Raw genomic sequence first — 57,671 nt, 5'->3', positions numbered from 1 at the left:
TATCGTCGACGCTACAGGCGCTCGAACCTACTATTACAATGACCCGAATATCGGGTTTACGACGTTTTCTTCTAAGGAAGCGTTTGAAAAAGGCTTGAAAAGGATATTTACCAGCTCCGAATTGAAACATTTACATCAGCCGTATAACAAAGACAGCGCTAAACCCGAATATCTGATCAGTGTGTTCAAACCTGACCATGTGCCTGAGGTTTCCAGCGACAATAACGCTATACGTTTCATGTTCGACGCGCCCTTGAACGGCCTTGATAACGTTAAGGTGATCGACGCCACGCGTGTGCCAACCAAAGAGGCATTCGGTAAACAGGCGCCGGCCCCGGCCGCACAGGGGGCGGCGGACTATGAGAAAATTACGCAAGGCTTGGGCAAGCTGCATGATTGCCAGGGGATGTCACAATTTGATCATGCGAAAGAGACATTAAAGTCCGTTCAGGACTATATCGGGAAATACCCGGACTCCCCACTGTTGTCGCCCATGAGGGAGCTCGAGCACAGTTTGATCAACGCCATCAAGGCGGCCGCTGCGCCTGTTGGATATCCCTATGCCTTCGAGCGTATAGAGCAACAGCGATCCTCTCTGGCCAACAAACAAATCGGCACGCCATTCAATTCGCGTACCGAGGTTGTTCGAGGGACGACGTTTGATATCGTCAGCCCAGCCGGCAGTGACCCCGTCAGGTCTGAGCAGGTAGCCAAGGCGGTGGACGCAGCGCTGCAACGCATTCAGTCCAAAACCCCGAAAAAAGCCTTGGCGGTGGCCGGTGACATCGACGTGGTTATTGCCAAACCGGGCGATCATCCGCAAACGAAGCTGCTGTTCAGCAATCCGCCCACGTTGATTATCGGCGACGACTTTTTCGCGCCTGCCGCTTCGGCGGACACTACCGTCGCCGATCGCGTTGGCTATCGGGCTGGGGTCGAAGGCCTTGACTCCGTCACCAAGAAGCAAGCCGCGTTGATCGCCGGCAAGCTCGGTATGCTTGGCTATTACAAAGCCGATGCCAAAGGGTTCCTGGAAGTGATCGCCAGCAAGGAACCGTTTCGCGAGGCCGGCCCTCAAGACAGTCAGCGTGCAGGTAAAAGCCCACGGGATTTCTTGGAAGAGACTTATACGTCGCGTCTCTATGAAGGCAAGCTCAACCCACAGACCAAGGCAGCGCACGACAAACTGTTTCCTACAGCAACCAGCCCCTCGGCTCCGATCGCTACGCCACCGGGCCAGGCAGTGACGCCGCCCAAAACACCCGCGCAAGCATCACCGACAGTCACTGCAGTCACACCGCCAAAGACGGTACCCGCGATTGACCCAGCGGTAATGGAACGCCTGAAAAAGCTTGATGCCAGCCAGCCGACCATTAAGTTCGGTGAAATCGAGGTCAGCCGCGTCGAGCTTTACAAAATGGGGGTAAACCTCAATGGCGCGCCGATCGAGACGCAGATGCCCGATGATCCAGACGGCAGAAAGATGGTCGGCGCGATGGACATTGACTATCTGCGTCTGGAAGCATTTATCAAATCCGGGTCGGATGCTGTCAGCGAGCGTGCAAGTAATGTGCTTGCTGAGATCGCCTCCCTGCGTGAATCCACTGTACCGCTGCTGAGCAGGCGGGACGGCGGCACTATCCCGGAGGCGCTGCAACAATCCGTTAATGACATGTCGCGGCATGCTGCCGCCATCCGCGATATGCGGCGCAGCAATAAACCGCTTCCCGCGGACTTTTTTTCTGCGGGCACACCCGGTAAAACAGGCGCGACTGACTCGGGAGGCCTGGGTTTTCGGGCCTTCAGTACCTTTCAAGGGTTGCGCAGTTCCATTGAGAGCATTCAACGTGGTGACACCACGGCGGGCGCCATAGGGCTGGGCGCTGTAGGGGCTGACTACGTCGGAATTGGCGTGGAGACGGGGCTCAATAAAGTGGCGCAGAAGGTAGTCAACCGGGCCGCACCGACGATACTCAGCTTTCAATCGTCCTCCGTGGGCAAGATGATCGGTAAAGTGGCAGGAGGGGCCGGTTTAGTTATCAGTATGCCGTTTGATATTTACACGGCTGTCGATTCGTTTAAAAAAGCGGGGCGTAGCACCGATAAAGAAGCTCAGGATCACTATGTCAATGGTGCATTCGCCGTTGCCAATGCCGCTACGTCGATCGCCCTGGGGGCAGCGTTTCTCGCCGGAGCCAGCAGCGCAGGGCCGGCTGGGCTGGTGGTGGCAGCGGGCTTGATGGTTGCACAGTCAATTTATTCAGCCGTGCGTACTGTGCAAGACATTGATAAATACACACCGTTGACAGGCAACCAGAAGTTTACGCTTGGCTTGAAGTCATTCCTGGGCTTTGCACCGGGGTTTGATGTGATGAAGCCCTACTTGCAAGCGAAATACTCCCATGAACACGATGACAACATCCGGGCTCTCTACAAGGCGTTTCTGGAAGGGCCAGGCAAAGATCTTTATGAACGTGTTGTGTATGGCGACACCAAGGTCGAGGTCACACAGGTCCCGGGGAAGGTTCCGCTGACTCCCGCACTCTGGTGGAACATTCCGAGTTTGCTGCTGAACCTGATTAAAGTGGATGGCAAAGTCCCGGCCGCCCACTTGCGCGGCGGTAATGATCGCATTACCGCACCTGAAGACTCCTGGGATGGCATGTCGATCAAGCCTGTCGAAGGTGTACCGGGCGGTGGAAGAGGCACGTTCTGGGTGTTGGGTGACGGAGATGACGTGGTGGCGGGCTCAAGGAAAAAACACAATTATTTTTCTTTCGAGGGCGGCAAAAAGCTGATCACCGGCGGAGACGCCGACGATACCTTTAACTTCAATGCCGATGCACGCCAGACACTCGAGCAAATGCGGCAGGTGCAGGACACCGAGAAAAACGGGTTCAGCCCAAAGGCCTCAGAACTCTGGGGCGGCGAGGGCACCAATACGCTGAGCTTTTCGGGTGAGCTGCGTACCACTTACAGCGTCGATGGCGAGTCGAAAACAGCGGCCTATTTAGGGCACGTCATCGACTTTAAAACCGGGGCGGTTTCGGTCAACGCCCAGGACTCCAAAACCAATGGTGTCACGCCAATTGCGTATTTCCATGCTTTCTCCAATGCCGTCACGGTTGAAAATGGAGAAAGTTATATCCAGGGGAATGATCAAGACAATCACCTGACGTTGAACGGCAAAAAGGACGTGGTGCTGACGGGCAAAGGCGCCAACGTGATTGTTATCAATGGTGGCGCCGACATTGTCGGCCAGGGTGGGTTTAATACCTACGAAATCAACAAGGGTTATCAGGCTGTGACCATCAATGATCCGGTCGAAAGTGTTATCAAACTGGACTACAGCGCCTCGCAGGTTTTCGATTGGGGCGTTACGCGTGAGGGTGACCTGGTGGCCACGCTCAAGGGCGACAAGCCTGGGGAATACCGGACGTTGTTTATCAAGAATGCCTACCCCATGGGCGGGACGGAGGATAAGGCCAAGCCCACTTTCCTCACCAATGATGGCGTAATGATAACGATCAATGCCCCACGCAAGGCGGGTTCGGATGACCGGGTCGTGCAGGTAAACCGTTTGAAAGTCGATACCCCCAAGGCATGACGAACGCTGACTGGCCCATGGAGGGGCCAGTCGAGCTGCGCACTCAAGCGTGCCCCGCATTCAGCTGGGGCGGATCGCTTCGTACAGCTGCCGGTGTGCCTGTTCCACGGCGCGGGCCACCGCTTCTTCGCCGCGCACCATGGCGCCCAGGTAAACGAAGTCCACCGAATGGATACCCACCGTAGACAGGATGGTGGTCATATAGGGCGTGAGAAAGTCCGGCTCATGACCCTTGCGCGCATTGCCGCTGCTGACCAGCACAAAGGTGCGTCGATCCTCAAGCAGGCCGACCTTTTCAAACTGCGCATTGATGGTAAAGCTGCGATGGATGCGCACCACATGGTCGATCCAGACCTTAAGCGCCGCCGGCACGGTGAAGTTGTGCACCGGCGTGCAGATGATCAACAGGTCGCAGGCTTCCAGTTCGACGATCAGCTGTTCCGACAACGCCGTGGCGCTGCCACTCAAACCGCCCGGGGTGGTGAGTGCGTTCGCGTATTCCCGGCTCAGCGGCGCCAGCGCCTGGCTGCCGTAGTCGCGCTCGATGACGTCGGCGCCAGGCACCAGGTCGTTGAGCAGGGCACGGGCCAGCTTGAAGGTCTGCGCGGCCTTGCCGTGGGGGCTGAAACTGAGGAGCAGGGCGCGGGTCATTGGCTCAGGTCCTGGGAAAAGTGCATGCCTCGCGGCAGCAGGCCTTGGCGAAAGTAGAAACGCTGGGCCAGGGCCATATGCAGGCCGGTGTCCAGCACCAGGTAACGATAACCGCGGGCGCGGGTTTCTGCGCGGACCCGGTCGAGCAACTGCTCGCCCAGGCGACGGCGCTGCAAGGTGGCGTCCACCACCAGGTCATCGACGTAGATAAACTCACCGTACAGGGTGTTTTCCGACAGGCGATAGCCGGCCAGGCCAATGACCTTGCCGTGTTCACGCGCGGCCAGCAGGTGATAGCCGTGCTGGCGCTGGCGCTGAACCTGGGCGGCGAAACGGGCGGCGTCGGTCAGGTGCGGGCGCAGTTGCTGCATCACGGCAAAGCTTGCAATGCAGTCGGCCTCGGTTTCAATGAGGGCGAACTCGACGTGCTCATTGGTCATTGAGGTTCACCAGGTGGGCCTTGATCGCCTCCGGTACCTTACGAAAACTGATGGCCACGCGGTTCAAGGCGTTCATCAAGGAAATGGCCAGGGTCAGGTCGGCGACTTCCTTGTCGTTGAACACCGTGGCCACGGCGGCGTAATCGGCGTCCGGCACGTGGGTTTGCGCCACCTGGGTGACCACTTCGGCCCAGGCCAGGGCGGCTTGTTCACGCACCGTGAACAACGGCAAGGCTTCATGCCAGGCGGCCAGCAGCATGATCTTTTCCAGGCTTGCGCCTTGCTTGAGCAGGTCGCGGGAATGGGAGTCCAGGCAATAGGCGCAGCCATTGAGCTGCGAAACCCGCAGGTACACCAGTTCAATCAGTTCTTTCTCCAGGCCACAGCCATGCACATAGCTGTGCACGGCGCCCAGGGCCTTGTAACCAACAGGGGCGGCGTGGCCGTAATCGAGACGGTGTTTCATGGGTGATCCTCGGGTTGCGTTAAGAGATGCGCCATTTTCGGTGGTGGCCGGGTCGCTCGACAGGGGCATGATTGGACAAGTGGATTGGGACATGATCAGACTCCACCTTGTCGTCCTGCCGAGCCCCTTGTGATGTCGTCATTGCCCAAATATCAGGAAATCTACCGGCGCTTCCGCCTGGCCATCGACCAGGGCCAACTCGGCCCCGGTGATCGGGTGCCGTCGGTGCGCAGCCTGGCGCTGGAACTCAAGATCGCCCGCGGGACCGTGGAGGCGGCTTACCAGTTGCTGGTCAGCGAGGGTTTTTTCGAGGCGCGTGGGCAGGCGGGCACTGTGATTGCGCGGACATTGCCGCAGGTGGCGATGAAGCCCCAGCCGGCCTCACCGCCGCCGACATCGGCGCCGCCAGCCTTGCAAATGGGCCAGCCGGCGCTGGATGCCTTCCCGCGCAAGCTCTGGGCGCGACTGGTCACCCAGCAGGTACGCCGCACCGACGCCGACAGCCTGGCCATGGGCGACGTGCGCGGCGCCCAGGCGTTGCGCGTCGCGATTGCCAGTTATCTCGCGCTGTACCGGGGCGTGGAATGCACCCCCCAACAGGTATTTATCTGTTCGGGGTATGCCGGCTCCCTGACCCTGATGTGCGACGCGCTGCAGATGGCCGGGCAGCGCTGCTGGTACGAAGACCCGGGGTATGTGCATGCGCGGCAGTTGTTGCTCCATCAAGGGGTTGAGCTGGTGCCGGTACCGGTCGACCGTGATGGCCTGGATGTGGCGCAGGGCATTCAGCGTGAACCGCAGGCGCGATTGGCGATCGTCACGCCGGCCCACCAGAGCCCGCTGGGTGTGGCGTTGAGCCTGGCGCGGCGCCAGGCGTTGCTGGCCTGGGCGCAAGCGCAGGGCAGTTGGGTGCTGGAGGATGATTACGACAGTGAGTTTCGCTACCAGGGCCAGCCATTGGCGGCGCTCAAGAGCCAGGACGTGCACGACCGGGTGATCCATGCCGGGAGCTTCAGCAAGATGCTGTTTCCGGGCTTGCGCTTGGGCTATCTGGTGGTGCCGGCGGCGTTGGTGGAGGTGTTCGGGCGCAGCGCCGAGGCCTTGCAGCAGCGCGGTGCGCAGTTGTTGCAGCTGACGGCGGCGGATTTTCTCGAGCAGGGCCACTTCACCCGGCACTTGAAGAAGATGCGTCAGTTGTATGCGTTGCGAAGGGGCTTTTTGGTGGTGGCGTTGCAACTGCATTGCGCGGATTTTTTACGCGTGGATGAACAGGCCGGGGGGATTAACCTGTTGGCGCGGTTGCGGGTGCCCGTGCCGGATCGTGTGGTTGCCAAGGCCGCCAATGAGGCGGGGTTGGCGGTTAACGCCTTGTCGTCTTGGACCCTTGAGCCGGGAGGTGCACAGGGTGTGTTGATGGGCTTTACCAATGTGGCGACGGCGGAACAGGCCACTGAGCTGGCGGTGAAGCTGCGGCAGATACTGCAGGCATGTCACCCGTAAAAGGTGGGAGCGGGGTTGCTCGCGAATCGTCGCACCGCCGCTCCCACATTTAGATCATGTTCTGCTTCAAACCGTCAGGGTTTTACGGGTGTTGGCAGCGTCACCAGGTTGACATAGCCATCCCGGAATTTCTGCTTCTGCTTCGTAGGCAAGGTGATTCATCCGCAAAAAATTGTTGTTATTAACGGTTCACCAGTTTCGCCGGCAAGGCGATGACCAGGAAGCTGCTGAGAATCAGGCAGCCGGCGAAAAACCACAAGGCACCCGCACTGCTGCCGGTGACGTCGATCGCGACCCCCATCAACGAGTTGCTGACCAGGCCTGCGATATTCGCCAGCGAACAGGCCAGGGCAAAGCCGGTGGCCGCTGCGGTGCCTTTGAGGAAGGTTGCCGGCAGGCTGAAAAACACCGGCACGGCGCCGATGATGGCGGCTGACGCGATGGCGAACAGCAACACGGTGGCAACCACGCTATGGGTAAAGAACGTACTGGTGGCCATCGCCGCTGCGCCGATGAAGAACGGCACGATGATGTGCCAGCGGCGTTCGCGGTGTTTGTCGGAGCTGGCGCCGATCAGCAGCATGCCCAGCAGCGCCGCAACGCTGGGCAATGCAGTCAGCACGCCGATGTGGAAGGTGTCGGTCACCCCGGCGTTGCGGATGAAGGTCGGCATCCAGAACCCCATGGCGTAGGCGCTGAGCAGGATCGAAAAGTCGATGCCGCCGAGCATCCACACCTTGAGGTTGAAGAAACCGTCACGGAAGCTGTGCTTGCTGCCGGTGGCGTCGGCGTCGTCCTTGCGCAGTTCGCTTTCCAGCAAGGCTTTTTCTTCGTCCGACAGCCATTTGGCCTGCTGAAAGGAATTGGGCAATGCCCAGAAGGTCAGCACGCCGAGCAGGACGCTGGGCACCGCCTCGATCAGGAACAGCCACTGCCAGCCATGCAGGCCGCCCAGGTTGTCGAAGTGGCCCATGATCCAGCCTGACAGCGGGCCGCCGATGACGCTGGACAACGGCAGGCCGATCATGAACAGCGCGATGATGCGCCCGCGTCGGTGCGTCGGGAACCAGGTGGTCAGGTAATACAAAACGCCCGGCAAAAAGCCCGCTTCGGCGGCGCCGAGCAGAAAGCGCAGGATGTAGAACTGGGTGGTGGAAGTAACCAGCATGGTGCAGGCCGAGAGCAGGCCCCAGGTGATCATGATGCGTGCGATCCAGATCTTCGCGCCGACCCGTTCAAGTACCAGGTTGCTGGGCACTTCAAAGATGATATAGCCGACGAAAAACAAGCCGGCCCCCAGGCCGAACGCGGTTTCGCTGAAGTGCAGCTGGTCAAGCATCTGCAACTTGGCGAAGCCGATGTTGATACGGTCCAGGTAGGCGGCCAGGTAGCAGAAACACAGGAACGGAATCAGCTTCCAGGTGATCTTGTGGTAAAGCGTGGTAACGGGGTCGGCGACCGTAGTCGCGGGTGCTGCATTCGCAATGGGCATTGGGGGTGTCTCCTGGCGGTGACTTATGGTTTTTATACAGCCGCTTTTTTCCAGCACTTTGGAGTGCTGTAGAAGCGACGTCCAAAGGCAGTGACAGAAGATTGAGGTGTCCCTGTTGGAGGTGATCAAGTGTGGGAGCGGGCTTGCTCGCGAAAGCGGTGTATCAGGTGTCATCTCTATGACTGACACATTGCCTTCGCGAGAAAGCCCGCTCCCACATTCAATTGCATTCCAAGGTGGGGCGCTCAGTTTTTCCGGACCACGCTCGTTGTCGTGGTTCCTGTTGAATCCTTATTACTCCTTGAACTTGCTCATCGCCTCCTGCTTGCTCACCACATCGCCATACTTACTGTCGATGTCGAACAGATTGGCTGCATGGGGCGCCGGGTGTCGGTCGCCGACGCATTCGCGTACGACGATGGTGCGAAACCCATGCTGTACCGCATCCACGGCGGTGGCGCGGATGCAGCCGCTGGTGGAACAGCCGGCCAGCACCACGGTGTCGATGCCTTGGGCGTGCAGCATCGGGGCCAGGCTGCTGCCGAAGAAGGCGCTGGCGTACTGCTTGGTGATCACCACTTCATTTGCCTGGGGCAACACCTCGATACAGAACGCGGCGAGCGGGTTGCCCTCGACCATGTCTTTCATCACCGGGGCTTTCTTGACCCAGATACCGCCATCGGCGAAATGGCCGGGATGGTAGCGGATATTGGTGTGCACCACCGTAATCCCGTGCTGGCGAGCAGTGGCCAGCAGCTCGACGCTTTCAGCCACGGCCACCACCACTTCAGGGGCATACAACGGCGCGCCTTCGGTGGTGTAGCCCTGCATAAAGTCGATCATCAGCAGCGCGGATTTTTTGCCGAAGCCGATGCGATTGCCCCAGACGCCCTGGTAGTTGGCGTCGGCGGATTGTTCGCTCATCGTAAAACTCCTCAGTAAGCGCCGGACAGCAAGGCGCCGGCGCCGGGCACGACAGGCTCCAGGTCCAAGGCCTTGAGCATCGCGTAAGTGGTGGCGATGGCGGCGGTGAGCACCGGTTTGCCGGTTTGCGCTTCAACCTTGGCCACCACCGGCAGCGACTGCATCTGCACGCAGGCCGAAAGCACGATCACGTCCACGCCTTCCAGGTTCATGCCGGCGACGATCGCCGGCAAGTTGGCCGGGTCGTGGCGCGCCACTTCGAGGTTGTCGGGGATCTCCAGGGCGCGCCAGTCCACCACGTCAAAGCCTTCTTCGCGGATGTAGTTCACCACCAGCTCGGTCAGCGGCTTCATGTACGGCGCGACGATGGCGATGCGCTTGGCGCCCATCACTTTCAAGCCTTCGATCAAGGCGCCGGCGCTGGTGATCACCGGCGCGTTGGCATCGTTGTCTGCGGTGGCTTTACGCAAGCGCTGTTCGGAATTGCGGTGATAACCCAGACCCATGGCCATGATTGCCACCAGGCACGCATAACCCAGCACGTCGACCTTGGCGTCGGACAGCTCGATGGCGCAACGGTCGGACTCGCCGTCCATGGCCGCCAGTTCTTCCTTGCGCACCTGCTTCATGCGCATGCGGCTGGAGTGAAAGGTAAAGCGTTCGGGGCGGATTGCCTGGCGCGCATTAAGCATCGCCGGGATCTCGGTTTCCATGGTGGTGTTGGAGCTCGGCACGATCTGGCCGATGCGGTAAGGCTTAAGCATGGGTGGCGTCCTTATTGTTGTGTGAGGAAGCCGTCGAGGGCGGCAAAAAAGCCCTCAAGGTCATCCCACGGAATCATGTGCCCGGCGTTCGGCACGTGGGCGACCTGGAGCGCGGGCTGCAGGTTCTGGATTTCGGCGATGTCTTCGTCGAGGATCACGCCGCCGCGCCCGGCCACCATCAACAGGGCAGGGGCCTTGAGCTTGGGCAGGTGCTGGTGGAAGTCGACCGTGTGGAAGTCGTTGAAGGCACGCACGATGGCCGGCTCATAACAGGTGTGCAGCCACTCGGCGCGCAGCTGCAGTTGCTCGACGGTCCAGGTGGCGCAGAAGGCGCGCATCGCATCAGCGTCCATGCCGACCAGCGATTGGCGGATCGAGTCGACGTACCATGGCAGCTTGCTGGGGTATTCACGCCGGCCGGGGCCGGACACAGGCGGGTCGATCAGCACCACGCGGTTGACGCCCTGGGGGTGCATGACCGCGCTGTGCGCGGCAAACCGCGCGCCCATGGAGTGGCCGACCAGGTCGTAGCTATCGAGCCCAAGCGCATCGGCAAACGCGCCGATGTCCTCGGCGCAGGTGTCTGCGCTGTAGTCCAATTGCGGCCCGGTGGACGACAAACCGCGCCCGCGCACATCCAGCACGTAAGTGTCGAACCGGGCGCCAAGGCGCTCAGCCACAAAACCCCAGGTAATCGCCGGGCTGGTGATGCCCGGGATCAAAATCAGGGCCGGGCCTTTGCCGCCGTAGCGCAGGTAGTGCTGGCGAATGCCATTGGCTTGCACATGGGCGCCGAACAGAAAGGTACTCACGCGGCCACCCCCGATTTCAGCTCCTGGGCGTACAGGTCATAACCGTAGACCCAGGCCGGGTCTTCCTGGGTGCGCAGCCAGGTGTTGGCGTTGGACACCGCTTGTACGCGGGACGCGCGTTCCTTGCGGTTGGCTTCGTAGAGCTGGAACGCCGTGCGGTAGTCGCTGATGCCGGTTTCCTGCAGGCAGCGGGTGAGCATGGCCGCGTCTTCGATGGCCATGCCGGCGCCCTGGGCCATGTGCGGTTTCATCGGGTGGCAGGCGTCGCCCAGCAACACCAGGCGGCCACGGCTCCACAGCGGCAACGGGTTACGGTTGCGCAGCGGCCATTTGGTCACGCTTTCGGTGGACTCGATCAGCGCCTGCACGGTGGGGTGGTAGCCCTTGAACGCGTCGAACATCTCTTCGCGGCTGCTGTCCACGAACGCGCCCTGGAAGTCCCATTCGGCATGGGGCACGCCGGTCACGTAGTAGTACTCGTCGCGCTTGCCGGTGGTGTAGTAGACCATCATGTGGCGGTCCTCGGTCCACCACTTGATGCAGTCTTCGAACTTCAAGTCGTACTTGGCCAACTGGTCGCCACGGATCAGCGCACGGTGCGCGACCCAGCCGCTGTACAACGGTTTTTCCACGCCGAGCAGCTCTTCGCGGATCCTGGAGTTGATGCCGTCGGCGCCGATCACGATGTCGGCGTAGGTCACTTCGCCGTCGGCGAAGGTCAGGCGCACTTGGGTATCGGTTTCTTCGAGGCTTTCCAGACGCTTGTTGAAGTGCAGGGTGCCGGGTTTGAGGGTCGACATTTGCAATGCGTGCAAGTCGCCACGGTGCACGGTGATGTAGGAGGCGCCATAGCCGGTGAGTGGGATGCGCGAGAGGTAGTCACCGCTTTCGCCGCAACGGCTGAACCAGTGCTCGGGGTGCGAGCCCATCAGGTCCAGCTGTTTTTCGATGCCCATGCGGCGGAAGATTTTCATGATGTTGGGCCCCATGTGGATGCCTGCACCCAAGCGGGAAAACTCCGGCGCCTGTTCGTAGATATCGACGTCGAAACCGGCTTGCTGCAGCAGGGTGGCCGCCGCCGCGCCGCCCAGGCCGGCACCGACGATGGCGATTTTCTGTGTGCTTCCCATGGGGCGTAAACCTCTCTCTTTTTGATTTTGGCGGCATCTGTCCGCAAGGTTTTTAAAGTGTATACGCTCATTTTTTGAAATGGGAAGCCTGCATTTAAAATTTTATTGTTTGACCGTATTTATCCTCTGTAACGGTTTTTGGCCTTTATCTGTAGGGTTTGTGTGGGTTGGTAACGTTTTGGTGCACCACTTGCAGTTCGTCTTAAATTCGGGTCTTATCGTTTTTAATTGGTGTACACACTATAAAAATGCACCGGAGTGAAGCGTGATGCTTGAACTTGGTGCAGCCCCACAGGAGACAGGAAAATGCCGGTAAGCGATTGCGAACTCACCCAGATGTTTGAGCACGTGTTGAAACTGTCGAAGGTTGACCCGACCCAGAGCGTCGCCGTGCTCAAGAGCCATTACTCCGACCCGCGCACCGTGCGTGCTGCGATGGACGCGGCGCAGCGCCTGGGGGCCAAGGTGTATGCGGTGGAATTGCCGTCGTTCAACCATCCCAAGGCCATGGGCAACGACATGACCGCCTATTGCGGCGACACCGCGCTCACCGGCAATATCGCCGCCCAGCGCGCGTTGGAGGCCGCCGACCTGATCGTCGACACCATGATGCTGCTGCACTCGCCGGAGCAGGAGCAGATCCTCAAGACCGGCACGCGCATCCTGCTGGCCGTGGAACCGCCGGAAGTGCTGGCGCGCATGTTGCCCACCGAAGCCGACAAGGTGCGTGTGCTGGCGGCCGAGCAGTTGCTGAAAAAGGCCCGCTCGATCCACGTCAAATCCCGCGCCGGCAGTGATTTTCGCGCCGCACTGGGCCAATACCCGTCGGTCACCGAGTACGGTTTTGCCGATGAGCCAGGGCGCTGGGACCATTGGCCGAGTGGCTTTTTGTTCTCCTGGCCCAACGAAGAAACCGCCGAGGGCGTGCTGGTGCTGGATATCGGCGACATCCTGCTGCCGTTCAAGACCTACACCCGCGAGACGATCACCCTGGAGATCGAGAAGGGCTTTATCACCAGAATCCACGGTGGTTTCGAGGCCGAGTACCTGCGCGATTACATGAAGTATTTCAATGACCCGGAGGTGTACGGCATCTCCCATATCGGCTGGGGCTTGCAGCCCAAGGCGCAGTGGACGGCCATGGGCCTGCACGACAAAAACGACGGCATGTGCATGGATGCACGGGCGTTCTACGGCAACTTCCTGTTCTCCACCGGGCCGAATACCGAAGTGGGCGGCACGCGCAAGACGCCGTGCCATATGGATATTCCACTGCGAAATTGTGATGTGTACCTGGATGATGAGGCGGTGGTGATCGGCGGCGATGTCGTTGCACCATCAGCCTCCCTGGCACACTAAAGAGCCAAATGTGGGAGCGGGCTTGCTCGCGAATGCGGTGTGTCAGTCACCGAAGATGTTGACTGAATAGACGCATTCGCGAGCAAGCCCGCTCCCACAATGTGAATGTGTTTCTTCAGCTAGATCCTTGAGTGATTCGCACATCCCCGCCATCATGCCCACCATCGCCAATCACCCACCGAGCCACGCCGTGCCTGATTCCTACGTTTTCTCTGAACAAGTTGGCCACCTGCTGCGCAAGGCCTACCAGCGCCACTTGGCGATCTTTCAGCAGAATGTCGGCGACTCGCAGCTCACCGCCGTGCAGTTCGTCACCCTGTGTGCGCTGCGCGATCAGGGTGCAAGTTCCCTCACCGAGCTGGTCAAGGCCACGGCCGTCGACCAGGCGACCATTCGCGGTATCGTCGAGCGGCTCAAGAGCAAGGCGCTGATTACCCTGGAGCCGGATCCCCAGGACAAACGCAAAGTGGTGGTCGACCTGTCGCCAGCCGGCGCTGAACTGGTCACGCACACCGCGCCGCGCGCCGCGCAGATCAGCGAGCTGACCATGAGCAACCTCAACCCCGCAGAGCGGGTGGCGGTGCTGTTCCTGCTGCGCAAGATGATCGACGACCCGCAGGAATAAAACGGCGCTGGCATCGTTTTTGCTCTGAGTTCATGTAGTAGTCACTTCACGTGTCAAGTGTGTCGCGAGGCCCCACATCCGCGACGCTTTTTTTTGACTGTTTCGTGTAGTGGTTGCTTCATCAACTGATACAGGCGAAGCGAATGATCAGCCCACCCATCACCGTTGGTCTCAAGGTCAACGGCCACACCCGCGAAGTCAGTGCCATGGCGGATACGCCGCTGCTGCTGGTGCTGCGCAATGACCTGCAACTCAACGGCCCCAAGTACGGCTGCGGCCTGGGCGAGTGCGGTGCCTGCACCGTGATCATTGATGGCGTGGCGGCGCGTTCGTGCGTGTTTCCACTGGCGGGTGCAACCGGGCGCGAGATCGTCACCCTCGAAGGCCTCGGCACCCGCCAGGCGCCGCACCCGGTGCAGCAAGCCTTTATCGATGAGCAGGCGGCGCAGTGCGGCTATTGCCTCAACGGCATGATCATGACCGCCAAGGCGTTGCTCGACCGCAACCCCAACCCCAGCGAAGCCCAGGTGCGCAATGAGCTGTCGGGCAACCTGTGCCGTTGCGGCACCCATATCGAAATCCTGCGCGCCGTGCTGCGTGCCGCGCGCCTTATTAGTGTGGAGGGCCGACCATGACGGATATGTCCCGTGAGCAATGGCTGGCCAAGGCTGGCGTGTTATTGATTGTTGATGATGTGCTGCCACCTTCAGGCCCGGTGGCCAAGGGCGGCACACCCACCGTTAAACCCAGGGAACTGGGGTTGTTCATCGCGGTAAACGATGACGGCCTGGTGTATGCCTTCAACGGCCATGTGGACCTGGGCACCGGCATTCGCACCTCGCTGGCGCAGATTGTGGCCGAGGAGTTGGACCTGAACCTGCAGCAGGTCAAGATGGTGCTGGGCGATACCGAGCGCGCGCCCAACCAGGGCGCCACCATCGCCAGTGCGACCTTGCAGATTTCGGCGGTCCCGCTGCGTAACGCGGCTGCCGAAGCACGGCGCTTTTTGCTCGCGCGCGCAGCGGGGCGCTGGGGCGTGAGCACCGGCAGCCTCAAGGTTGAAGCCGGGGTTGTGCATGCCGCCGACGGGCGCACCACCACCTACGGCGAGTTGGTCAGCGGCCAGCATGATCAGCTGCGCATCAGCGGCGAGGCGCCGTTAAAACCCGTCGAGGATTATCGCCTGGTCGGCAAGGACGCCGCGCGCGTGGATATCCCCGGCAAGGCCACCGGCGAGCTGACCTATGTGCACGACATGCGTGTGCCGGACATGCTCCATGGCCGCGTGGTCCGCCCACCGTATGCCGGGCTCGACTGCGGCGATTTTGTCGGCAACAGCCTGCTGAGTGTGGATGAGGCGTCCATCGCGCATATCCCCGGCATTGTCGCGGTGGTGGTGATTCGCGATTTTGTCGGTGTGGTGGCGTTGCGCGAAGAACAGGCGATCAAGGCCGCCCACGCACTCCAGGTGCACTGGAAGCCGTGGAACAACGCCTTGCCGGACATGCGTGATGTCGAGCAAGCCATCCGCGACAACCCACGGGTACGCCGCACGGTGCTCGACCAGGGCCATGTCGACGAAGCCCTGGCGGGCGCCAGCCAGCGCATGCCGCGCAGCTATTTGTGGCCGTACCAGATGCATGGCTCGATCGGGCCTTCGTGTGGCGTGGCGGACTATCAAGCAACCGGCAGCCGCGTGTGGTCCGGCAGCCAGAACCCGCACCTGCTGCGCGCCGACTTGGCGTGGTTGCTGGAATGCGACGAAGCGTTGATCGACGTGATCCGCATGGAAGCCGCCGGCTGTTACGGGCGTAACTGTGCGGACGATGTGTGCGCCGATGCGTTGCTGTTGTCGCGCGCCGTGGGCAAGCCGGTGCGGGTGCAACTGACCCGCGAACAGGAACACCTGTGGGAACCCAAGGGCACCGCGCAGTTGATGGACGTGGACGGCGGGCTCAACGCCGACGGCAGCATTGCCGCCTATGATTTTGAAACCAGCTACCCGTCCAACGGCGCGCCGACCCTGGCGCTGTTGCTCACTGGCCGCGTGGAGCCGGTGGCGGCGATGTTCGAGATGGGCGACCGCACCTCGATTCCGCCCTACGCCATCGACAATATGCGCGTGACCATCAACGACATGGCGCCCATCGTGCGCGCCTCGTGGATGCGCGGCGTATCGGCGTTGCCCAACACCTTTGCGCATGAATCCTATATCGATGAGTTGGCCTTCGCTGCGGGCGTCGACCCGGTGGAATACCGCCTGCGCTACCTCAAGGACGAGCGCGCCATCGACCTGGTCAAATCCACCGCCGAACGGGCCAACTGGGCGCCGCGCACGGCGCCGATGCAAACCGCCAGCGATGACCACCTGTTGCGCGGTCGCGGCTTTGCCTATGCGCGCTATATCCACAGCAAGTTCCCCGGCTTCGGCGCGGCGTGGGCGGCATGGGTGGCGGACGTGGCGATCGACAAACACACCGGCGATGTGTCGGTGACGCGGGTGGTGATCGGCCATGACTCGGGGATGATGATCAACCCGGCGGGCGTGCAGCATCAGATCCACGGCAATGTGATCCAGTCCACCAGCCGTGTGCTCAAGGAGCGGGTGACCTTTGAAGAGTCGACGGTGGCGAGCAAGGAGTGGGGCGGCTACCCGATCCTGACCTTCCCCGAAGTGCCGCAGATCGACGTGCTGATGATGCCGCGCCAGGACCAGCCGCCCATGGGCGCCGGTGAGTCGGCCTCGGTGCCGAGTGCGGCGGCGATTGCCAATGCGATCTATGACGCCACCGGTATTCGTTTTCGCGAGTTGCCGATAACGCCCGAGCGGGTGTTGGCGGCGCTGAACGCCGGCACCCTTGGTGAGCCTGCCAAGTCGCCGGAAAAACGCAGGAAGTGGTGGTTCGGTGCGTTGTTTGCCACCTTGGGGGCGCTGATGGCGACGGCCTGGCCGTTTCACAACGAAATCGCACCGATCGCGCCGCCCGGCGCGGGCACCTGGTCCAAGGCTACCCTCGAACGCGGGCGCTTGCTGGCGGCGGTGGGCGATTGCGCGGTGTGCCATACCGCGCCGGGTGGCGCCGCGAATGCCGGCGGCCTGGCCATGCAAACGCCGTTCGGCACGCTGTACAGCAGCAATATCACCCCAGACGTGAAAACCGGCATCGGCGCCTGGTCGTACCCGGCATTCGAGCGGGCGATGCGTGACGGCATTGGCCGCGATGGGCGCAACCTGTACCCGGCGTTTCCCTATACCGCGTTTCGCAATATCAATGAGGCGGACATGCAGGCGCTGTATGCCTACCTGATGTCCCAGGCGCCGGTGAGCCAGGCGCCGACGCCGAATGCCATGCGCTTTCCGTTCAATTTCCGGCCGTTGATGGCGGGCTGGAATGCACTGAACCTGCGGCGGGGTGAAATCACCCCACGGCCTGAGCGCAGCGCGCAGTGGAATCGCGGCAATTACCTGGTCAATGGCCTGGGGCACTGCGCCGCGTGCCACTCGCCGCGCAACCTGATGGGGGCGCAGAAGGGCGGCAAATCCTTCCTTGCCGGGGGCGTGGTCGATGGCTGGGAGGCACCGGCGTTGACGGGCCTGTCCAAGGCACCGACGCCGTGGACCGAAGATCAATTATTTACTTACCTGAGCACTGGCTACTCCGATGCCCACGGCGTGGCGGCAGGCCCGATGGGGCCGGTGGTGAGTGAGTTGGCAAAGCTGCCCAAGGCCGATATTCGTGCGATGGCGGTGTACCTGGCGTCGCTCAAGGGCGAGGCAACTGCCGAGGCGCAAGTCCAGGTTGCGACTGTTGCGAACCCCAATGGCCGACGTGTATTCGAAGGTTCGTGCAAGGCCTGTCACGCCGATGGCCTGGGGCCGAAGCTGTTTGGGGTGAGCCCGTCATTGGCGAGCAATACCAACGTGTTCAGCGATCAGCCGGATAATTTGATCCAGGTGATTTTGCAAGGCATCAGTAACCCGGCGACCCAGGACCTGGGGTATATGCCGGGGTTCAAGGACAGCCTGTCGAATAACCAGGTAGCGGATCTGGTGGCCTACCTGCGCACGCGCTTTGCACCCAATGCGCCGCAGTGGAAGGGCCTGGAACAAAAGGTCGCGCACCTGCGCGCCAACCCTGGCACTCACTGACAGGACGCGGTTAAAACTGTGGGAGCGGGCTTGCTCGCGAATGCGGTGGGTCAGTCAATTTATCTGTCACTGGCCCACCGCATTCGCGAGCAAGCCCGCTCCCACAGGATGAACCGGTTTCTACCGGGAAATCGGCGTTACACCCCGCAGCACCAAGTCACTGATAAACCCCAGCCAATCCTGCTGCTGTCCCTTGTCCGCCAAATCTTCACCGAGGAATGAACTGAGGGTGTGGCGGTTGGAGTTATAGAAGTAGCACAGCGAGGCAATCATCAAATACACGTGTTTGAGGTCGATGTCCTGGCGAAACACACCCTGGGTCTGGCCGGCTTCGATGATCGGGCGTAACACGCCAACCGCTTCGCCCGACAGCCTGCGCATCTCACCCGACTGCCGGGCATGTTTACCCTGGTGCAGGTTCTCGATGCTCAGGATCGCCACGAACTCGGGGTGCTTGACGTAGTAGCTCCAGATAAAGGCCACCAGTTCACGCAAGGCTTGCACGGGGTCGCCCAGGTCCAGCTTGAGTGTGCTTTCGGCTTTATTGAACTGTTCGTAGACCTGTTCCAGCACACAGACGAACAAGTGTTCCTTGCTGCCGAAATAGTAATAAAGCATGCGGTCGTTGGATTCCGCGGCCTTGGAAATGGTGTCGACGCGCCCACCGGAATAGCCGTCGCGGGTGAACACCTTGACCGCCGCCTGCAAGATGCGCGCACGTGTCTGGTCGGCCTGTTGCGCCCGAATCCCGGTCTTTTTGATCGCCATCACAAAGCGCCTTGCCGCCAGTCTGGGCGCGAAATATAGCATGGGCTTTTTCGAGCCCGTTCTATGACCGACAAGTTCTGTAATAAAAACGCCATTGCGCTGGGGATTGGATTCGAGTCGGGCTATTTTGGTGCACCGCAATAAATAGAGTAGCCATGGATGAAATACCAACCCTTCAGCCGTACCCTGATTGCCACTGCGCTGGTGCTGACGGTCAGCGGTGTGCAAGCCGCGTCACAGGCCCCGGTGGCCGGTGAAAATGGCATGGTGGTGACCGCCCAGCATTTGGCCACTCATGTCGGCGTGGAGGTGCTCAAGGCCGGCGGCAACGCGGTGGATGCGGCGGTTGCCGTGGGCTATGCGCTGGCCGTGGTGTACCCGGCAGCGGGCAACCTCGGCGGCGGCGGCTTTATGACCGTGCAACTGGCAGATGGGCGCAAGACCTTCCTCGACTTCCGTGAAAAAGCCCCGTTGGCAGCCACCGCCGACATGTACCTGGACAAAGACGGCAAGGTCATCGACGGCCTCAGCGCCAAGGGCCACTTGGCCGTCGGCGTACCCGGCACCGTATCCGGCATGGAAACCGCGCTGAACAAATACGGCACCCTCAAGCGCGCCCAGGTGATTGCCCCGGCGATCAAACTGGCCGAAAACGGCTTTGAACTGGAGCAGGGCGATATCGACCTGCTGCACACCGCCACCGGCGAGTTTGAAAAAGACAAGGACCTGCGCGGGATCTTCCTGCACAACGGCCAGCCGATGCAGGTCGGCCAGAAGCTGGTGCAGAAAGACCTGGCCAAGACCCTCAAGGAAATCTCCGCCAAGGGCACCGACGGCTTCTATAAAGGCTGGGTCGCCAAGGCGCTGGTGGACTCCAGCCAGGCCGGCAAGGGCATCATCACCCAGGCCGACCTCGACAAGTACAAGACCCGCGAGCTGGCGCCCATCGAGTGCGACTACCGTGGCTACCACGTGGTCTCGGCGCCGCCGCCCAGCTCCGGCGGCGTGGTGATCTGCCAGATCATGAACATCCTCGAAGGCTACCCGATGGCCGACCTGGGTTATCACTCGGCCCAGGGCCTGCACTACCAGATCGAAGCCATGCGTCACGCCTACGTGGACCGCAACAGCTACCTGGGCGACCCGGATTTCGTCAAGAACCCCATTGCGCACCTGTTGGACAAGGACTACGCCGCCAAGCTGCGCGCCGCCATCGAACCGCAGAAAGCCGGGGATTCCCAGGCGATCAAGCCAGGTGTGTCGCCCCATGAAGGCAACAACACCACCCACTATTCCATCGTCGACAAGTGGGGCAACGCGGTGTCCGTGACCTACACCCTCAACGACTGGTTCGGTGCCGGCGTGATGGCGAGCAAAACCGGGGTGATCCTCAACGATGAAATGGACGACTTCACCGTCAAGGTCGGCGTGCCGAACATGTACGGGTTGGTGCAGGGCGAAGCCAACGCTATCGCACCGGGCAAGGCGCCGTTGTCATCAATGAGCCCGACCATCGTCACCAAGGATGGCAAGGCGGTAATGGTGGTCGGTACGCCGGGCGGCAGCCGGATTATCACCGCGACGTTGCTGACCATCCTCAATGTCATCGACTACAAAATGAACATCCAGGAAGCCGTGGACGCGCCGCGTTTCCACCAGCAGTGGATGCCTGAGACCACCAACCTGGAAACCTTCGCGGTGAGCCCGGACACCCAGAAGATTCTGGAAAGCTGGGGCCATAAGTTTGCCGGTCCCCAGGATGCCAACCACTTGGCGGCGATCCTGGTGGGCGCGCCTTCGCTGGGCGGCAAGCCGGTGGGCAACAACCGTTTCTACGGGGCGAACGACCCGCGTCGTAACACCGGTTTGTCCTTGGGCTACTGAGGCGTTAGACATTGCCCTTGACGCGGCTGGGCAAGCAGTTGCTCGACCGCCTCAAAGGCTGTGGCGCGGCGTGCTTCCCAGTCGCCACGTATCACCAGGGCGGGTTGTTGGTGCTGTTCGATCCAGTCCAGGCTGCCCTGGAAGAACACCCGTCGATCGGCCAGTTCAGGCTGGCAGCGCTGGCCGTCGGCGCTCCATTCCACGTCCTCGGGGGACAGCAGCAGGTGCAGGTCGTAATGGCGGGCCAGCAGCTCGTCATCCAGCCACGCCGGGCAGTCACCGAACAGGGTCTGGCTCCAGAGCTTGTTGGTCAGCAGGTTCGTGTCGAGGATCAGCAGGTGAGGCTGCTCGGCGCGGGCGGCGTCTTCCCAGGCCAGTTGGCCACGGGCGATGGCCGGGATGTCCGCCAGGGTGGTGTCGCGCTGGTGATGGTCGATGAAATAGCGCACGTATTCACCCACCATCAGCCCACCGAAGCGGGCGTGCAGTTGCGCGGCCAGCCAGCTTTTGCCGCTGGATTCGGGGCCGGCCAGTACCACTACTTTCATGCGTGCAACGCCGGGTCGGCGCGCCATTCACGCCAGCCCTGCACGGCGATCACGGTGAACAGTGCATACAGCGCGGCGGTGAGGTACAGGCCTTTGTAGAGGAACAGGCCGACAAAGATCACGTCCACGGCGATCCACAGCGCCCAGCATTGCACGCGTTTTTGCGCCATCCACATTTGCGCCACCAGGCTGAAACCGGTGAGGGCGGCATCCAGCCAGGGTTGCGCGGCATCGGTCCAGTGGGCCATGGCGGCGCCGAGCAGCGCGCTGAACACGGCGCCGACGGCGAGGCTGACCATGATCGCGGGCCAGCCCAGGCTTGTGACCTGGCGGCCCTGCTTGACCTCACCGGCGCGGGTCCATTGCCACCAGCCATAGAGTTGCAGGCCGGCGTAGACCACTTGCAGGAGCATGTCGGAGTAGAGTTTTACGTCGAAGAACACCCAGGTGTAGAGCAGCACCATCACCAGCCCGATGGGCCAGCACCAAGGGTTTTGTTTGACCGTCAGCCAGACAGCGATCACCCCCAGGGCGGCGGCGAACAGTTCAAGCCCGGACATGGTGGTTCCTTGGGAGAGTGGGTGAGGGCGGTGATTGTAACCAAGATGGTGGGTCGTAGGAATGCTCGTTCCCACGCTCTGCGTGGGAATGCATCCCCTGACGCTCCGCGTCAGGCCTGGACGCAGAGCGTCCGTGGCGGCGTTCCCACGCGGAGCGTGGGAACGATCATGAGTACTAGATCTTGAACTGGCGCAACAACCCCTCAAGCTGCTCACTCAACCCGCGCAAATGCGCACTCGCCACGCTGGATTGCTCTGCCGCCAGGGCCGTGCTGTGGGACAAGCCTGCCGCCTGGGTGACGTTCTGGTTGATGTCCTCCACCACATGCGCCTGTTGCAAGGTCGCGCTGGCAATCGAGGCATTCAGCCCGTTGAGGTTGCGCAACGCCTGGCCGATGGCGGTGAGGCTCGCCCCCGCCTGGCCCGCTTGTTCGATGGTCAATTGCGAGGCGCTGTGGCTGTCGCTGATCACTTTAACCGCCGCTTCCGAATGACCTTGCAGGCGCTCGATCATCACCTGGATTTCGGCCGTGGATTTTTGCGTGCGCTGGGCCAGCAGCCGCACTTCGTCGGCGACCACGGCAAACCCACGACCCTGCTCGCCGGCACGCGCCGCCTCGATGGCGGCGTTGAGCGCGAGCAAGTTGGTCTGGTCGGCAATTGAACGGATCACTTCCAGCACGCCACCAATCTGGGTGCTTTCACTGGAGAGCGTGCGGATCACCTCCACGGCCTGGCTGATGGTGCTGGAGAGCTGGTCGATCTGTTGCAGGCTGCCGTCGATATTCACCTGGCCCTGCTGCGCCTGGGCCTGGGCGTCGCGCATTTCGCTGGCGGCATGCTCGGCGTTTTTTGCCACGTCCTGCACGCCATAGGTCACTTCATTGATCGCCGTGGCCACCAGCTCCATCTGCTGGGACTGTTGCTGGCTGCGGTCGTGGGCCTGGCTGGCATTGGTGCCCAGCTCCGTGGACGACTGGCCCAGCGCGTTGGCACACGCCTGCAATTGGCCGACCACCTGGCGCAGCTTGGCGGTGAAGCTATTGAAGTGCAGCGACAGTTGAGTGACCTCGTCGCGCCCGTGGGTGTCGAGGGTGCGGGTCAGGTCGCTTTCGCCGCTGGCAATATTGCCCATGGCGTTCACTGCCGCCTGCAATGGGTGCACGATGCTGCGCGCGATCAGGATCACCAGCAGCGCCATCACCAGCGCAATGCCCAGGCCGATCAGCGAGGCTTTCCAAACCTGGCCGTTGAATTCAGCCTGCACATCATCCACATACACGCCGGAACCGATAATCCAGCCCCACGGCTCGAACAGTTGGATGTACGAGGTTTTCTCCACCGGCGCGTCGGCGCCCGGTTTGGGCCAGCGATAGTTGACGATCCCGGCGCCCTTGGCCTTGGCCAGGAGCACAAATTCATTGAACACCGCAAAACCGTCCGGGTCGCGGATGGCCGAGAGGTTCTGGCCGTCGAGCTTGGGGTTGGCCGCGTGCATGATCATCACGGGCGTCAGGTCGTTGATCCAGAAGTAATCATCGTGGTCGTAGCGCAGGCCACGGACTGCGCTGAGGGCTTGCTGTTGCGCGGCCTCGCGGGTCAGTACGCCGGTTTTTTCAAGGTTTTGATAGTAAGCCAGCACGCCGCTGGCGGTTTGCACCACGTGCTGGGTCTGCTGGCGTTTTGCCTGGTAGAGGTCGCCATGGATCTGCTTGAGCATCAGCAACCCGAGGGTCAGCAGCATCAACACGGCGACTATCAGGATCAGCCAAAGACGGCGGCTGATCGACATGCTGCGCAAACTGTTCATCGTCCTGTCACTCCGTGCTTTTTATAATTGTGTGCTGCATCGACAATTCCATCTTGTCTGATAGGCTTTCGGCCTGTAACCGAAAAACCTGAGTACTCCCTGATTTTTCACGAAATTTTTGCGCTCGGCTGGTGAAAATCCGCAGCGCATCACGATTACACGTGGTCAGTGAACATTAAAAAGACAGACAAGGCGTGCCGCAGCGCATGACCTTTGGGGGATACATGGATTTTTGGACCGCCATACAGGCATTGATTCTTGGCGTGGTGGAGGGGCTGACCGAGTTCCTGCCAATCTCCAGCACCGGGCACCAGATCATCGTCGCCGACCTGATCGGCTTCGGCGGCGAACGCTTTGAAGCGTTCAACATCATTATCCAACTGGGCGCGATCCTCGCGGTGGTCTGGGCGTTTCGGCGCAAGATCCTCGACGTGGTGATGGGCTTGCCGACCCAGCCCAAGGCCCAGCGCTTTACCGTCAACCTGATCATCGCGGTGCTGCCGGCGGTGGTGTTGGGGGTGATTTTTGCCGACCTGATCAAGCATTACCTGTTTAACCCGATCACGGTGGCCACGGCGTTGGTGGTGGGCGGGGTGATCATGCTGTGGGCCGAGCGTCGCCAACATGCGGTGCACGCTGAAACGGTGGATGAGATCACCTGGAAAGACGCGCTCAAGGTCGGTGTGGCCCAGTGCCTGGCGATGATTCCGGGCACTTCGCGCTCGGGCGCGACCATTATCGGCGGCCTGTTGTTCGGCCTGTCGCGTAAAACCGCCACCGAGTTCTCGTTCTTCCTGGCCATGCCGACCATGGTCGGTGCGGCCGTGTATTCGGGCTACAAATACCGTCACCTGTTCCAGCCCGATGACTTGCCGGTGTTTGCCATCGGCTTTGTCACCTCGTTCATCTTCGCGATGATCGCGGTCAAGGCGTTGCTCAAGTTCATCGCCAGCCACAGTTACGCGGCGTTTGCCTTGTATCGGATCGCGTTCGGCCTGGTGATCCTGGCCACCTGGCAGTTTGGCTGGATCGACTGGACGGCGGTCAAGCCATGAGCATTCAATACCCGCGCCTAAAGGCGCTGATTTTTGTGTTGCTGTGCGCCGCGCCGCTGATCGGCTCGGCGCTGCTGTGGTATCGCGGCGAAACGCTGATCCCGCTGGCCGCCTATGGCGTGGTCAGCGTGGTGGCGTTTTTCCTGTACTGGGGCGATAAACGCAAGGCCCAGGCCGAAGGCCCGCGCGTGCGCGAAAATATCCTGCATGCCGTGGAACTGGCCGGTGGTTGGCCCGGGGCGTTGATTGCCCAGCAGGTGTTTCGCCACAAGACGCGCAAGGTGTCGTATCAGGTGCTGTTCTGGGTGATTGTGGTGCTGCACGAGGTGTTCTGGCTCGACCAGTTGTTCCTCGGCGGCACGCTGCTGTCAGTCCTCTAGCAACAAGCCAACCTGCGTGCGCTTGGGCAGTTTGCTCACCACCAGTTGGTGCGAGCGCTGCAACAGGCCACGCAGTTCCTCGGCGCCGAGCGGATAGGGCGTGTTCATGATCACCCACTGCGCCCGCGCCAGGTAGGGCGCCGGGTGGATGCCGGGGCGGTCCACATGGCCCAGGAACAGTTCCTTGTCGACCTTGAACGCCAGCGAGTCACCGCGCAGGTTCTGCACGGCGAACATTTTGTTGCCGGCAATCGAGAACACGCGCACGCCGCCCCATTTGTAGTCTTCACGTGCGCCGGGCAGGCCCAGGCAGAACGCCGCGACTTGTGCTTCGCTCATCTTCATAGCAAACGGTCTCCGCAACCCTTGAAGGCTTCTTCCAGATAGTCGATCCAGGCCCGAATCGCCGGTAAAACACCACGGCGATGCGGGTAGACCGCCTGCAGCCAGCCGCCCGGCGAGGACCATTGCGGCAGCAACTGCACCAATTGGCCGCTGGCCAATTCTTCTTCGCAATACATCATCGGCAGCAGGGTAAAGCCCAGGCCCTGCAAGGCGCAGGCTTTGCGCACGATAAAGTCATCGATGCCCAGGCGCGCTTCCATGGATAAGTTTTCGGTATTGCCCTGCGGGTCGATCAAGCGCAAGTGCACCAGGCGATCGGCCTCAAGCGCAGCGAGTACCGGCAATTGCTTGAGATCGTCCGGGGTCTTGATTTGCTTGCCTTGCAGGAACTGTGGGCTGGCCACCAACACGGTCTGGGCCTGGCGCAGGCGCTTGGTCACCAGCAACGGGTCTTCATCGCCCAGTTCGCGCACGCGCAGGGCCACGTCGATGCCTTCAGCCACCAGGTCGACGCGTCGGTTGACCAACATCATCTCAAGCTGCACCAGTGGGTGAGCGGCGAGAAAGCCGGCAACCATCCCCGGCAACATGTGTTGGGCCATGCCCACCGGGCAACTCACCCGCAGGCGCCCGCGCGGTTCGCTGGACATGCTGGCCACGGCCTCGTCGGCCATTTCCGCCTCCAGCAGCATCGCCTGGCAATGGCGCAGGTAGCGCTCGCCGACGGCGGTGAGGGTCAATTGCCGCGTGGTGCGCTGCAACAGGCGCGCGCCGAGGCGTTCTTCCAGTTCGGCAATGCGTCGTGACAGCCGTGACTTGGGAATCCCCAGCAGCCGGCCGGCCGCCGCAAAGCCGCCGGCTTCGACGACTTTGGCGAAATAGTAGAGGTCGTTGAGGTCTTGCATGGTCAACCTATTGTTCTGTCAGTGGGACGAACTATCCGCGCCTGGCCTGCACAAATCCAGCCTGAAAAACAACCAGCACCTTGCAGGCACTGGCTTTTGGAGGGCAGAGGGCTCAGAACTGCGCCCCCGCCATCAACACATACTTCACATGCACGTACTCCTCGATCCCGTAATAGCTGCCTTCACGCCCATAGCCGGACTGCTTGATGCCACCAAACGGAACCGACGCCGTGCCCACTGAGCCCGAGTTGAGGATCACCATGCCAGCCTCCAATTGACGTGACAGGCGCAACGACCGGCCGAGTGCGCTGGTGTAGGCGTAGGCCACCAGGCCGAACTCGGTCTGGTTGGCGCGGGCGATGACCTCTTCTTCATCCTTGAACGAATAGAGAGCGAACACCGGGCCGAAAATCTCTTCGGTGGCCAGTGGTGAATCGTCCTGCAAGCCGGTCAATACGGTCGGTTCATAGAACAGCCCGCCCTTGGCGTGGGGTTTGCCGCCCATCAGCACCTTGGCGCCCGCCGCCCTGGCCTCGTCGACCAGGCGCACGACTTTGTCGAAGCCCTGTTGATTGACCAGCGGCCCGACCACAAAGCCTTCGCGCAGGCCCTGGTCCACTTCGACGTTGGCGACGGCAGCCTTCACGCGTTCGATAAAGGCTTCAAGAATGCTGTGCTGCACAAAGATCCGGTTCGGCGAGATGCACACCTGGCCGGAGTTGCGCAGTTTGGCGCTGACCAGTCCTTTTACCGCCTCATCGAGGTTGGCGTCCTCAAACACAATAAACGGCGCATTGCCGCCCAGTTCCAGGGTCATCTTCTTGATGGTTGCCGCGCATTGCGATGCGAGCAATTTGCCCACGCCGGTGGAGCCGGTAAACGAGATCTTGCGGATGCGTGGGTCGCAGGTAAAGATCAGGCCGATTTCCTGCGGGTCACCGACCACCACTTCAAGCACGCCGGCTTCGATACCGGCCTTGCGTGCGTAGTCCAGCAGCTTGAGGGCGGTGAGCGGCGTGTCTTCAGCGGGTTTGATCACCATGGTGCAGCCGGCGGCCAGGGCTGTGGCGACTTTGCGGGTGATCATCATGAACGGGAAGTTCCACGGCGTGATGGCTGCGACCGGGCCGATGGCTTCTTTGGTCACCACTACATTGGCATTGCGGTCGTGGGTGGGGATGGTGTCGCCGTAGACGCGTTTGGCCTCTTCGGCGTACCACTCGATAAAGCCCAGGCCGTAGTCGATTTCACCTCGGGCTTCGCTCAGGCACTTGCCGTTTTCACGGCAGAGCAGTTCGGCGAAGGCTTCCTTGTCGGCCTTAACGCTGTCGTGCCAGCGGCGCAGGATGTCGCTGCGCTCTTTGGCGAGTTTGCCGGACCAATCGGGAAAGGCCGCGCAGGTGCGGTCAACGGCAGCCTTGACCTGGGCTGAGGTGTGCTTGGCCACACGGCCGATTTCTTCACCGGTGGCGGGGTTGTAGACGATAAGCATGGGCAAACTCCGAAGGCTGAAAGTACAGGTTCAGGCTACGGAACACGGCGGCTTGAGCGAATATCCATTCCAATGTGCTGATTGCCTATTCCTATGAGTGCATAGCCATGGCGGTATTTGCGCAGTACCGTGCTGTTTTCGCCAGGAACCACGTGCCATGGGCCGCACCCAACGAATCATCGAGCTGATGGGCCGCTTGGCGCCTGTCGAAGGCTATAACCTGAGCGCTCTGGAGGACGTGCGCTTTCTTCGCTCAAATCAGCCGCTGCACCGCGTGCCGGTGTTGTATGACCCAGGCATTGTGATTGTCTGCCAGGGGCGCAAGCGCGGTTATCTGGGCGAAGAGGTTTACCTGTACGACGCCCAGCATTACCTGGTGGTGTCGGTGCCGGTGCCGTTCACCATGGAAACCGAGGCCAGCGAAGCAGAGCCGATGCTGGCGGTGTACGTGCGCCTGGATTTCACCCTTGCCGCCGAATTGATGTTGGCGTTGGATGGGTTTCCCGAGTTGCGCGAAGCCAAGCCGCGCGGCATGTATTCCTCGCCCATGGACGACAAACTCAGTGAGTCGCTGCTGCGGTTTCTCGAAGCCATGAGTGCGCCGATGGAGGCACGGGTCCTCGGCCCCGCGCTGATGCGCGAGCTCTACTACCGCATCCTCACGGGCGAGCAGGGCGGGTCGATGCGTGCCGCGCTTAACCGCCAGGGCCAGTTCGGCAAGGTGGCGCGGGCGATTCGCAAGATTCATGGGTTTTACCACCAGCACCTGGACGTGGAAGTGCTGGCGCGGGAGGCGATGATGAGCGTGCCGAGTTTTCATGCGCACTTTCGCACCGTCACCGACACCTCGTCGATGCAATACCTCAAGTCCACGCGCCTGCACCAGGCGCGCTTGTTGATGCTGCGCAACGACATCAGCGCGGCCACGGCGAGCGCTCAGGTGGGCTATGAAAGCGCTTCGCAGTTCAGCCGAGAGTTCAAGCGCTTGTTCGGGCGCACGCCCCAGCAAGAGATTCAGTGGATGAAGCGCACCTATGCGCTGCCGGCGCCCTCGTCGGCGTCTATTTATGTGTCGTCGCATTGAGAATTTAGATCGATTGTCCTGCTGGCAGGACAAACAATCACATTTGTGCCGTCTAATCGACTATTGGGTTCATGTGTAGGATTAACCTCATTCGATCGCCCAGCCGCGATCCTCACTTGGAGAACCCGCATGAAACTGTTGCATATCGATTCCAGCATCCTCGGCGACAACTCGGCTTCCCGTCAGCTCAGCGCTGGTGTGGTCAAGGCCTGGCAAGCGGCGCAGCCGGGTGTGGAAGTGACCTATCGTGACCTGGCTGGCGAAGGCATCAGCCACTTTTCCGGCCTGACCCTGGGCGCCCTGGGCACCGCTGCCGAATTGCGCGACGCCGTCCAAAAACACGAGGCTGAACTGAGCGCCACGTCCCTGGCTGAATTCATCGCCGCTGACGCTGTAGTGATCGGTGCGCCGATGTACAACTTTTCGGTGCCGTCCCAGCTCAAGGCCTGGATCGACCGTATTGCGGTGGCCGGCCAAACCTTCCGTTACACCGAAGCCGGCCCTGAAGGCCTGTGCGGCGGCAAGAAGCTGATCATTGTTTCCACCGCTGGCGGTCTGCACGCGGGCCAGGCAAGCAATGTGGGCCACGAGGACTACTTGAAACTGGTATTTGGCTTCCTGGGCATCACGGATATCGAATTTGTCCGCGCCCAGGGCCTGGCCTACGGTGAAGAAGTTCGCAGCAAAGCCTTGAGCGATGCCAACGTCGTAATCAACGAACAATTGTTCGCCGCCGCGTAAGGCTTGTGTAAAGTTCGCCTCTGTTCGGTTCCAATCTGAACCGGGGCGCCTAAACTCTGTATTCTGATCGCCTGAACGCGACCGGAGTACGGAGTTTTTTCGTTTGCCCGCTGTCATTACTTTGGCCCAGGTTATGCACACATGGGTTTATCACCCGCAGCGAGTGCCTTGGCCCATGGACTTTTCAAACCGACATGCCGCGGGTGTTGAACGTGGTCGCGCAGCAAAGGTGGACATCCCCATGATGCGTCTTTGTGCTGTTTTGGTTCTTTCCCTGTTCGGCGGCCTGATTTCAGTGCACGCCGCCCCGGCGCCGCACCCGCATTGGAGTGTGGGCTTTCATCGCATGAGTTTTCTCGACCCGCTGGATCAGCAGCCGATGAACGCCATCGCGTTCTACCCGTCCACCGACGATGAACATTCCACGCAGTTGGGCCCTTACCACGTGGCCGCCACCCAGGATTCCAAAGTCGCTATCGGGCGTTTCCCGATGCTGATGCTGTCCCATGGCAACACCGGTACACCGCTGGCGCTGCACGACCTGGCCACTTCACTGGCACGCAAGGGTTTTGTGGTGGTGGCCGTTTTGCATCCTGGTGACAACTACAAGGATCACAGCCGCCTGGGCACGGTGAGCAACCTGTACGGGCGGCCGATCCAGATTTCCGCAGCGATTACCGCCACGCTCGGGGATACGATGCTGTCGCCGTTCGTCAATATCGACCAAGTGGGGGTTATCGGGTACTCAGCCGGCGGTGAAACCGCGCTGATCCTGGCCGGGGCCAAGCCGGATTTCGACCGCCTGCGCCGTTATTGCCAGGAACGCCCGGAAGACCGCGATGCCTGCACCACCAAAGGAGAGCTGGTGGTCGACCGTGAAGACCTGCAGCCGCAAGCCGACCCACGTATTCATGCCTTGATGCTGATGGCGCCGCTGAGCCTGATGTTCGGCCGCCACACCCTGGCCGATGTGCACGTGCCGGTGCTGCTCTACAGCGGCGACGGCGACAAGCTGGTGGCCGTGGACAAGAACGCCGCCGCCCTGGCGCGCAAACTGCCGCAACCGCCGGATTTCAAACTATTGGCCGGGGCCGGGCACTTTGTGTTCATGGCACCGTGTGACAGCGACCAACTGCTGGCCATGCCGGCGATTTGCACGGATGCCGACGGTGTCGACCGCGAAGGCATTCACCGCGACCTGATCTCGGAAGCGGGGCGCTTTTTCGTGCACACTTTGGGTCAGTCGACCCGCGCCGGTTTGCAGACTGCTGATCAGTAAGCGCGGCGCTTGAGCTGCACGGTCAGGCACAGCGCCGTGACCGACAGCAGCGCAGCGCAGAAGAAAATCCAGCCATAGCCGAGGTTCAGTGCCACGGCGCCCATCAATGGCCCGGCAATCGCCAGGGCCAGGTCAAAAAACACCGCATACGCACTCAGCCCCGCGCCACGGCTGCTGTTGGGCACCTGCTTGATGGCCTCCACGCCGAGCGCCGGGTACACCAGCGACAAACCGAAGCCGGTGAGCCCGGCGCCGATCAGCGCCACACCGGTGGACGGCGCCAGCCACAACAGGGTCAGGCCGACGGTTTCGATGGTCATGCAGGCAATCGCCGCAGTGAACCCGCCGAAGCGGCTGATGGCCGAGATAAACACCAGGCGCGACAAGATAAAACACACGCCGAACACCGTCAGGCAGTACGCCGCACCGGCCCAGCCACGGTTGAGGTAATACAGGGTGATAAAGGTGGTCAGCGTGCCGTAGCCGATCGACGCCAGGCACAAGCTGGCGCCAAACGGCGCAATGCGCCCGAACACCGCCCAGAACGGCAAGCGTTCGCCACGCACCACCGGTACTGAGGGTTTATTGCGGATCAACACCAGGCCCAAAGCCGCCAGCACCGACAGCGCGATACCGAGACTGTTGTAGCCATAATCGGCCACCATCACCACGCCCAGCGGCGCGCCTATGGCAATGGCGCCGTAGGACGCGATACCGTTCCAGGAGATCGAGCGCCCCGTGTGTTCGGCACCGACCGCGCCCATGCACCAACTGATGGTGCCAACGCCGATCAGGCCTTGGGCCACGCCGAGCAGCAGCCTGCCGACGATCAACACCCCAAGGCTCACGGCGGGCATGCTTTCAAGCAAGGTGGCAAAAAACGTCAGCACGCCGCTGACCAGGATGCCCGCCAAGCCCAGCACAATCGCGCGTTTGGTGCCCACATTGTCCGACATCCTCCCCGCCATCGGCCGGCTGAGCAGGGTGGCCAGGTATTGCGCGCCGATGGTGACCCCGGCGACTACGGCGCTGAAGCCCAGTTGTTCATGCACATAGCCGGGTATCACCGCGATCGGCAGGCCGATGCAGATAAAGGCAATAAAGGTGTAGAAGACAATGGAGACGATCTGCAGGGTGATCGACAGGGAGCTGGGGGCGACGGCAGGCATGGTCACTCATTCGCGGGCGGGCGGTGAGGGCATGATGGCAAGGGCGTGGGGGAAAAGGAAGCTGGCTAACGGGTTTTGCTGAATGGGCCGCATGAGGCGAGGGCTTCATTGTGGCGAGCAGGCTTGCCCTGCGTTGGGCTGCGCAGCAGCCCCAATAAAAAACACCGCGTTCTGCCAGGCAAAACGCGGTGTTTGGTTTTAGGGCCGCTTCGCAGCCCAGCGCAGGGCAAGCCTGCTCGCCACGGGAAGCGGGTCTGCAACAGTAAGCAAGCCTGCCACAGCGGGTGCTTAGAACACCACGCCCTGGCTGCGCAGGTAGTCGTCATAGGTGCCGCTGAAGTCGATCACGCCGGTGGCGCTCAACTCGATAATGCGGGTGGCCAGGGACGATACGAACTCACGGTCGTGGCTGACGAAGATCAGCGTGCCCGGGTAGTTTTCCAGCGCCAGGTTCAGCGCTTCGATGGATTCCATGTCCAGGTGGTTGGTCGGTTCGTCCATGATCAGCACGTTCGGCTTTTGCAGGATCAGCTTGCCGAACAGCATGCGGCCTTGCTCACCACCGGAAATCACCTTCACCGACTTCTGGATCTCGTCGTTGGAGAACAGCATGCGGCCCAGGGTGCCACGGATCATCTGCTCGCCTTGGGTCCACTGGCCCATCCAGTCGAACAGGGTCACGTCGTCTTCGAAGTCATGGGCGTGGTCCTGGGCGTAGTAGCCCAGCTCTGCGGCGTCGGTCCACTTGATGCTGCCGGCGTCCGGGGTCAGTTCGTTGACCAGAGTGCGCAGCAGGGTGGTCTTGCCGATACCGTTCGGGCCAATGATCGCCACGCGCTCGCCGGCTTCAACCTGGAAGCTGAAGTCCTTGAACAACGGCTTGCCGTCGAAACCCTTGGCCATTTTTTCGACCATCACCGCCTGGCGGTGCAGCTTCTTGTTCTGCTCGAAACGGATGAACGGGCTCACACGGCTCGAAGGCTTGACCTCGGCCAGCTGGATCTTGTCGATCGCCTTGGCACGGGACGTGGCTTGCTTGGCTTTCGAGGCGTTGGCCGAGAAGCGGCTGACGAAGGACTGCAGTTCGGAGATCTGCGCCTTCTTCTTGGCGTTGTCCGACAGCAGTTGCTCGCGGGACTGGGTCGCCACGGTCATGTACTCGTCGTAGTTGCCCGGGAACAGGCGCAGCTCGCCGTAGTCCAGGTCAGCCATGTGGGTGCACACGCTGTTCAGGAAGTGACGGTCGTGAGAGATGATGATCATCAGGCTGGAGCGCTGGGTCAGGATGTTTTCCAGCCAGCGGATGGTGTTGATGTCCAAGTGGTTGGTCGGTTCGTCGAGCAACAGCACTTCAGGGTCGGAGAACAGCGCCTGGGCCAGCAATACCCGCAGTTTCCAGCCTGGGGAGACTTCGCTCATCGGGCCGAAGTGTTGTTCCAGCGGAATACCCAGGCCCAGCAGCAGTTCACCGGCACGGGATTCGGCGGTGTAGCCGTCCATTTCGGCAAATTCGGTTTCCAGCTCGGCAACGGCCATGCCGTCTTCTTCGCTCATTTCCGGCAGCGAGTAGATGCGGTCACGCTCAGCCTTGACCCGCCACAGCTCTTCGTGGCCCATGATCACGGTGTCGAGTACGGTGAATTCTTCGTAGGCGAACTGGTCCTGGCGCAGTTTACCCAGGCGCACGTTCGGCTCCAGCATGACCTGGCCGCCGGACGGCTCGAGGTCGCCGCCGAGGATTTTCATGAAGGTCGACTTGCCGCAACCGTTGGCACCGATCAAACCATAACGGTTGCCGGCGCCGAATTTGACCGAGACGTTCTCGAAGAGCGGCTTGGCGCCGAACTGCATGGTGATGTTAGCTGTGGAGATCAATTACTTTACCTATCAATGAGTTGCGAGCGTGGCGGCAGGAGCCTTCAGGCATGCGTCAACAGCGACATCAAGGCGCGAAACCCGGTCGCTGAGCAGAATATTTTGGCTGTGTGTTGGAATTTGGCGCGCATTGTCGCATATGTCAGGCGACAGTTGTATGGCAGGCGAACGATGGTTTTTCCAAGGTCTCCGGCATCGCCAGCCATAACAGCGCCAAGGCTGCCGCGGCCACGCCGGCCAGGGTCAGGAATGCCGCGTTGTAACCGGCTTGTTGTACGACGAAACCGGCCAGGCTGCTACTCAACGCCGCACCCAGGCCAAACACCGTGGACAACGCGCCGAGGCTCACATTAAAACGCCCGGTGCCCTGGGTCAGGTCCTTGACGATCACCGGGAACAGCGCGCCAAAGATCCCCGCGCCGATGCCGTCGAGCATCTGCACCGCCACCAGCCAGTACGGATCACTGGACAAGGTGTAGAGCACGCCGCGCAGCGGCAGGATCAGGAAACCTGCGAGCAGCAACGGTTTGCGCCCCCACACATCGGCCTTGAGCCCGACCAGCCAGGCCATCGGCACCATCACCAGCTGCGCGGCGACGATGCACGCCGAAGTCAGCGGCGTGGCCATCTGCAGGTTGATCTGCGCGAGCTTCTGGCTGACCAACGGCAGCATCGCCGCATTGGCCAGGTGGAAGAGGGCGCAGCAGATGGCGAATATCAGCAGCGGCCGATTGGCCAGCAGCACTTTCACGCCGGACGGTTGTTCGTGATCGCTGTGGTGGGCCGGGTCAAAGCCTCTGGCGACTTCATGGTCAATCGCCTTGGCCGATACGCAGCTCACGGCCACGATACTGGCCAGCGCCATTAAGGCCATCAGGTAAAACACCACCACCGGGCCATACAGGAACGCCAGGCCGCCGGCCAGCAGCGCGGCCACGGCATTGCCGGCGTGGTTGAAGGTTTCATTGCGCCCCGTACGCCGGGTGAAGGCGCGTGGTCCGGTAATCCCGAGGGAAATGGCGGATATGGCCGGGGCAAACACCGAGGCGGCCACGGCGCTGGCAGCCTGGGTCAGGGCCACCCAACTGAAGGTGCTGACAAACGGCAGCAGCAGGCAACTGGCGGTTACCAGGATCGCAGCCACGGCGATCACGGCGCGCTTGCTGCGTGTGCGGTCGATCAGCGCACCCGCCGGGCCTTGGGTGACCAGTGCGGCGATGCCCGCCAGGGTCATGACCACACCGATGCTGGCCGGGTCCCATTGGTGCACGGCCAGCAGGTAAATCGCCAGGTATGGCCCTAGGCCGTCGCGCACATCCGCCAGGAAAAAGTTGAGGCTGTCCAGGGACAAGGTATTACGCAGGTCAGAGTGATTGGCCACGGCGCTGTCTTCGCAAAGGGTGTTCAGGGGCTGGACACTCGTTGGGTTAGTGACCCATGGGCCTGAGCAGAAGTTTCGCGGCTGCTGAGGGTTTTATCTTGCAGGTATTTGGATTATTTTCCGTAGCCCGCTGAAATGACTCTCTGGAGACGCAATGGACATGCCCTCAGCTCAACAGGCTATCGCCAGTAACAAGGCCGCCTGGGACGCTTCTGCCGCGCTGCACAAAGACACCGCGACCTGGAACACACTGCTGCAATCGGTCGCTGAACCGACCTTTTCGCGCCTTGATCCGACTATTACCGCGCTGTTGCAAACGGTCGGCGTGGCCGGCAAGGCGGTGGTGCAAATCGGCTGTAATAACGGGCGTGAAAGCCTGTCGCTGTTTGGCCTTGGCGCGCGTGAGGTGGTGGGCGTCGATCAATCGGCAGCTTTTCTGGCGCAAGCGCGGGAACTGGCTGAATGTTCACCGCATAACCCGCAGTTCATCGAAGCCGATATTCATCACCTGCCTGAGCACCTGCTTGGCCGGTTTGATATCGCCTTGGTGACCATTGGCGTACTGGGCTGGATGCCGGATGTGGCGCTGTTCATGCAGCACGTGGCCAGTACCCTAAAGCCCGGCGGCACCCTGGTGATCTATGAGACTCACCCTTTCCTGGAAGTCTTCGACCCTCAGGCCAGCAATCCGCTATTGCCCGCCAGTTCGTACTTTCAACGCGATCCGTTCGTGCTGCAATCGTCGATTGTGTATGAAGGACTGACACAGATTCCTGGGCCGACGTCCTATTGGTACGTGCATACCCTGGGCAGCGTGGTCAACGGGGCGATTGCGGCGCACCTGCAGATCGAGCATCTGCAGGAGTACCCGCACTCCAACCGGGAAGAGCTGTATGACCAGTACGAACACCAGCCGGCTCAATTGCCATTGTGTTTTACCCTGACGGCCATCAAACGCTCGGTTTAAAGCGGTTTTGGCGCACAAAAAAAGGCCCGCGACAGTAGCGGCGGGCCAAGTGAATCACTGGAGTAGGTGGCCTCACGCTAAAGGCCTGAAGGTGAAGGCTGTGTGAAAACCCTGTCGGCGTTTCGGATACCTGCGGTTTCACCGGCGACGCACAAAGGTGCGCATGGTTTGCCCTGGCCCGGTGCTGAAGACGGTCGGGCGGGGCATGCCTTCATCCGCCGCGATAAACACAAAATCGTCGCCTTCGAGGCGATAGCTGGCGGGTAAGGCTTTGTCGGCGTCATCGCCCATGGAGTCCACCCAGGTAATGCGTTTGGGCGTGGTGCTGCTGTCCAGTGTGAACCGGCCAGCCAGCAATATGTCGCCATTCACGGTTTGGACTTCGAACTGATCGCCACGAATAGTGGTAATGGCACCCGGCGCGCTGTGTGCGTCGGGCGGGTTGTGTACGCCGCTGTCTTCCAGGCAGATCTGCTCCCAGGCGCCCTGGAGCGCGGTGAAGTCGGGGTCTGGTTGAGGTGTCATGCAAGTTCCTTTTGCGGGAGGTTGATCGGCGCGATTGTAACTGAAAGGGGCCTGGAACCTGGTTGGATGGCGAGTTTTTTCTGCGTTGGCAGCGCCACCGCCTGCACTGTAAGTAGCCCCACTCCGGGCTTGCGTCCAGACAGGCAGTTGCGCGTCCTACACGCTGCGTAGACAGCTTTTCACAATTCTTAGTTAACCTTTGGTTACAAACTGTGGCTAAATAAAGGCCAATGGCCTGGTTCCGGAAGAGACTTGTCCGGCCAGCCGCCAATGTGTAATTGTGATTTCAGGTGCTGCTTATTAATCCTCGGCCGTTGTGTGCACGCAGGAGCAGCCTGTTCTCTTCTGACTTGTGACGAATCCCTTGAAACTCATCATTGTTGTTCTCTACGTTGCCTCCATTGCGTATGTTCACCTGCGTGGCAGAGTGCGACACAAGTTGGGTCGCCAGCTTAGCGATCACTCGACGTTCCTGGCGCCGATCAACTGCTTCCTCTACTTGTTTTCCAAGCAGCCAAGCCGTCCGTTTCTGTCGCCCAGCGACTTTCCGGACCTGAGCCCGCTGCAGGAGCACTGGGAGGAAATCCGCCAGGAAGGCCAGAACCTGATGCGTGCGGGTGAGATCAAGCGCTCGGACCAATACAATGACGTGGGTTTCAACTCGTTCTTCAAGTCGGGCTGGAAGCGCTTTTATCTTAAGTGGTACGGCGACAGTCATCCGTCGGCGATGAAGTTGTGCCCGCGCACCACTGAACTGGTGCAAGGTATTGGCTCGATCAAGGCGGCGATGTTTGCCGAGTTGCCGCCGGGTTCCAAGCTGGTGCGTCACCGTGATCCTTATGCAGGCTCTTATCGTTACCACTTGGGGCTGGATACGCCGAACGATCCGGGTTGCTATATCAATGTGGATGGCGAGAGTTACTACTGGCGTGACGGTGAGCCGGTGATGTTTGACGAGACTTACATTCATTACGCTGAGAACACGACGCAGCAGAACCGCATCATCTTGTTCTGTGACATTGAGCGCCCGATGAAGTACCGCTGGGCGGCGGCGTTTAACCGGTGGTTCAGTCGTAATGTGATGGCGGCGGCGGGTTCGCCTAATGATGAGAGTGACAAGACGGGCGGGTTGAACCGTGCGTTTACGCGGTTGTACAAGATCCGTTTGCGTGGCAAGGAGCTGAAAAAGCGTAATCGGGCGCGGTATTACCTGGAGAAGTGGGCGATTTTTGCTGGGTTGGCGGTGATTTTTATTTTGATCTGACTTGCCTGGTTTGCGTTTTATTGCGGTTTTTTTGGTGTACAGATCCGTTGCTGTGGTAACGGCTACTTAGGGTTCCGCCCTTGCGGCGGGTCACTTTTGGCAAACGCCCGGAATGCCGGCCCAGCCAAAAGTAACCAAAAGGTCTTCGCCCCACCACTCGGTGCCTCGCCTAGGCTCGGCATGCCAGAACGAAGGCTTGAATCCGCGGGCCGCCTCAGATCAAAAGCAGAGCACGGCGGCCTGAAAGCCGACCTGAGTGGTTGAAGCAAGAGCCAGATCAAGTGCAAAGCAAAAGCTTGTCTACCTGGTTTAACTCGGTCTAAATGTGGGAGCGGGCTTGCTCGCGAATGCGGTGGGTCAGTGACAGATAAATTGACTGACCCACCGCATTCGCGAGCAAGCCCGCTCCCACAGTTGACCGAGTATGGCTCTGCTGTTGCTGTTGCTGTTGCTGTTGCTCTGGCCCTTACATCCTTTTCGATGACGAAGTCAGCGGTCTTTTGATCTGCGCTTTTGATCTTGATCTTGATCTGAAATCGCCCCGTCAAACACGATGGCCGGAATCTGACAGTGATTTGGGGGGTAAACCGGCAGGGATGCCGGTTTAGCCGCCCCGCGCCATGGATGGCGCGTGGCGGCGGCCCCCCAAATCAGTGTCGGATTGCGGGCATGCCGAGCCACAGCGAGGCACCGAGTGTTGGGGCGAGGACCTTTTGGTTACGTTTGCGTCCTTGCAAAAGTGACCCGCCGTAAGGGCGGAACCATAAGCGGCCGTTACCCAAATAACGGATATGTACACAACCAAAAAAACGCCCTGCACAGCAACATTATTCAGACACACCAAGTTAATGCCGTCGCAGACAAGCCAGCTCCCACCTATTGACCGGGTACGGTTACTACTACGACTGCGGCGGCTCAGCCCCCAGTTTGTCCCACATCTTCTTGCTGATCTTCTGCCGGTTGGCGTAACCGGCCCAAGGGTCGTCCTTGAGCGTGTCCAAACGCTCATGCAGATTAGCCACCGTCCACTGCTGCGCACCGCGTAACCCGTTCAATTCCTCCCGACTCACCGGCACCGAGACCGGCAGGCCCGGGCAGGCCCGTACCGAATAGGTCGCCACCGTACTTGCGCCGCGGGCATTGCGCAGGTAGTCGATAAAGATCTTGCCGATGCGATTTTTCGGGCCGCTGGTGGCGGTAAAGCGTTCGGGCAGTTGTTGTGCCATGAACTGTGCGATGGCCTTGGCAAAGGCCTTCACCGTGTCCCAGCCATCCCGGCGCGCCAGCGGGATGACCAGGTGCAGGCCTTTACCGCCGCTGGTTTTGACGAACGCTTGAAGGCCCAGTTCGTCGAGCACCGACAAGGTCAGTTGCGCCGCTTCCAGCATGCTTTTCCAGGGCAGTGCGGGGTCCGGGTCGAGGTCGAGCACAAACAGGTCCGGGGTTTCGATTTTGTCGGCAGTGGCGCCCCAGGTGTGCAGCTCGATCGTGCCCATCTGCACGGCGCCGAGCAGGGCCTTGGCGGTGTCGATTTCCATCAGCCGCGCGTGGCCGGGGTCGAGGCGCTGGTCCAGTTGCTTGATATGGGGAATGGCCAGGCGCTCTGCATGCTTTTGGAAGAATTGCTCACCTTCGATGCCTTCCGGCGCGCGCAGAAGCGACACGGGCCGGTGGTGCAGGAACGGCAGTATCCAATCGCTGATGCTGGCGTAGAAGTCTGCCAACTGCTGCTTTTGCGTGCCACTTTGTGGGTCGATCACGCGGTCGGGGTGGGTGATGTTCACGCCATTGCCGGGTTTTTTCGGCGCTGAAGCCTGCTTGAGCGATTTGGCCGCGCGCGGTTGCTCATGGATGATCTGCGCCACAGGCTTGTCGCTGCGCAGCGCAACGAACGCGGCTTGGCGTACCACGCCTTCGCGGGTCCATTCGGCGAAATTGACTTCGCCGACCAACTCGGGCTTCACCCAGTGCACGCCGCGTGCCTGACTGCTCGTCAGCGGTGTGTGCAGCGGCGAAGTCTTGCGCTCCAAAGGCGTGAGCTGGGCGTAGATCGTTTTGAGCGTGTGCTGATCAAACCCGGTGCCGACACGCCCGGCATACACCAAGCCGTTGTCGTCATTGACCGCCAGCAGCAGTGCGCCGAAGCCGGTGCGCGAACCTTGCGGGCGGGTGTAACCGACAATCACGAATTCCTGACGCAGGCGACATTTGAGTTTGATCCAGTCGGCGCTGCGGCTGGACACGTAAGGGCTGCCGACGCGCTTGCCGATCACGCCTTCAAGCGCCAGGTCGCAGGCGCTTTCGAAGATGTCGCGCTGGTTGGCGGCGAAGGCTTCGGAAAACCGCAGCAATTTGCTGCGGCTGCCCGACAGCGCAGACTTTAGCGCGGCACGCCGTTGTTCCACGGGGGCTTCGCGCAAATCCTGGCCCTGTAGAAACGGCGCGTCGAACAGGTAATAGACGATATCCAGGCTGCGGCCGATATCGAAGGCATTTTGCAGCGCCTGGAAGTCCGGCAAACCGTTGGCATTGAGGCTGACCACTTCGCCATCCAGCCAGCTGTCCTGGAGCTTGAGGGCTTGCAGCGCCTTGACCTGGCGCGGCAAACGCTCTGTCCAGTCATGACCGTTGCGGGTGAACAGGCGCACATCGCCATCGCGGATACGCGCCAGCATGCGGTAGCCGTCGAATTTGATCTCGTATTGCCAGTCGCCGGCCGGGGCGCGGTCGACCAGGGTGGCCAGTTGTGGCGCGAATTGATCGGGCAGGGCGGTCTTGGCTTTCTGGCGCTTTGCACGCGGTGCAGGCGCAGGCGCGGGCTTGCCCACGGTGGCGTCGCTGAGCACGCTTTTGGGCTGGGCCTTGACGATGTCGTAGTCTTCGGCCGGGCGGGCTTGCTGATCTTTTTCCTTGATCAGCAGCCATTGTTCCTTGTCGCCGCTGCCCTTGAGGCGGGTGCGCACCAGCGCCCAATCGCCGGACAGTTTTTCACCGACCAGGGTGAATTTGAGTTTGCCGGCTGCATACGCCTTGTGCGGATCGTCGTGAGGCTGCCAGACCCCGCGATCCCACACGATTACATCACCGGCGCCATACTGCCCGGCGGCGATATTGCCTTCAAAATTGCCGTAACTCAGCGGATGGTCTTCAACGTGGACCGCCAGGCGTTTCTGGCTCGGGTCCAGGCTCGGGCCTTTGGGCACGGCCCAGCTTTTGAGTACGCCATCGAGTTCCAGGCGAAAGTCATAGTGCAGGTTGCGCGCGTCGTGTTTTTGAATCACGAAAGATAGCGCCGAGGCCTTGGATTTACCGGCGGGCACCTCGCCTGCGGGTTCTGCGGTGATCTCGAAGTCGCGTTTGCGTTTGTACTCACTCAGGGGCTTGGCCATGGCGTTCTCCGGCTGATGGCGGGCTCAAGAGGCCTTTGTGCTGGCTTTTTTCGCGGCCGGTTTTTTGGTCGCGGGCTTTTTCGCGGCGGGCTTGCCGGCCAGGCTGCGCTTGAGCAGTTCGGTCAGGTCGATCACATCGGCCGATTTGCGTTCTTCGCTGCCGGCCTGGCTCTCAACGTCTTCAACCTTGCCGGCCTTGGCCTTCTTCGCCACCAGCGCCATGATCTTTTCCTGGAAGCTGTCGCGGTAGTCGTCCGGCTGCCAGTCGGCGCTCATGTCTTCGACCAGGCGCTTGGCCATGTCCAATTCGCCTTTGGCCAGGCTCGGTTTGGTCACGTCGCTGCCCAGTTCCAGCTCGTCGAGGCTGCGCACTTCGGCGGGCCAGCGCAGCATCACCAGGACCAGCGCTGACTCCAGCGGCATCAGCGCCGCCAGGTGTTGCTTGGTGTGCAACACCACGTTCGCCAGGGCGACCCTGGCGGTTTTTTTCAGGGTTTCACGCAGCAGTGCGTAGACCTTGCCGCCGCGTTTGTCCGGGGCCAGGAAGTAGGGCGTATCGATGTTTTGCAGCGGGATCTGGTCGGCGGCGACAAAGGCGATGATTTCGATGGTCTGGGTCGACTTGGGGTGGGCCGAGCGAATTTCGTCTTCGCTGAGCACCACGTAGCGGCCTTTCTCAAAGGCCACACCCTTGACGATATGGTCCTTGGTGACTTCCTTGCCGGTGGTTTTGTTGATGCGCTTGTAGCCCACCGGGTCCATGCTGCGTTTGTCCAGCCAGTCAAAATCAACGCCCTGGGAGGACGTGGCCGAGACCAGCGAGACCGGGATATGGACCAAGCCGAAACTGATGGCGCCTTTCCAGATTGCCCTTGGCATGGCTGCGGTTCCTTGAGAAGTGTCGGTGTTCTGGTGACTCGCAGGCGGGCGTAAAAGTTTCGACGGGCAGATGCGTGGACAGATGCGCTGACAGATCGTGTTACATCTGATGAGAAACTATTTAATGTCGAAAGCCGAACCCAAGGCGTAGCGTGTTATCGAAAGCACGTACTACTCGCCCCAAAGAGGTTTTGTCATGAACAGCTGTGTGCGTTACCTCGCCGTCGTCGCGCTGGGCCTGGCCCTCGCGCCATTGGCCCAGGCGCAGAACCTGCCCGGCAGCTACAACACCCATAACAGCCCAATCCATCGGGCCAACCCGAACAGCATGCAGGGCACCCAACCCAATGCGCCGGCCACCAACCGTGGGGTTCAACCCGCGCCGACCGGCCCTGCACCCACCGTCGAAAACGGCGGTATCGGCAATCGTTACCCGACCCGTAACGCGGCCCCGAGCCGTCCTGCCACTGCACCCAAAGCGCCCACTTACGATGCCAACGGCAATCGCCGGTAAGGACTCCGTCTTATGTTTCTACGTAAAACCCTGTTAGCCGCCCTTTGCGCAACCCTGCTGCCTGCGACGGCCGTCATGGCGGCGGATGCCCAGCAGTTCCCCAGCGAACAAGGCAGCATCACCGCCACCCCCATTGCCAAAGGCCTCAACCACCCGTGGGCCGTGGCGTTTCTGCCGGACAAACAAGGCTTCCTGGTGACCGAGCGCCCCGGCCACCTGCGCTTTGTCAGCCCGGACGGCAAGCTGTCCGCGCCGCTGACCGGCGTGCCGCAGGTGTGGGCCAAAGGGCAGGGCGGTTTGCTTGATGTGGTGCTGTCGCCCGACTTCAAGCAGGACCGCCTGGTCTACCTGTCGTATGCCGAAGGCGGCGGCGAGGGTGGCAAGGCCGGCACTGCCGTGGGGCGTGGGCGCTTGGCCGATGACATGAGCGGGCTCAAAGACTTCAAGGTGATATTGCGCCAGGAGCCCAAGCTGTCGACCGGCAATCACTTCGGCTCGCGCTTGGCCTTCGACCGCGATGGCTACCTGTTTGTGACCCTGGGCGAGAACAATGACCGCCCGACGGCCCAGGACCTGGACAAGTTGCAAGGCAAGGTCGTGCGCATTTACCCGGATGGTCGTGTGCCGGATGACAACCCCTTTGTGGGCCAGCAGGGCGTGCGCCCGGGGATCTGGTCCTATGGCCAGCGCAACCCGCAAGGGCTGGCGTTGAACCCCTGGAGCGGCACGATCTGGGAAAATGAACATGGCCCGCGCGGCGGTGATGAAATCAACATCATCGAGCGCGGCAAGAACTACGGTTGGCCCCTGGCAACCCACGGCATCAATTATTCGCTGACGCCGATTCCGGAAGCCCAGGGCAAGGCGGTGGAGGGCACTGTGCAACCCCACCACGTCTGGGAAAAGTCCCCCGGCATCAGTGGCATGGCATTCTACGACGCCGAGCGTTTCAAAGCCTGGGACCACAACCTGTTTATCGGCGCATTGGCCAGCCAGGAGTTGATTCGCCTGCAGTTCGATGGCGATAAGGTGATTCACGAGGAACGCTTGCTGGGCGGGTTGAAGGCGCGGATTCGCGACGTGCGCCAGGGGCCGGACGGCTTTCTGTATGTGCTGACCGACGAGGACAAGGGCGTGCTGTATCGCGTCGGCTTGAATCAAGACTGACAGAGCTCGATGAGCCAATGTGGGAGCTGGCTTGCCTGCGATACAGTCGATTCGGTTTATCAGGGAAACCGAGACGATACTATCGCAGGCAAGCCAGCTCCCACCTTTTGATTGCGTGTGGCTTACAGGCCCAGGTCAGACAACCCCGGATGATCATCCGGGCGCCGGCCCAGTGGCCAGTGGAACTTGCGTTCGGTTGCTTTGATCGGCAGATCGTTGATGCAGGCAAAGCGGTTGGCCATCAGGCCGTTTTCGTCGAATTCCCAATTCTCGTTGCCATAGGAACGGAACCAGTTGCCGGAGTCGTCATGCCACTCATAGGCATAGCGCACGGCAATACGGTTGTCGGTGAATGCCCACAACTCCTTGATCAGCCGATAATCCAGTTCCTTGGCCCATTTGCGCGTGAGAAAGCCCTTGGCCTCTTCGCGGTTATGCGCAAATTCGGCGCGGTTTCGCCATTGCGTGTCCAGGGTATACGCCAGGGACACGCGCTCCGGGTCGCGGGAGTTCCAGCCGTCTTCGGCCAGACGCACTTTTTGAATCGCCGATTCACGCGTAAACGGTGGCAGTGGCGGGCGTTGTTCTGCTGTGGATGACATGGGGCAGCTCCTGTAAATACCAAGGTGGTGTCGAAAGTTGCTCAGCCTGTGCGTTCAAAGTCCCAATAACGTTCGCGCCATGCATTGCGCATTATCAGCCGCTGTTGAATCGCCCATGACCAGGGCAACGGTAATGGCGCCATCGATGAGGATCAGCAGGTGCGCGGCCTGCCGTTCGGGTTCGGGGGTGCCATGTGCTTTACACAGTTCAAGAGCGTACTCGAACAGTTTTTGTTTATGCGCCTTGGCCAACAGGCGCACCGGATCTTGCGCGTCGCCGGTTTCGCCACTGGTGTTGATAAAGGCGCAACCGCGAAAGTCCGCAGCGCCAAACCAGGTCTTGAGCGCGCTGAACAACGCCAGCAGGCGCTCGCCGCTGCCTTCGCTGCGTTCCACTTCAGTGCGTAGCCACTGCATCCAGCGCGCGTCGCGGCGTTGCAGGGCGGCGATGACCAGTTCGTCTTTATTGGCAAAGTAACGGTAAATACTTTTGCGCGAGACGCCGGCGGTTTTCACCAATAACTCCATGCCGGTGGCGGCGATGCCGTGGCGATAGATCAACTTCTCGGTGACGTCGAGGATAATGTCGCGGGTTTCATTGCTGTTGATATCGTTCATGGCGAAGACAGTAGAACGATCGTTCTTCATGGTCAATTAAATTTTTTCCATCTGCCGCGGCGAGACCTGAGCAGCCCCATGGTGTAAGCTCTGTGCCTCTTCGGATTCGACCCATAGCGAGCCTTATGCCGTCGTTCTTCAAACGCTCCCTGTTGCCCAAACTGCGTGGTTTCCCGCTGTCTCCCGATGCCATCGACGTGCTGTCCGGTGCCGCTGCGTACCGCCTGTGCCTGCTGGAAAAAATCGCCCAGGCCACCCGGCGCATCTACATCGTTGCGCTGTACTTGCAGCAGGACGAAGCGGGGCAGGAAATCTACGACGCCTTGCACGCTGCCAAGGCGGCACGGCCCGAGTTGGATATCGTGGTGGTGGTTGACTGGCTGCGCGCCCAGCGCGGCCTGATCGGCGCCGGCAAGCAGCCGGGCAACAGCGCCTGGTACCAGGCCATGACCCATTCCCACGCCAGCGAAGTGCCGGTGTACGGCGTGCCGGTGCAAACCCGCGAACTGTTTGGCGTGCTGCACCTCAAGGGTTTTGTGATCGACGACAGCGTGCTCTACAGCGGCGCCAGTCTCAACAATGTGTACCTGCACAAGTTCGACAAATACCGCTTTGACCGCTATCACCTGATCCACAGCAAGCCTTTGGCTGACTCGATGCAACACCTGGTGGAGCATGGGCTGGTCGCGTCCAAGGCCGTGCATCGCCTGGACCTGCCAAACCTGCCGACCACCCGCAGCCTGCGCAATGACATCGGTGACTTGCGTAGCCGCTTGAAGCACGCGGCCTACGACACCACCACGGGGTTGCTGCCCAATGGGCACTTGTCGGTCAGCCCGTTGCTGGGTGTGGGCAAGAACAATCCGTTGAACCGGGTGATTCTCGAACTCATCGCCAGTGCCCAGCATCAACTGACCATCTGCACGCCGTATTTCAACCTGCCGCTGCCGGTGACCCGTGAAATAAACCGCGCCCTGGCGCGTGGGGTGAAGGTCGACATTATCGTCGGCGACAAAACCGCCAACGATTTCTACATCCCGCCCAGCGAGCCGTTCAAGGTGATTTCGGCGTTGCCTTACCTGTATGAAATCAGCCTGCGCCGCTTCGCCAAACGCCATCAGCCGATGATCGACAGCGGCCAGTTGAACCTGCATCTGTGGCGTGACGGTGACAATACCTATCACCTCAAGGGGATGTGGGTCGACCAGCGTTACACCTTGCTGACGGGCAACAACCTCAACCCACGGGCGTTCCGCCTGGATCTGGAAAATGCCCTGCTGATCGATGATCCCAAGGGCGAGTGGCTGGCGCCGCGGCGCACAGAGCTCGCGCAGATCTTCCAGCACACCACGCGTATCGAGCGGTATCAGCAATTGCAGACCCTGGTGGAGTATCCGCCCGCAGTCGGCAAGTTTTTACGACGGGTCAGCCGGGTGCGGATTGAAAGGTTGCTCTACCGGATCTTGTAAGTCGCCGCACTTCGCCTAGCAAACTCTCTCACTGCCTTAGCCGTCTTAGGAGTTTTCTTACACCCAGATTAGATCCAGGTTCGTACATTTCTCCCTAGACAGTTCTTAGGGACAAGAGCTCTTGCCACTTACTGGTACAGAGGAACTAGAAATGTCGAACATCTCGCCACTTTTTCACGCTCGCACGTATACCCCGCCGGTGCTGCCATCTGCACCAGCACCAGCCCATGGCCCCGCGCTCGAAACGGGTACTCGCGGCAAACGCAGCCTGGAACCCGAGTCGCTCTCGTCATGGACGCTCCCTGCGTTGCCAACGGTTCCTGCCGAGGCCGCGTCAAGCGCTGACCGTGCCTTACAGGCGGGGCTGGGGAGCCAGGCCTTGCGTCAAGCGACAGACCGCAGAGTCAACCTGGCCGCCAATACGACGATTTATCCGCTGTTCGATGCTTACCGGCACGCGTTCAATACGCCTGAGCTCCAGAGCTGGTTCCTGAGCAAGGGCATGGCGTTGTCGACGGTGGTGGTCAAGCCCGACTCGGTGACGGGCAGCGTCACCCGTGACGGTGTCACCAGCGTGCAAACATTTACCACCAGCGATGCATCCGGTTGGTGGGAAGCCAGCGCAAGGTTGCGCGCCGCTGCCCGCAGTCTTGATCCTGACGGGGCCGGGTTACCGTATGCCGACCTTACCGGCAGCACTTTTTCGCGCAATGCAGTCATGCGCTGGTATGGGGTGCAACCACCCGCTAGCGATAGCAACGTGACGCAAGCTCAGCAAGCACTGGCGGCCGCGGACTGGTCAGCACCCGAAAAGAAGGCTGAACTCGACACTCGCGTGCACACAGCCAGGCAAGCGATTGACGCCCTGGATGAACGCGCTCATCTGGCAGGCGTCCTGACTCAACACATCACAGACAAGCCCGATGAGCAAACCGTGGAACTGGCCGAGTTGGCCGTGCCCGTCAGCAACAGCTCAGGACTGACCCGTAACGAAGCCGGCAAGGTCGGGATCAGCGACGCTTTGCAGGCTTATGGATTGTCATTGCCCAAGACCGTGGGTGAGTTGCGTAATACCGTGCGCTGGCTGACCACGGTATTACCGCCGCCTGCACCGTTGGGGAATTACTCCGGCCTGTTAGGCCGCACCTGGGCACCCGGAGACTTGTCTATCGCCGATAAAGCCGCCTTGGCGGCGGTGGGAGATACCCCAACTGATGACAACTCAGGCGACGCCATGTTGGTGCTACTCAATACCGGAGGTATCCTCGATCGAAATACACCCGAGGATCTGCGTGCTCAAGCCGAACATTTCATCAGCCAAATGCTCAGTGACCCTCTGGTCTTGTTGCTGGGTGATAGTTTAGCGTTTGACCAGCGTTTTCGTGGCGCATCCGGCACCCGACAATTGTCGGACGCCGAACGCAAGCAGTGGATCATCGCTGCCATCAAACTCAAAATTGATCCACAGACGCCCGGGCGTCCAGGCACAATCGCCGGCTATGACCTGTATCAGCCAGGCAACAGTGGGCGCAGTATGGCCGAGGTACGCGCGGATCTCGAAGCCCATCTCAAACAGAACAAACTACTCGACCCCCGAGCCGCGCCGCTCGTGGCCCATTTGTTGCTGGCCAGTGCTGCGCCTGAGTTTCTTGTGCGGGGCATTCCCGACACGCTGCGCATGGGTTCGCCTGAATGGGCAGATTTGCGCCTGGGCGTCATGTTTGCCGAGCGTCAGGGCGGCGCCGGCGTTTCGCGTGCCATGAGTTACGCGCAGGTTATGGCACTCAGCCGGCTGGACCCGCGCACGCCGGAAGAGGCCGCCATACTCGATAATTACGGGATGGCCGCATTACTCGATTGGGGCTTGATGCAGGGCGTCTACACCCGACCGGCGGATGGGCGCTATACACCCCAGATGTACCAGCAGGCCAAAGAGGCTTTCGACGCGCAGCGCACGCAGCTCCTTCAAGCCTTGAACCACTTCAATGTGGCGCTGCCGACGCGAGAAAAACGTGCGATCGAGAACTTGCGGCACGTCTTTCCCGATCTCAGCGTTGAGCAAATAAAAGCGTTGCGTGTGTACATCGCAGACCCGAATGAACGTCGCAACCAGAAGTTGTCGGAGCCGGTAACACGCCCGTTGGTCGAGACGTACATGACCGGCGACCTGGTTGAGGGCCGCTGGATGCTCCTGACCCCGGGGCAGGCGCTGCCGAAATCGCCCACCCGCAAAACCCCGTTTGATTTCAACAAGGGCCTGAGCAAAGCAGACCAGGACGCTATTGATGCAAACGTGCGGGCCCTGGATGCCAAAATCGCCCAGTTACCGAATGTGCAGGCCCAGTTGCCCGCAGAGGTCGACACCTATTTGGCCAACCTCAAGCAGGGCTTGAGCACCGTCACCAAGCGCATGATTGCCAACCTGCCATTGGCTGATCGCCAGGCCCTGGAACTGGGCAAGGTCGAACTGTTTGCCCTGCGTGAGCAAGTGGACGGCGTGCCCACGCTGGACCAGACACCCGATCAGGTGGAGGAGCGGCGAGGGCGCAAAGGTACGTTGATACGCTGTGAACACTTGGGTGTGATCCGCTATTTTGAGGTCTTCCCGGATAAGTTGTTGATCATCAAACGTGATGATCTACCGGATACGTTGACACTGGGCGGTGAACTGCAAAACGACACCAAGGTGTACGGGCGTTGGGCACCTACCAAAACGAAACTGCAGAACGGTTTGGAGGAACCGTTTGATTTTGTGGCTTACAGCTCCGACGCAGTGCCAAGGCCCGGCGTCAAATCGCCACACGTCATTATCGAAAAAATTGGGGATACCTTGCCCGCCGCGCCGTCGACCGAGCAGAGCGATATGCAAACGGTGGTGCCCAACAGTTTTTCTTCGGCCCGCACCCAGTCGATTGTCGAGCGCCTAATGCAGGGCAACTTTGTTCATCATCGCGACACCACGTTGCAGCTCGCTCAGGGCAAGTTGCCGTTGGAGCAACAGCGCGAGCTATCGGCTCACAGGGACCAGGTGCTGCTGGGCATGATTCCGTTCGTAGGGGCAATCATGGATCTGGCCCAGGGCAACGTCGTCGAGGGCACGCGAGGGCTGATTATCGACACGGTGGGCGCCATTATCGGGGGCGCAGGCTCGACCCTGAATGCCTTGTTCAAATCCACAAAAGTTGTCGCGCCCTTCGGTGCCAAGGCTTTTCGCGTCCTGGAAAAAGGGGTCAGCGTCGTCAGTGGTTTCCTGAACCCACTGGATGGCACGGCGGACCTGCTGACCGGCGTTGCCAAAGGCATATTCAGCCTGCCTAAACTGCTGAACAAGGCACCCACGCCTTCGCTGGTGACCACGCTGGGCTCTGTGGAGGAAAAAATGCGTACATGCCTGGGCGTGAGCCGCGTGCTGAATCAACCTCCGCCAGCCCCAAGCCCTGCCGGGCAGAGGGCCACTCACAATGGGCACAATTATTCGGTGCCGGTTCAAGCGGTGCAAATCGGTACTTATTGGTATGCGACGGATCCCACCACTCATTTGCCGATCGGCACCCCGTTGGACGGGTTTAAACCGCTGAACGCGACGGCTGCATAAAAAACGCCCCCAAGCCTGGCCAATGCTTGGGGGTGTTATTGCCAAGATTTTACTGCCATCTAGTTAAGAAAATGCCTACGGCCCGACTTCGCATTACTTAATATTTTATTAATCAATTGTTTTTTAGGGACGAGAACACTCATCAACTCAATCGGTAGAGAGATTTTGAATGTCGACAATCCTTGCAAAAGGTGGCGTTCCGGTTTTACCCCTTTCTTCCTCCGCTCAAGTCAGTACCCCACACATCCCCACCGCCGATGTACCGGCTTCTCCCTCCGTTATCGCTGTGACCCCAGGCCCCAGCCCAACTGATACGCATCATTCCAGGTCATTGCGCGAGGTGAAGCTGCAGGAACAGGCAGGCCGGGACAAACGTGACACTGACGTTAAAAGCGCAGCGGTGCCACCTGCCAAAGCAGGCAAAGTCAGGCGGCGATACCCCGCAGCAGCGGACGCTGAAAAGGCGGACATCGCGCTGCAGAAAAGGTTGGTTAACGGGTTGAACACTGACAACGCGGATGAAAAAGCCAATCCTGAAAAATCATCCGTAGAGCCCTTCATCGAGATGTACAACCAGGCGGTTAATGAGCCATCCGTCCAGGCGTGGTTCCGTTCTCAAGCGTTGAAGCCCGAAACCATACGGGTATTCAATGATTGCGTTGTGGGCGTTGTGGTACGTGACGGTAAAGAAACCTTACAGCGTTTTTCGGCCACTGATGGTTCTGGCTGGGGGCAAGTCAGTCAAACGATCTCGGCCCTGCAACAGGTGCTTTCGCCGAGCAACCTGGGCCTTCCCGCAACTGGCCGTCCCAACGCCATTGGCCGTGACGTGTTGCTGGATTTTTACGGCGTAAAGCCACCGGAAAGTGAAAAAAGTGCCCACCACCTGAGCAAGCATCTCAAGAACAACGGGTGGCCCAAGATCACTGCGGCGCGACGCGATGAATGGCAACGCCAGTTCAAAGAGCTGGCCCAGCGTCGTGAGGACAGTGCGGTACGTGCACGCGTGGTAGAGCAGTTTCGCTCACAGTTCACGGGTGAACCCGACACGAACGTGCTTGACCTGGATGACCAGAACGTGAAGGTCGATCCGGGTTCCTCCCTGGATCAGCGCAGCAAAAAGCCGCGCCAGCTTTTTCTTCAGTTTCTGGAGTCTGCGACCTTCCAGGCCTTTTTGAAGAAGGCCGGGTACGATCTTCCTGGCAGTGAGTTCCGGATGCCTGAGTTCAGGCTGTCGGAGGGCGACTTGCAGATGCGTAATCTTGCCGGGGATTGGGTTTCCATACAGCAAGCTTTCGACCATGAGGTCGAGCGGGCGTCGAGAAATGACGACGCTGAAGGGAAGGCGGCACGCAAGATGAACGAGGCTTACGACCAGTTAGTGAAGATGAGCAAAAAGACCGGGAATGCGCTGTACTCCACACGCACTTATGATACGCGTCAGGTCCTGGCGTTTTACGCGCCCGATGTCCCGAAAACCGTCGGCCAGTTGCGTGCGACGATCCATTGGTTAACCACTCAAATGCCGTCGCCGCCGCTGGCGGGTGATTACGCAGGCATGACGCCGTACGGCGGGCCAGGGCTGTCCTCCCACGTGACGCAAACGCTCCAGGGTCGATCGGCGCAGGTCGAAGTGGCGCTCAAGGCCTTTTCCCCCCCTGCCTCAGGCTTTCAAGCCTATCCCGACCCGGACAGTCATCTCGCCGCTTTTTTTGATTCGCCACAGGCCATTGCCATGGCTGAAGACATTGCCAAGTCCATTGGGCTCTATGCTGTGGCCGATGGCCAAGCGTTGACGAGAACCGATCGCCACCAACTCTTGGCCACCACGCTCAAGTTCTGCGTCGATAGCCCGGTGCCGGGCAAGCGGGGCACGGTGGCGGGCTATGAGTTGTATCAGCCTGGCAATAAGGGCCGCACGCTTAAAGAGGTGCGTGAACGTGTCGAGAGGCACTTGGAAAGTAAGGGGGTCGACCCTAAGGTTTCGGCCCTGATGGCCCATCTGTTGCTGGCCCAGTCGGCACCGGAGATGCTCGTCAAACGAGACCCTGGCGTCGATGCCGAAAAGGCCAAACTGTTCAACCAGGACCCGGAGAACATCAAGGTCGGCAGCACAGCCTGGATGAACATGCGCCTGGGCTGTGAGATAGCGGGCGATTCACGCTTGAATCTTACGCAAGTGCTCGCGCTGGCACGTCAGGAGGCTACAGGGCCTAAACAAGAAGCCTTGATCAAAACAATGGGGGTTTCGCCACTGTTGGATTGGGCAGTGATGAACGGCATTTTTCCAGCCACTTCAGATGGTCGCTATTCGACAGGGGATTACGAGGCCGCGTCGAAAGCCTTTTCCGAGCGCGAATACCAGACCCGTGAGGCGTTCAACGTACTGATGAGCGAGCCGCCTACTGAATCAAGCGTGCTGGTCCGACAACTGCTGCTGCTGTTCCCGGAAATGACCGAGGAGGAGATTCGCAACCTCAAGGTGCCTGATTATCCCGATACAGGTTTTTCCGCCGGTGCATTCAGGTCTGGAAAAACCGACCGCAATGAGAAGTTTTTGATCGATGTCATCTTGATGAATTACAAGGACAACAAACCCTTGCTTGGCGTCAAAGACTATTGGACGCGTAGCGCGTTTGCTCATACGAAGGTCGACTTCGCGACCTTTAAGGAGCGGCTCAAGCAATTGCCCAGGATCGAGCCATTAGTAGCACCTGCCGTCGATAAATACATTGCCGACCTCCGTGCAGCGCAGTCAACCACATTGAAGCTGATGATCGCTGATCTACCCCTTGAAGATCGCAAGGCGCTGGAGTGGGGGAAGATCACGTTCTATAGCGTGCGCAAAACGACCGGAGACTCACTGCGCGTCGATCAAGGGCCGGACTCAAAAGTCGAACAGAGCAAAGGCAAGCATGGCCTCTTGCTTCGCTATGAAACTGGCCTGGTCAAACCCAGGTTCGGTTACTACGAAGTTTTCCCAGGGTCCATGACGATGGTCAAGCGACCGGACTTGCCCTCCAAGCTGCCGCTTGACGGTAAGGTGGAAAATGAAACGCTACGCGACAGTCTCTATACCTATGCAGGGCCGGTGATCCGGAATGGAACGACTCAACCGTTTGATTTTGACGCCTACAGTACAGGCTCTGAGCCGCGTGCTGGGGTAACGTCGCAAGTGATTATCGAGGAGCTTCCAGACCCGATACCCGAGAGGACGGGCCATATTCACGATCGGGCACCGAACACCTTTGCTTCCTCCAAAATATCTCAGATAGTCGATAGGCTAGTAGCCTATAACTTCAAAGATGAACGTGACGCACGGATCGCCTATGCCAATGAACCCACGGACTTGTACAAGCGTAATCACCCTTTTTCCACGAGCAGTCTGTTTTCTGCTGAAGGTACTCGAATGTTGCTGAGTCTGATTCCTTTTGTGGGGGCGATGGCGGATTTGGTGGAGGGTAAAACAGAAGACGGCGCGAAAGGCCTGATGATCGACGTCTTGTCTTTTTTTGCGACCGGGGGGTGGTCGGGATTAAAGGCGTTTGGCAAAGGCTTGAAAATGTTGATCCCCTTCAGTGGCACGCCATTCACCTTGGCCGCGCTCAAAGGCGGGGTGACCTACATTCGTGGACTGTTCAACCCATTGGAAGCCATCCCCAGCATTTTTCGTGGGGGGGTAAATGGTGTTAAGGGGCTGGGTAAAGTCGCCAACGGAGTCCCGGTTCATATCGGCTCGAACATTTATCTGCCGGTCACTACTTTCGAGCAGTGGCGATGGCTCTCGGGCGCTTCGGATTCGGTGTTTGGCAATCGGAGGAAAAACTTTCCAGGAGCCCGTAAAGGTTTCAGTGGCGGCCAGGAGGTCCTGGCGGTTCAGAAGAACGGCTCGTGGTATGCGATCAACCCCGTAAGCCATAAACCCGAAGGGACTCCACTGGAGCACTTCAGGCCCGCTCCCGTGTGATGTTTGACACCCAGGTGTTCGGCCGCCCCGCAGGGCTGCACGAACGCCTGGGCGCATCCATCAGTTCAAGCCCAACTTGCCGCGCAGCATCGACAGGTCTTCAGCCAAGGTGTTGACCGGGCCCACCAGGGCCTTGCGGTCGGTTTCCTTGACCTTGTCGTAGGTCTCATAACCGCCATCTTTGGTTTTGTACTTGGCCAGGATCTTGTCCACGGCGGCAAAATTCTTGTCGACCTTGGCCAGGAAGACTTTGTCCTGCTTCTCGATCTGGCCACGGAACAGGTCGACGATTTTCTTTGCGCCGTCGATGTTGCCCTGGAAGTCATACAGGTCGGTGTGGCTGTAACGGTCTTCTTCACCGGAGATCTTGGTGGCCGCCACTTCTTCCAACAGCGCTGCAGCGCCGCCGACGACTTTTTCCGGCGGGAAGGTCAGGCCGTCCACGCGGGTTTTGAGGTCGTTGACGTCGGTGTTGAGCTTGGCGGTCAGCGCTTCCAGACCTTTGGTGGTCTTCTCGGAGAACAGCACGTACTCGATGCGGTGGAAACCGGTGAAGTCTTCAGCGGTTACGCCTTTCTCGTGGTCGTCGACACGTGAGTCGATCGAAGCGTCGAGGTCGCTGAACAGCTCGGCGATCGGCTCGATGGACTCATAGTGCACGCGGGTCGGCGCGTAGAGCTTCTGCGCGGCGGCCAGGTCGCCCTGGTTGATGGCATCGGTGAACGCCTTGGTCTGGGTGACCAGTTCGCCGATTTCTTCGGTGACGTAGATCTTGTAGTCCGACACCGGGCCTACCAGGTCCAGAGGCGCGGTGGCGGCGAAGGCTGCCAGCGGTGAGAGGGTCAATAGCAACGACAACGCGATAGTCGACTTCTTCATGGGACGTTTTCCGCTCTGGTTTGTTTTAGGTGTTGGCAGTGGTTTGAGAGTGCGTTGCAGCGAGCAGTGTGCGGCCAAGGAAGTCCTTGGGCCCCGTTACTCCCGGCAAGGTGAAGAAGTACCCGCCGCCGACCGGCTTGAGGTATTCCTCCAGGGGCTCGCCGTTGAGCCGGGTTTGGACACTGATAAAGCCTTTCTCCAGGTCGGCCTGGTAGCAGATGAACAGCAGCCCCATGTCCAGCTGACCGTTTTTGTTGACGCCGTTGGAGTAGTTGAACGGCCGGCGCAGGATCAGGTTGGCCTGAGTCTGCGGGGTACGCGGGTTGGCCAGGCGGATGTGTGCATCGAGCTTGGTCAACTTGCCTTGCGGGTCCTTGCTGTAGTCGGGAACCTGGGTTTCTTTGTCGCCGTCCATGGGCGCGCCGGTCGGTTTGATGCGGCCGATGATGCTTTCCTGTTCCTGCAAGGGCGTGCGGTCCCAACGCTCGACGAAGTTGCGGATGATACGCACCGCCTGGTAGCTGCCGTTGGCGGCCCAGGCCGGTTCGTCGCTGCCGGGTTGTACCCAGACGATCTGGTCCATGGCCTTGGCATCGTTGGAGTTCGGGTTGGCCGAGCCGTCACGAAAACCGAGGAAGTTGCGTGCGCTTTGCGCCGGCTCACCGGGTTTGGCCGGTGCCTGGGGCGGTACGCTGCCTTCCTGTTTCCAGCGCACCAGCAGCAAGTCGGGCAGGTTCTTCACGATGTCGCGCAGGGCGTGGATATTGGTGTCCGGGGTGTTCGAGCTGAATTGCAGGCTCAGGTCGCCGTGACACTGCGCGGGTTCCAGCGCGTCGTTGGGGAAGCCCACCATGCGGCTCAGGCGCTTGGGTTTGGCTGCGGCCAGGCCGAAACGCTCATCGAACAGCGATTCGCCGACCGAGACGGTGATGGTCAGGTTATCTGGCGTCACCACCGGGCCGAGGATCCCGGAGTCGGTGGGCGGCAGCTTGGGGTCAACTTGCGGCACGGTGCCGCCGGTCATCAGGAACGCGATGCGCTCATTCAGGGTGCGGAACAGGCGCTCCAGGTCTTCGCGGTCACTGGCCAGCACGTCGAAGGCGACGAGCATGCCGCAGGCCGGGCGCGGGGTGACGATGCCGGTCTGGTGCTGGCCGAAGAAATCGTGGTGGTCCTGGGTCTTGTCACTGCGCGGTGCGGTGGTGACTTGTTCGGCCGCAGCGGCCATGGCCGGGCAGGTCAGGGTGCTGCCGGCAATCGCGGCGCCGGTGGCGGCCATGCCCAACAGGACGCGGCGGCGCTGTGCTGAAAAGTGTGCGGAAAACTGTTCTGAATCACTCATGTCTTAGGTCGTCTTCACTGCAGGCCGGAAAGGCCAAGGGCGGGGTCGATTCCATCGAGTGCAACGGCCAGAGCCTTGGCCTTGTCGGCGATCTGCTTGCGTTGATCGGCCGTGACGCTGTCGTAGCGGCTGTACTGGCCGTCGACTTTCAAACTGTTGAGCTGTGCATCGAAGGCCTCCAGGGCGCTGTCGATGTTTGGCAACAGGCCCGGTGCCGATTTGCTCAGCAATGGACGCATCAGGTCGACCACCTTGCGGGCGGCCTCCAGGTTGGCGGCAAAGCCGTTCAAGTCGGTATGGCTGTAGCGCTCCTCTTCACCGCTGACGGCTCGCACATCCGCCAGGCTGTTGAGGTTGCGCACCACAATGCTGACCAGTTGTTCCGGCGGCAGTGATTGCGCAAGCAACTGTTGCTTGAGGGTGGTGACGTCAGTGACCAGGTGTTCGGCGACCGGGCCCAGGCCATCGAGACTGCGCTGCTGGAACAGGCTGTATTCGAGGCGGTGGAAGCCGCTGAACGCCGGGTCTTGCTCGCGTTTTTCGAAGTAATCGGCGCGGGCGTTGATCGCGTTGTCCAGTTGCGCCAGGCGTTGCGCGGCCGGAGCCAGACGCTGGTACGCCTCACGGGCCGGCACATACAGCGCCTGCGCCTGGGCCAGGTCACCGGCGGCAATCGCTTGCTGCAGCGCGGTCACGGCCTTGACCAGCGCACTGCCCTGGCCGCTCAGGTACACCCGGAACTCCGACAGTGGGCCGATAAACGCCACCATCGACGGCTTGGCCTTGGCCTGAGCGTCGGACTCGGCGGTCGGGGTCACATGCAGCGTGCCGCGCGGGTTGCTCAGCAGGCCGCAGGTGATCGCATAGTCGCCGGGCAACAGGTTGGCGTTGATCACCTGGCTTAGGCCCGGCGCGATATTTTCGCGTTCTTCGATCACCAGCACGCCGTCAAGGATTTCCCATTCCACCGCGCGGTCGGAGCGGTTGATGATGCGAAAACTCGCGCGTCCGGCGGGTACGCTGATTTCATTCGGCTCGCAGGCGTGGCCGTGAATGGTCACCGCGATTTCGTTGTGATTGGTCTGGCGCTTGGCGGCAGCCAGTTGCGAAGCGTAATAAAACAGCGCACCGGCGGCGATCATCACCACCACCGAGCCGGCCACTGCCCAGCGCAGGGCGCGCGACGGCGGTGCCGGTTGAAGGGTTGGGTTGGACAAGAGACGGTCCTTACTGGCTGGAAACGGAAGAGGGTTGGACGACTGACTTGGCAGGGGGCGAGGGCAGGAAGAACATCACCA

Annotated in this window: 46 protein-coding genes (2 of these 46 cut by a window edge); 19 read left to right on the top strand and 27 right to left on the bottom strand. The window is 60.5% G+C overall.

Annotation, left to right across the window (positions count from 1 at the left end):
• On the top strand, positions 1–3,607 hold the 3' portion of the coding sequence (locus BLV67_RS07135) for a hypothetical protein (protein WP_244160701.1). Its footprint begins 620 nt before the window's first position; the window shows 3,607 of its 4,227 coding nt (coding positions 621–4,227); the start codon falls outside the window, past its left edge; it ends in the stop codon at positions 3,605–3,607.
• Positions 3,608–3,667: 60 nt separating this feature from the next.
• Here the strand turns inward: BLV67_RS07135 and BLV67_RS07130 are convergent, their stop codons facing one another.
• From BLV67_RS07130 to BLV67_RS07120, 3 genes are read right to left on the bottom strand one after another with little or no spacing between them, the layout of a single operon-like run.
• Positions 3,668–4,258 (bottom strand): FMN-dependent NADH-azoreductase, encoded by a 591-nt coding sequence (locus BLV67_RS07130; RefSeq protein WP_065911709.1) that lies wholly within the window; start codon positions 4,256–4,258, stop codon positions 3,668–3,670.
• Positions 4,255–4,698 carry a GNAT family N-acetyltransferase gene (locus BLV67_RS07125; protein ID WP_069787887.1) on the bottom strand — a complete coding sequence of 148 codons (444 nt, stop codon included), beginning with the start codon at positions 4,696–4,698 and terminating at the stop codon, positions 4,255–4,257. The genes BLV67_RS07130 and BLV67_RS07125 overlap by 4 nt, the downstream gene beginning before the upstream one ends.
• Positions 4,688–5,164, bottom strand: coding sequence for a carboxymuconolactone decarboxylase family protein (locus BLV67_RS07120; protein ID WP_069787886.1), 477 nt, complete (start codon positions 5,162–5,164; stop codon positions 4,688–4,690). The genes BLV67_RS07125 and BLV67_RS07120 overlap by 11 nt, the downstream gene beginning before the upstream one ends.
• 132 nt (positions 5,165–5,296) lie before the next feature.
• Between BLV67_RS07120 and pdxR the strand changes: the two genes are divergently transcribed.
• On the top strand, positions 5,297–6,664 hold the full coding sequence (gene pdxR / locus BLV67_RS07115; protein ID WP_069787910.1) for a MocR-like pyridoxine biosynthesis transcription factor PdxR: 1,368 nt from the start codon (positions 5,297–5,299) through the stop codon (positions 6,662–6,664).
• Between the two features lie 181 nt (positions 6,665–6,845).
• Here pdxR and BLV67_RS07110 read toward each other — a convergent pair whose 3' ends face one another.
• The 5 genes from BLV67_RS07110 to BLV67_RS07090 form a co-directional block, all read right to left on the bottom strand.
• Positions 6,846–8,156 carry an MFS transporter gene (locus BLV67_RS07110; RefSeq protein ID WP_069787885.1) on the bottom strand — a complete coding sequence of 437 codons (1,311 nt, stop codon included), beginning with the start codon at positions 8,154–8,156 and terminating at the stop codon, positions 6,846–6,848.
• 294 nt (positions 8,157–8,450) lie between these two features.
• Entirely contained in the window at positions 8,451–9,080 is a 630-nt protein-coding gene (locus tag BLV67_RS07105) for an N-carbamoylsarcosine amidohydrolase (RefSeq protein WP_065911701.1), read from the bottom strand.
• Between the two features lie 11 nt (positions 9,081–9,091).
• Positions 9,092–9,844 (bottom strand): maleate cis-trans isomerase family protein, encoded by a 753-nt coding sequence (locus BLV67_RS07100; RefSeq protein WP_058419668.1) that lies wholly within the window; start codon positions 9,842–9,844, stop codon positions 9,092–9,094.
• Positions 9,845–9,855: 11 nt separating this feature from the next.
• A complete protein-coding gene (locus tag BLV67_RS07095) occupies positions 9,856–10,656 on the bottom strand; it encodes an alpha/beta fold hydrolase (protein WP_065911700.1) in 801 nt (266 codons plus the stop codon).
• Positions 10,653–11,786: an FAD-dependent monooxygenase gene (locus tag BLV67_RS07090; RefSeq protein ID WP_065911699.1), complete on the bottom strand. Its 1,134-nt coding sequence runs from the start codon at positions 11,784–11,786 to the stop codon at positions 10,653–10,655. The genes BLV67_RS07095 and BLV67_RS07090 overlap by 4 nt, the downstream gene beginning before the upstream one ends.
• 306 nt (positions 11,787–12,092) lie before the next feature.
• Here BLV67_RS07090 and BLV67_RS07085 point away from each other — a divergent pair, with 306 nt between their 5' ends.
• The 4 genes from BLV67_RS07085 (at position 12,093) to BLV67_RS07070 (ending at position 17,920) form a co-directional block, all read left to right on the top strand.
• Positions 12,093–13,145, top strand: coding sequence for a 2,5-dihydroxypyridine 5,6-dioxygenase (locus BLV67_RS07085; RefSeq protein WP_069787884.1), 1,053 nt, complete (start codon positions 12,093–12,095; stop codon positions 13,143–13,145).
• Between the two features lie 190 nt (positions 13,146–13,335).
• Positions 13,336–13,770 (top strand): MarR family winged helix-turn-helix transcriptional regulator, encoded by a 435-nt coding sequence (locus tag BLV67_RS07080; RefSeq protein ID WP_083269425.1) that lies wholly within the window; start codon positions 13,336–13,338, stop codon positions 13,768–13,770.
• Between the two features lie 143 nt (positions 13,771–13,913).
• Positions 13,914–14,405, top strand: a complete 492-nt coding sequence (locus tag BLV67_RS07075; protein WP_065911696.1) for a (2Fe-2S)-binding protein — start codon at positions 13,914–13,916, stop codon at positions 14,403–14,405.
• Positions 14,402–17,920 carry a molybdopterin cofactor-binding domain-containing protein gene (locus BLV67_RS07070; RefSeq protein ID WP_069787882.1) on the top strand — a complete coding sequence of 1,173 codons (3,519 nt, stop codon included), beginning with the start codon at positions 14,402–14,404 and terminating at the stop codon, positions 17,918–17,920. The genes BLV67_RS07075 and BLV67_RS07070 overlap by 4 nt, the downstream gene beginning before the upstream one ends.
• A gap of 120 nt (positions 17,921–18,040) precedes the next feature.
• Here the strand turns inward: BLV67_RS07070 and BLV67_RS07065 are convergent, their stop codons facing one another.
• Positions 18,041–18,688: a TetR/AcrR family transcriptional regulator gene (locus tag BLV67_RS07065; RefSeq protein WP_069787881.1), complete on the bottom strand. Its 648-nt coding sequence runs from the start codon at positions 18,686–18,688 to the stop codon at positions 18,041–18,043.
• Between the two features lie 159 nt (positions 18,689–18,847).
• On the opposite strand from BLV67_RS07065, the gene ggt reads away from it, so the two are divergent.
• The gene (ggt, locus tag BLV67_RS07060; RefSeq protein ID WP_065911690.1) at positions 18,848–20,572 is read left to right on the top strand and encodes a gamma-glutamyltransferase; all 1,725 of its coding nucleotides are present in this window, start codon (positions 18,848–18,850) and stop codon (positions 20,570–20,572) included.
• Here the strand turns inward: ggt and BLV67_RS07055 are convergent.
• From BLV67_RS07055 to BLV67_RS07045, 3 genes are all read right to left on the bottom strand, one after another.
• Complete coding sequence (locus BLV67_RS07055) at positions 20,566–21,120, bottom strand: AAA family ATPase (RefSeq protein WP_069787880.1); 555 nt, start codon at positions 21,118–21,120, stop codon at positions 20,566–20,568. The two genes, ggt and BLV67_RS07055, sit on opposite strands and share 7 nt — an antisense overlap.
• On the bottom strand, positions 21,117–21,680 hold the full coding sequence (pnuC, locus tag BLV67_RS07050) for a nicotinamide riboside transporter PnuC (RefSeq protein WP_056859884.1): 564 nt from the start codon (positions 21,678–21,680) through the stop codon (positions 21,117–21,119). The genes BLV67_RS07055 and pnuC overlap by 4 nt, the downstream gene beginning before the upstream one ends.
• A 175-nt stretch (positions 21,681–21,855) precedes the next feature.
• Positions 21,856–23,490, bottom strand: a complete 1,635-nt coding sequence (locus tag BLV67_RS07045) for a methyl-accepting chemotaxis protein (protein WP_065911686.1) — start codon at positions 23,488–23,490, stop codon at positions 21,856–21,858.
• A gap of 224 nt (positions 23,491–23,714) precedes the next feature.
• Here BLV67_RS07045 and BLV67_RS07040 point away from each other — a divergent pair, with 224 nt between their 5' ends.
• Together BLV67_RS07040 and BLV67_RS07035 are read left to right on the top strand one after the other, a co-directional pair.
• Positions 23,715–24,545, top strand: a complete 831-nt coding sequence (locus BLV67_RS07040) for an undecaprenyl-diphosphate phosphatase (RefSeq protein WP_069787879.1) — start codon at positions 23,715–23,717, stop codon at positions 24,543–24,545.
• Complete coding sequence (locus BLV67_RS07035) at positions 24,542–24,925, top strand: DUF1294 domain-containing protein (protein ID WP_056859887.1); 384 nt, start codon at positions 24,542–24,544, stop codon at positions 24,923–24,925. Before BLV67_RS07040 ends, BLV67_RS07035 begins: the two co-directional genes overlap by 4 nt.
• Here BLV67_RS07035 and BLV67_RS07030 read toward each other — a convergent pair.
• The 3 genes from BLV67_RS07030 to BLV67_RS07020 all read right to left on the bottom strand — a co-directional run bounded on the left by BLV67_RS07030 (position 24,914) and on the right by BLV67_RS07020 (position 27,667).
• Positions 24,914–25,270 (bottom strand): MmcQ/YjbR family DNA-binding protein, encoded by a 357-nt coding sequence (locus BLV67_RS07030; protein ID WP_069787878.1) that lies wholly within the window; start codon positions 25,268–25,270, stop codon positions 24,914–24,916. The genes BLV67_RS07035 and BLV67_RS07030 overlap by 12 nt on opposite strands.
• Positions 25,267–26,175 (bottom strand): LysR substrate-binding domain-containing protein, encoded by a 909-nt coding sequence (locus BLV67_RS07025; protein ID WP_069787877.1) that lies wholly within the window; start codon positions 26,173–26,175, stop codon positions 25,267–25,269. The genes BLV67_RS07030 and BLV67_RS07025 overlap by 4 nt, the downstream gene beginning before the upstream one ends.
• A gap of 112 nt (positions 26,176–26,287) precedes the next feature.
• Positions 26,288–27,667, bottom strand: coding sequence for an NAD-dependent succinate-semialdehyde dehydrogenase (locus tag BLV67_RS07020; protein ID WP_069787876.1), 1,380 nt, complete (start codon positions 27,665–27,667; stop codon positions 26,288–26,290).
• Between the two features lie 157 nt (positions 27,668–27,824).
• On the opposite strand from BLV67_RS07020, the gene BLV67_RS07015 reads away from it, so the two are divergent.
• The 3 genes from BLV67_RS07015 to BLV67_RS07005 all read left to right on the top strand — a co-directional run bounded on the left by BLV67_RS07015 (position 27,825) and on the right by BLV67_RS07005 (position 30,771).
• Entirely contained in the window at positions 27,825–28,751 is a 927-nt protein-coding gene (locus tag BLV67_RS07015) for an AraC family transcriptional regulator (RefSeq protein WP_069787875.1), read from the top strand.
• A 129-nt stretch (positions 28,752–28,880) separates the two neighbouring features.
• Positions 28,881–29,492 carry an FMN-dependent NADH-azoreductase gene (locus BLV67_RS07010; protein ID WP_065911675.1) on the top strand — a complete coding sequence of 204 codons (612 nt, stop codon included), beginning with the start codon at positions 28,881–28,883 and terminating at the stop codon, positions 29,490–29,492.
• Positions 29,493–29,733: 241 nt separating this feature from the next.
• Positions 29,734–30,771 (top strand): alpha/beta hydrolase family protein, encoded by a 1,038-nt coding sequence (locus tag BLV67_RS07005; protein ID WP_065911674.1) that lies wholly within the window; start codon positions 29,734–29,736, stop codon positions 30,769–30,771.
• On the opposite strand, the gene BLV67_RS07000 is transcribed toward BLV67_RS07005, so the two are convergent.
• From BLV67_RS07000 to BLV67_RS06990, 3 genes are all read right to left on the bottom strand, one after another.
• Positions 30,765–31,940 carry an MFS transporter gene (locus BLV67_RS07000; protein ID WP_069787874.1) on the bottom strand — a complete coding sequence of 392 codons (1,176 nt, stop codon included), beginning with the start codon at positions 31,938–31,940 and terminating at the stop codon, positions 30,765–30,767. The genes BLV67_RS07005 and BLV67_RS07000 overlap by 7 nt on opposite strands.
• 288 nt (positions 31,941–32,228) lie before the next feature.
• Positions 32,229–33,815 (bottom strand): ABC-F family ATPase, encoded by a 1,587-nt coding sequence (locus BLV67_RS06995; protein WP_074854431.1) that lies wholly within the window; start codon positions 33,813–33,815, stop codon positions 32,229–32,231.
• A 142-nt stretch (positions 33,816–33,957) separates the two neighbouring features.
• The gene (locus BLV67_RS06990) at positions 33,958–35,196 is read right to left on the bottom strand and encodes an MFS transporter (protein WP_069787873.1); all 1,239 of its coding nucleotides are present in this window, start codon (positions 35,194–35,196) and stop codon (positions 33,958–33,960) included.
• Positions 35,197–35,350: 154 nt separating this feature from the next.
• Between BLV67_RS06990 and BLV67_RS06985 the strand changes: the two genes are divergently transcribed.
• Positions 35,351–36,163: a class I SAM-dependent methyltransferase gene (locus BLV67_RS06985; protein WP_069787872.1), complete on the top strand. Its 813-nt coding sequence runs from the start codon at positions 35,351–35,353 to the stop codon at positions 36,161–36,163.
• A 138-nt stretch (positions 36,164–36,301) separates the two neighbouring features.
• On the opposite strand, the gene BLV67_RS06980 is transcribed toward BLV67_RS06985, so the two are convergent.
• A complete protein-coding gene (locus BLV67_RS06980) occupies positions 36,302–36,688 on the bottom strand; it encodes a TIGR03067 domain-containing protein (protein WP_065911668.1) in 387 nt (128 codons plus the stop codon).
• Between the two features lie 364 nt (positions 36,689–37,052).
• Here BLV67_RS06980 and lpxO point away from each other — a divergent pair, with 364 nt between their 5' ends.
• On the top strand, positions 37,053–37,952 hold the full coding sequence (gene lpxO / locus BLV67_RS06975) for a lipid A hydroxylase LpxO (RefSeq protein WP_069787871.1): 900 nt from the start codon (positions 37,053–37,055) through the stop codon (positions 37,950–37,952).
• A gap of 899 nt (positions 37,953–38,851) precedes the next feature.
• Here the strand turns inward: lpxO and ligD are convergent.
• Complete coding sequence (gene ligD, locus BLV67_RS06965) at positions 38,852–41,341, bottom strand: DNA ligase D (RefSeq protein WP_069787870.1); 2,490 nt, start codon at positions 41,339–41,341, stop codon at positions 38,852–38,854.
• Between the two features lie 24 nt (positions 41,342–41,365).
• Complete coding sequence (gene ku / locus BLV67_RS06960; RefSeq protein WP_069787869.1) at positions 41,366–42,220, bottom strand: non-homologous end joining protein Ku; 855 nt, start codon at positions 42,218–42,220, stop codon at positions 41,366–41,368.
• A gap of 196 nt (positions 42,221–42,416) precedes the next feature.
• Here ku and BLV67_RS06955 point away from each other — a divergent pair, with 196 nt between their 5' ends.
• Both BLV67_RS06955 and BLV67_RS06950 read left to right on the top strand, forming a co-directional pair.
• On the top strand, positions 42,417–42,734 hold the full coding sequence (locus BLV67_RS06955; protein ID WP_069787868.1) for a hypothetical protein: 318 nt from the start codon (positions 42,417–42,419) through the stop codon (positions 42,732–42,734).
• Positions 42,735–42,746: 12 nt separating this feature from the next.
• Complete coding sequence (locus BLV67_RS06950; protein WP_069787867.1) at positions 42,747–43,901, top strand: PQQ-dependent sugar dehydrogenase; 1,155 nt, start codon at positions 42,747–42,749, stop codon at positions 43,899–43,901.
• 122 nt (positions 43,902–44,023) lie between these two features.
• Here the strand turns inward: BLV67_RS06950 and BLV67_RS06945 are convergent, their stop codons facing one another.
• Positions 44,024–44,503, bottom strand: coding sequence for a nuclear transport factor 2 family protein (locus tag BLV67_RS06945; RefSeq protein ID WP_065930190.1), 480 nt, complete (start codon positions 44,501–44,503; stop codon positions 44,024–44,026).
• Positions 44,504–44,557: 54 nt separating this feature from the next.
• Positions 44,558–45,121, bottom strand: a complete 564-nt coding sequence (locus BLV67_RS06940) for a TetR/AcrR family transcriptional regulator (RefSeq protein ID WP_065930189.1) — start codon at positions 45,119–45,121, stop codon at positions 44,558–44,560.
• Positions 45,122–45,246: 125 nt separating this feature from the next.
• Between BLV67_RS06940 and pssA the strand changes: the two genes are divergently transcribed.
• The 3 genes from pssA (at position 45,247) to BLV67_RS06925 (ending at position 54,152) form a co-directional block, all read left to right on the top strand.
• The gene (pssA, locus tag BLV67_RS06935; protein WP_069787866.1) at positions 45,247–46,590 is read left to right on the top strand and encodes a CDP-diacylglycerol--serine O-phosphatidyltransferase; all 1,344 of its coding nucleotides are present in this window, start codon (positions 45,247–45,249) and stop codon (positions 46,588–46,590) included.
• 379 nt (positions 46,591–46,969) lie between these two features.
• Entirely contained in the window at positions 46,970–50,185 is a 3,216-nt protein-coding gene (locus BLV67_RS06930) for a hypothetical protein (protein ID WP_069787865.1), read from the top strand.
• A gap of 169 nt (positions 50,186–50,354) precedes the next feature.
• A complete protein-coding gene (locus BLV67_RS06925) occupies positions 50,355–54,152 on the top strand; it encodes a hypothetical protein (protein WP_244160700.1) in 3,798 nt (1,265 codons plus the stop codon).
• Between the two features lie 60 nt (positions 54,153–54,212).
• On the opposite strand, the gene efeO (BLV67_RS06920) is transcribed toward BLV67_RS06925, so the two are convergent.
• The 4 genes in view from efeO (BLV67_RS06920) to efeU are tightly spaced (at most 25 nt apart) and all read right to left on the bottom strand, a layout consistent with a single transcriptional unit that may run on beyond the window.
• The gene (efeO, locus tag BLV67_RS06920) at positions 54,213–55,031 is read right to left on the bottom strand and encodes an iron uptake system protein EfeO (RefSeq protein WP_065930186.1); all 819 of its coding nucleotides are present in this window, start codon (positions 55,029–55,031) and stop codon (positions 54,213–54,215) included.
• Between the two features lie 25 nt (positions 55,032–55,056).
• Entirely contained in the window at positions 55,057–56,373 is a 1,317-nt protein-coding gene (gene efeB / locus BLV67_RS06915; RefSeq protein ID WP_065930185.1) for an iron uptake transporter deferrochelatase/peroxidase subunit, read from the bottom strand.
• Between the two features lie 14 nt (positions 56,374–56,387).
• A complete protein-coding gene (efeO, locus tag BLV67_RS06910; protein WP_069787864.1) occupies positions 56,388–57,590 on the bottom strand; it encodes an iron uptake system protein EfeO in 1,203 nt (400 codons plus the stop codon).
• A 10-nt stretch (positions 57,591–57,600) separates the two neighbouring features.
• Positions 57,601–57,671, bottom strand: the final stretch of a protein-coding gene (gene efeU, locus BLV67_RS06905) for an iron uptake transporter permease EfeU (protein WP_069787863.1). Its footprint extends 775 nt past the window's final position; only the last 71 of its 846 coding nucleotides appear in the window; its start codon lies off the right edge, out of view; it ends in the stop codon at positions 57,601–57,603.

Origin of the sequence: Pseudomonas salomonii (assembly GCF_900107155.1) — a bacterium.
Lineage (GTDB): Bacteria > Pseudomonadota > Gammaproteobacteria > Pseudomonadales > Pseudomonadaceae > Aquipseudomonas > Aquipseudomonas salomonii.
Note: the sequence above shows the minus strand (reverse complement) of the source record. Positions and strands in the feature narration are given on the sequence as shown.

Excerpts from the sequence above, each read along its gene's own strand:
- BLV67_RS07065 (WP_069787881.1), bottom strand. The coding sequence starts at position 18,688 with ATGGCGATCAAAAAGACCGGGATTCGGGCGCAACAGGCCGACCAGACA.
- BLV67_RS07100 (WP_058419668.1), bottom strand. The coding sequence starts at position 9,844 with ATGCTTAAGCCTTACCGCATCGGCCAGATCGTGCCGAGCTCCAACACC.
- BLV67_RS06950 (WP_069787867.1), top strand. The coding sequence starts at position 42,747 with ATGTTTCTACGTAAAACCCTGTTAGCCGCCCTTTGCGCAACCCTGCTG.
- BLV67_RS07010 (WP_065911675.1), top strand. The coding sequence starts at position 28,881 with ATGAAACTGTTGCATATCGATTCCAGCATCCTCGGCGACAACTCGGCT.
- BLV67_RS07035 (WP_056859887.1), top strand. The coding sequence starts at position 24,542 with ATGAGCATTCAATACCCGCGCCTAAAGGCGCTGATTTTTGTGTTGCTG.
- ku (WP_069787869.1), bottom strand. The coding sequence starts at position 42,220 with ATGCCAAGGGCAATCTGGAAAGGCGCCATCAGTTTCGGCTTGGTCCAT.
- BLV67_RS07025 (WP_069787877.1), bottom strand. The coding sequence starts at position 26,175 with ATGCAAGACCTCAACGACCTCTACTATTTCGCCAAAGTCGTCGAAGCC.
- BLV67_RS07125 (WP_069787887.1), bottom strand. The coding sequence starts at position 4,698 with ATGACCAATGAGCACGTCGAGTTCGCCCTCATTGAAACCGAGGCCGAC.
- BLV67_RS07130 (WP_065911709.1), bottom strand. The coding sequence starts at position 4,258 with ATGACCCGCGCCCTGCTCCTCAGTTTCAGCCCCCACGGCAAGGCCGCG.
- BLV67_RS07110 (WP_069787885.1), bottom strand. The coding sequence starts at position 8,156 with ATGCCCATTGCGAATGCAGCACCCGCGACTACGGTCGCCGACCCCGTT.
- BLV67_RS06940 (WP_065930189.1), bottom strand. The coding sequence starts at position 45,121 with ATGAACGATATCAACAGCAATGAAACCCGCGACATTATCCTCGACGTC.
- BLV67_RS06945 (WP_065930190.1), bottom strand. The coding sequence starts at position 44,503 with ATGTCATCCACAGCAGAACAACGCCCGCCACTGCCACCGTTTACGCGT.
- ligD (WP_069787870.1), bottom strand. The coding sequence starts at position 41,341 with ATGGCCAAGCCCCTGAGTGAGTACAAACGCAAACGCGACTTCGAGATC.
- pnuC (WP_056859884.1), bottom strand. The coding sequence starts at position 21,680 with ATGTCCGGGCTTGAACTGTTCGCCGCCGCCCTGGGGGTGATCGCTGTC.
- BLV67_RS07020 (WP_069787876.1), bottom strand. The coding sequence starts at position 27,667 with ATGCTTATCGTCTACAACCCCGCCACCGGTGAAGAAATCGGCCGTGTG.
- BLV67_RS07075 (WP_065911696.1), top strand. The coding sequence starts at position 13,914 with ATGATCAGCCCACCCATCACCGTTGGTCTCAAGGTCAACGGCCACACC.
- BLV67_RS07085 (WP_069787884.1), top strand. The coding sequence starts at position 12,093 with ATGCCGGTAAGCGATTGCGAACTCACCCAGATGTTTGAGCACGTGTTG.
- BLV67_RS06955 (WP_069787868.1), top strand. The coding sequence starts at position 42,417 with ATGAACAGCTGTGTGCGTTACCTCGCCGTCGTCGCGCTGGGCCTGGCC.
- BLV67_RS07070 (WP_069787882.1), top strand. The coding sequence starts at position 14,402 with ATGACGGATATGTCCCGTGAGCAATGGCTGGCCAAGGCTGGCGTGTTA.
- BLV67_RS07105 (WP_065911701.1), bottom strand. The coding sequence starts at position 9,080 with ATGAGCGAACAATCCGCCGACGCCAACTACCAGGGCGTCTGGGGCAAT.
- BLV67_RS07120 (WP_069787886.1), bottom strand. The coding sequence starts at position 5,164 with ATGAAACACCGTCTCGATTACGGCCACGCCGCCCCTGTTGGTTACAAG.
- efeO (WP_065930186.1), bottom strand. The coding sequence starts at position 55,031 with ATGAAGAAGTCGACTATCGCGTTGTCGTTGCTATTGACCCTCTCACCG.
- pssA (WP_069787866.1), top strand. The coding sequence starts at position 45,247 with ATGCCGTCGTTCTTCAAACGCTCCCTGTTGCCCAAACTGCGTGGTTTC.
- BLV67_RS07040 (WP_069787879.1), top strand. The coding sequence starts at position 23,715 with ATGGATTTTTGGACCGCCATACAGGCATTGATTCTTGGCGTGGTGGAG.
- BLV67_RS07015 (WP_069787875.1), top strand. The coding sequence starts at position 27,825 with ATGGGCCGCACCCAACGAATCATCGAGCTGATGGGCCGCTTGGCGCCT.
- BLV67_RS06925 (WP_244160700.1), top strand. The coding sequence starts at position 50,355 with ATGTCGACAATCCTTGCAAAAGGTGGCGTTCCGGTTTTACCCCTTTCT.
- pdxR (WP_069787910.1), top strand. The coding sequence starts at position 5,297 with ATGTCGTCATTGCCCAAATATCAGGAAATCTACCGGCGCTTCCGCCTG.
- BLV67_RS07030 (WP_069787878.1), bottom strand. The coding sequence starts at position 25,270 with ATGAAGATGAGCGAAGCACAAGTCGCGGCGTTCTGCCTGGGCCTGCCC.
- efeB (WP_065930185.1), bottom strand. The coding sequence starts at position 56,373 with ATGAGTGATTCAGAACAGTTTTCCGCACACTTTTCAGCACAGCGCCGC.
- BLV67_RS06980 (WP_065911668.1), bottom strand. The coding sequence starts at position 36,688 with ATGACACCTCAACCAGACCCCGACTTCACCGCGCTCCAGGGCGCCTGG.
- ggt (WP_065911690.1), top strand. The coding sequence starts at position 18,848 with ATGAAATACCAACCCTTCAGCCGTACCCTGATTGCCACTGCGCTGGTG.
- BLV67_RS07045 (WP_065911686.1), bottom strand. The coding sequence starts at position 23,490 with ATGAACAGTTTGCGCAGCATGTCGATCAGCCGCCGTCTTTGGCTGATC.
- BLV67_RS07005 (WP_065911674.1), top strand. The coding sequence starts at position 29,734 with ATGATGCGTCTTTGTGCTGTTTTGGTTCTTTCCCTGTTCGGCGGCCTG.
- BLV67_RS07090 (WP_065911699.1), bottom strand. The coding sequence starts at position 11,786 with ATGGGAAGCACACAGAAAATCGCCATCGTCGGTGCCGGCCTGGGCGGC.
- BLV67_RS06985 (WP_069787872.1), top strand. The coding sequence starts at position 35,351 with ATGGACATGCCCTCAGCTCAACAGGCTATCGCCAGTAACAAGGCCGCC.
- BLV67_RS07055 (WP_069787880.1), bottom strand. The coding sequence starts at position 21,120 with ATGAAAGTAGTGGTACTGGCCGGCCCCGAATCCAGCGGCAAAAGCTGG.
- BLV67_RS07000 (WP_069787874.1), bottom strand. The coding sequence starts at position 31,940 with ATGCCTGCCGTCGCCCCCAGCTCCCTGTCGATCACCCTGCAGATCGTC.